General features: G+C 60.2%; 49 protein-coding genes. 18 read left to right on the forward strand and 31 right to left on the reverse strand.

Annotated features, from left to right (window positions below; genetic code table 11):
- Nucleotides 1-22 precede the first annotated feature (22 nt).
- From NTD84_RS07130 to NTD84_RS07145, 4 genes are all read right to left on the reverse strand, one after another.
- Complete coding sequence (locus NTD84_RS07130) at nt 23-1,321, reverse strand: NAD(P)/FAD-dependent oxidoreductase (protein ID WP_262164321.1); 1,299 nt, start codon at nt 1,319-1,321, stop codon at nt 23-25.
- 60 nt (nt 1,322-1,381) lie between these two features.
- The gene (locus NTD84_RS07135; RefSeq protein ID WP_008028730.1) at nt 1,382-1,555 is read right to left on the reverse strand and encodes a DUF3094 domain-containing protein; all 174 of its coding nucleotides are present in this window, start codon (nt 1,553-1,555) and stop codon (nt 1,382-1,384) included.
- A gap of 68 nt (nt 1,556-1,623) precedes the next feature.
- Nucleotides 1,624-2,151, reverse strand: a complete 528-nt coding sequence (locus tag NTD84_RS07140) for an MOSC domain-containing protein (RefSeq protein WP_262164324.1) — start codon at nt 2,149-2,151, stop codon at nt 1,624-1,626.
- Nucleotides 2,148-2,774 (reverse strand): DUF1780 domain-containing protein, encoded by a 627-nt coding sequence (locus NTD84_RS07145; RefSeq protein ID WP_262164326.1) that lies wholly within the window; start codon nt 2,772-2,774, stop codon nt 2,148-2,150. Before NTD84_RS07145 ends, NTD84_RS07140 begins: the two co-directional genes overlap by 4 nt.
- A gap of 310 nt (nt 2,775-3,084) precedes the next feature.
- Between NTD84_RS07145 and NTD84_RS07150 the strand changes: the two genes are divergently transcribed.
- Nucleotides 3,085-3,774, forward strand: coding sequence for an energy-coupling factor ABC transporter permease (locus tag NTD84_RS07150; RefSeq protein WP_262164328.1), 690 nt, complete (start codon nt 3,085-3,087; stop codon nt 3,772-3,774).
- An 85-nt stretch (nt 3,775-3,859) separates the two neighbouring features.
- Here the strand turns inward: NTD84_RS07150 and yacG are convergent, their stop codons facing one another.
- From yacG to pilB, 5 genes are read right to left on the reverse strand one after another with little or no spacing between them, the layout of a single operon-like run.
- Nucleotides 3,860-4,060 (reverse strand): DNA gyrase inhibitor YacG, encoded by a 201-nt coding sequence (gene yacG / locus NTD84_RS07155; RefSeq protein ID WP_262164331.1) that lies wholly within the window; start codon nt 4,058-4,060, stop codon nt 3,860-3,862.
- Nucleotides 4,057-4,680 (reverse strand): dephospho-CoA kinase, encoded by a 624-nt coding sequence (gene coaE / locus NTD84_RS07160; RefSeq protein WP_262164334.1) that lies wholly within the window; start codon nt 4,678-4,680, stop codon nt 4,057-4,059. Before coaE ends, yacG begins: the two co-directional genes overlap by 4 nt.
- Nucleotides 4,677-5,549 (reverse strand): prepilin peptidase, encoded by an 873-nt coding sequence (locus NTD84_RS07165; RefSeq protein ID WP_262164337.1) that lies wholly within the window; start codon nt 5,547-5,549, stop codon nt 4,677-4,679. The genes coaE and NTD84_RS07165 overlap by 4 nt, the downstream gene beginning before the upstream one ends.
- A 1-nt stretch (nt 5,550) precedes the next feature.
- Nucleotides 5,551-6,768, reverse strand: coding sequence for a type II secretion system F family protein (locus NTD84_RS07170; protein ID WP_262164339.1), 1,218 nt, complete (start codon nt 6,766-6,768; stop codon nt 5,551-5,553).
- Nucleotides 6,769-6,770: 2 nt separating this feature from the next.
- Nucleotides 6,771-8,471: a type IV-A pilus assembly ATPase PilB gene (pilB, locus tag NTD84_RS07175; RefSeq protein ID WP_262164341.1), complete on the reverse strand. Its 1,701-nt coding sequence runs from the start codon at nt 8,469-8,471 to the stop codon at nt 6,771-6,773.
- Between the two features lie 225 nt (nt 8,472-8,696).
- Between pilB and NTD84_RS07180 the strand changes: the two genes are divergently transcribed.
- Together NTD84_RS07180 and NTD84_RS07185 are read left to right on the forward strand one after the other, a co-directional pair.
- Entirely contained in the window at nt 8,697-9,098 is a 402-nt protein-coding gene (locus NTD84_RS07180) for a pilin (protein WP_262164343.1), read from the forward strand.
- Between the two features lie 327 nt (nt 9,099-9,425).
- Complete coding sequence (locus NTD84_RS07185) at nt 9,426-9,779, forward strand: BON domain-containing protein (protein WP_262164344.1); 354 nt, start codon at nt 9,426-9,428, stop codon at nt 9,777-9,779.
- 271 nt (nt 9,780-10,050) lie between these two features.
- Here the strand turns inward: NTD84_RS07185 and NTD84_RS07190 are convergent, their stop codons facing one another.
- The 16 genes from NTD84_RS07190 to dksA form a co-directional block, all read right to left on the reverse strand.
- Entirely contained in the window at nt 10,051-10,347 is a 297-nt protein-coding gene (locus tag NTD84_RS07190; protein ID WP_262164399.1) for a DUF2845 domain-containing protein, read from the reverse strand.
- Entirely contained in the window at nt 10,347-13,295 is a 2,949-nt protein-coding gene (locus NTD84_RS07195) for a DUF748 domain-containing protein (RefSeq protein WP_262164345.1), read from the reverse strand. The genes NTD84_RS07190 and NTD84_RS07195 overlap by 1 nt, the downstream gene beginning before the upstream one ends.
- Before the next feature lie 92 nt (nt 13,296-13,387).
- Complete coding sequence (locus tag NTD84_RS07200; protein WP_262164347.1) at nt 13,388-14,404, reverse strand: class I SAM-dependent rRNA methyltransferase; 1,017 nt, start codon at nt 14,402-14,404, stop codon at nt 13,388-13,390.
- A 171-nt stretch (nt 14,405-14,575) separates the two neighbouring features.
- Nucleotides 14,576-15,448 (reverse strand): oxygenase MpaB family protein, encoded by an 873-nt coding sequence (locus NTD84_RS07205; protein WP_262164349.1) that lies wholly within the window; start codon nt 15,446-15,448, stop codon nt 14,576-14,578.
- 60 nt (nt 15,449-15,508) lie between these two features.
- Complete coding sequence (acs, locus tag NTD84_RS07210; RefSeq protein ID WP_262164350.1) at nt 15,509-17,446, reverse strand: acetate--CoA ligase; 1,938 nt, start codon at nt 17,444-17,446, stop codon at nt 15,509-15,511.
- 187 nt (nt 17,447-17,633) lie between these two features.
- Nucleotides 17,634-19,298, reverse strand: coding sequence for a glucose-6-phosphate isomerase (gene pgi, locus NTD84_RS07215; RefSeq protein WP_262164353.1), 1,665 nt, complete (start codon nt 19,296-19,298; stop codon nt 17,634-17,636).
- Between the two features lie 220 nt (nt 19,299-19,518).
- Nucleotides 19,519-19,899, reverse strand: a complete 381-nt coding sequence (gene panD / locus NTD84_RS07220) for an aspartate 1-decarboxylase (protein WP_003228271.1) — start codon at nt 19,897-19,899, stop codon at nt 19,519-19,521.
- Nucleotides 19,900-20,058: 159 nt separating this feature from the next.
- The gene (gene panC / locus NTD84_RS07225; protein ID WP_262164355.1) at nt 20,059-20,919 is read right to left on the reverse strand and encodes a pantoate--beta-alanine ligase; all 861 of its coding nucleotides are present in this window, start codon (nt 20,917-20,919) and stop codon (nt 20,059-20,061) included.
- The gene (gene panB / locus NTD84_RS07230) at nt 20,916-21,716 is read right to left on the reverse strand and encodes a 3-methyl-2-oxobutanoate hydroxymethyltransferase (protein WP_262164357.1); all 801 of its coding nucleotides are present in this window, start codon (nt 21,714-21,716) and stop codon (nt 20,916-20,918) included. The genes panC and panB overlap by 4 nt, the downstream gene beginning before the upstream one ends.
- Before the next feature lie 366 nt (nt 21,717-22,082).
- A complete protein-coding gene (folK, locus tag NTD84_RS07235) occupies nt 22,083-22,568 on the reverse strand; it encodes a 2-amino-4-hydroxy-6-hydroxymethyldihydropteridine diphosphokinase (RefSeq protein WP_262164358.1) in 486 nt (161 codons plus the stop codon).
- 2 nt (nt 22,569-22,570) lie between these two features.
- Nucleotides 22,571-23,974, reverse strand: a complete 1,404-nt coding sequence (locus NTD84_RS07240) for a polynucleotide adenylyltransferase PcnB (protein ID WP_262164359.1) — start codon at nt 23,972-23,974, stop codon at nt 22,571-22,573.
- Between the two features lie 811 nt (nt 23,975-24,785).
- Nucleotides 24,786-26,222 (reverse strand): sigma-54-dependent transcriptional regulator, encoded by a 1,437-nt coding sequence (locus NTD84_RS07245; protein ID WP_262164361.1) that lies wholly within the window; start codon nt 26,220-26,222, stop codon nt 24,786-24,788.
- Between the two features lie 22 nt (nt 26,223-26,244).
- Nucleotides 26,245-29,199, reverse strand: a complete 2,955-nt coding sequence (locus tag NTD84_RS07250) for a sensor histidine kinase (protein ID WP_262164363.1) — start codon at nt 29,197-29,199, stop codon at nt 26,245-26,247.
- Nucleotides 29,183-29,359 (reverse strand): hypothetical protein, encoded by a 177-nt coding sequence (locus NTD84_RS07255; protein ID WP_003176118.1) that lies wholly within the window; start codon nt 29,357-29,359, stop codon nt 29,183-29,185. The genes NTD84_RS07250 and NTD84_RS07255 overlap by 17 nt, the downstream gene beginning before the upstream one ends.
- 76 nt (nt 29,360-29,435) lie before the next feature.
- The gene (gluQRS, locus tag NTD84_RS07260) at nt 29,436-30,323 is read right to left on the reverse strand and encodes a tRNA glutamyl-Q(34) synthetase GluQRS (protein ID WP_262164365.1); all 888 of its coding nucleotides are present in this window, start codon (nt 30,321-30,323) and stop codon (nt 29,436-29,438) included.
- Nucleotides 30,324-30,552: 229 nt separating this feature from the next.
- Nucleotides 30,553-30,993, reverse strand: a complete 441-nt coding sequence (dksA, locus tag NTD84_RS07265; RefSeq protein WP_007902025.1) for an RNA polymerase-binding protein DksA — start codon at nt 30,991-30,993, stop codon at nt 30,553-30,555.
- A 334-nt stretch (nt 30,994-31,327) separates the two neighbouring features.
- On the opposite strand from dksA, the gene NTD84_RS07270 reads away from it, so the two are divergent.
- Nucleotides 31,328-32,500 carry a pyridoxal phosphate-dependent aminotransferase gene (locus NTD84_RS07270; protein WP_262164367.1) on the forward strand — a complete coding sequence of 391 codons (1,173 nt, stop codon included), beginning with the start codon at nt 31,328-31,330 and terminating at the stop codon, nt 32,498-32,500.
- Nucleotides 32,500-33,213: a DNA/RNA nuclease SfsA gene (gene sfsA / locus NTD84_RS07275; RefSeq protein ID WP_262164369.1), complete on the forward strand. Its 714-nt coding sequence runs from the start codon at nt 32,500-32,502 to the stop codon at nt 33,211-33,213. The genes NTD84_RS07270 and sfsA overlap by 1 nt, the downstream gene beginning before the upstream one ends.
- On the opposite strand, the gene NTD84_RS07280 is transcribed toward sfsA, so the two are convergent.
- Nucleotides 33,210-33,527 carry a Rieske (2Fe-2S) protein gene (locus tag NTD84_RS07280; protein ID WP_262164371.1) on the reverse strand — a complete coding sequence of 106 codons (318 nt, stop codon included), beginning with the start codon at nt 33,525-33,527 and terminating at the stop codon, nt 33,210-33,212. The genes sfsA and NTD84_RS07280 overlap by 4 nt on opposite strands.
- Nucleotides 33,528-33,693: 166 nt before the next feature.
- Between NTD84_RS07280 and NTD84_RS07285 the strand changes: the two genes are divergently transcribed.
- Genes NTD84_RS07285 through NTD84_RS07300 form a run of 4 tightly spaced genes read left to right on the forward strand, consistent with a single transcriptional unit; the run spans nt 33,694 to nt 37,238 of the window.
- Complete coding sequence (locus tag NTD84_RS07285) at nt 33,694-34,566, forward strand: hemin ABC transporter substrate-binding protein (RefSeq protein ID WP_262164372.1); 873 nt, start codon at nt 33,694-33,696, stop codon at nt 34,564-34,566.
- A gap of 50 nt (nt 34,567-34,616) precedes the next feature.
- Nucleotides 34,617-35,600: a FecCD family ABC transporter permease gene (locus tag NTD84_RS07290; protein ID WP_262164401.1), complete on the forward strand. Its 984-nt coding sequence runs from the start codon at nt 34,617-34,619 to the stop codon at nt 35,598-35,600.
- A complete protein-coding gene (locus NTD84_RS07295; RefSeq protein ID WP_262164374.1) occupies nt 35,600-36,367 on the forward strand; it encodes a heme ABC transporter ATP-binding protein in 768 nt (255 codons plus the stop codon). Before NTD84_RS07290 ends, NTD84_RS07295 begins: the two co-directional genes overlap by 1 nt.
- A gap of 16 nt (nt 36,368-36,383) precedes the next feature.
- Nucleotides 36,384-37,238, forward strand: a complete 855-nt coding sequence (locus NTD84_RS07300; protein WP_262164376.1) for a ChaN family lipoprotein — start codon at nt 36,384-36,386, stop codon at nt 37,236-37,238.
- Between the two features lie 220 nt (nt 37,239-37,458).
- On the opposite strand, the gene NTD84_RS07305 is transcribed toward NTD84_RS07300, so the two are convergent.
- The 4 genes from NTD84_RS07305 to NTD84_RS07320 all read right to left on the reverse strand — a co-directional run bounded on the left by NTD84_RS07305 (nt 37,459) and on the right by NTD84_RS07320 (nt 40,793).
- Nucleotides 37,459-38,268, reverse strand: coding sequence for a Crp/Fnr family transcriptional regulator (locus NTD84_RS07305; RefSeq protein ID WP_262164378.1), 810 nt, complete (start codon nt 38,266-38,268; stop codon nt 37,459-37,461).
- Between the two features lie 15 nt (nt 38,269-38,283).
- On the reverse strand, nt 38,284-38,556 hold the full coding sequence (locus tag NTD84_RS07310; protein WP_003228231.1) for a TfoX/Sxy family protein: 273 nt from the start codon (nt 38,554-38,556) through the stop codon (nt 38,284-38,286).
- A 244-nt stretch (nt 38,557-38,800) separates the two neighbouring features.
- On the reverse strand, nt 38,801-39,145 hold the full coding sequence (locus NTD84_RS07315) for a pentapeptide repeat-containing protein (protein WP_262164380.1): 345 nt from the start codon (nt 39,143-39,145) through the stop codon (nt 38,801-38,803).
- A 91-nt stretch (nt 39,146-39,236) separates the two neighbouring features.
- Nucleotides 39,237-40,793 carry a bifunctional aminoglycoside phosphotransferase/ATP-binding protein gene (locus tag NTD84_RS07320; protein WP_262164382.1) on the reverse strand — a complete coding sequence of 519 codons (1,557 nt, stop codon included), beginning with the start codon at nt 40,791-40,793 and terminating at the stop codon, nt 39,237-39,239.
- A 117-nt stretch (nt 40,794-40,910) separates the two neighbouring features.
- Here NTD84_RS07320 and mrcB point away from each other — a divergent pair, with 117 nt between their 5' ends.
- The 3 genes from mrcB to NTD84_RS07335 are packed head-to-tail and all read left to right on the forward strand — an operon-like array spanning nt 40,911 to nt 44,321.
- Nucleotides 40,911-43,235 carry a penicillin-binding protein 1B gene (mrcB, locus tag NTD84_RS07325; protein WP_262164384.1) on the forward strand — a complete coding sequence of 775 codons (2,325 nt, stop codon included), beginning with the start codon at nt 40,911-40,913 and terminating at the stop codon, nt 43,233-43,235.
- A 16-nt stretch (nt 43,236-43,251) separates the two neighbouring features.
- Nucleotides 43,252-43,986, forward strand: a complete 735-nt coding sequence (locus tag NTD84_RS07330; protein WP_262164386.1) for a tetratricopeptide repeat protein — start codon at nt 43,252-43,254, stop codon at nt 43,984-43,986.
- The gene (locus NTD84_RS07335; protein ID WP_262164388.1) at nt 43,986-44,321 is read left to right on the forward strand and encodes a YqcC family protein; all 336 of its coding nucleotides are present in this window, start codon (nt 43,986-43,988) and stop codon (nt 44,319-44,321) included. The genes NTD84_RS07330 and NTD84_RS07335 overlap by 1 nt, the downstream gene beginning before the upstream one ends.
- A gap of 4 nt (nt 44,322-44,325) precedes the next feature.
- On the opposite strand, the gene NTD84_RS07340 is transcribed toward NTD84_RS07335, so the two are convergent.
- A complete protein-coding gene (locus NTD84_RS07340) occupies nt 44,326-44,748 on the reverse strand; it encodes a DUF4124 domain-containing protein (RefSeq protein ID WP_262164390.1) in 423 nt (140 codons plus the stop codon).
- Nucleotides 44,749-45,147: 399 nt separating this feature from the next.
- On the opposite strand from NTD84_RS07340, the gene NTD84_RS07345 reads away from it, so the two are divergent.
- The 6 genes from NTD84_RS07345 to msrQ all read left to right on the forward strand — a co-directional run bounded on the left by NTD84_RS07345 (nt 45,148) and on the right by msrQ (nt 51,120).
- A complete protein-coding gene (locus tag NTD84_RS07345) occupies nt 45,148-46,872 on the forward strand; it encodes an acetolactate synthase 3 large subunit (protein WP_262164392.1) in 1,725 nt (574 codons plus the stop codon).
- A 2-nt stretch (nt 46,873-46,874) separates the two neighbouring features.
- The gene (gene ilvN, locus NTD84_RS07350) at nt 46,875-47,366 is read left to right on the forward strand and encodes an acetolactate synthase small subunit (protein WP_003176102.1); all 492 of its coding nucleotides are present in this window, start codon (nt 46,875-46,877) and stop codon (nt 47,364-47,366) included.
- Nucleotides 47,367-47,414: 48 nt separating this feature from the next.
- The gene (gene ilvC / locus NTD84_RS07355) at nt 47,415-48,431 is read left to right on the forward strand and encodes a ketol-acid reductoisomerase (RefSeq protein ID WP_003185459.1); all 1,017 of its coding nucleotides are present in this window, start codon (nt 47,415-47,417) and stop codon (nt 48,429-48,431) included.
- Between the two features lie 145 nt (nt 48,432-48,576).
- Nucleotides 48,577-49,431 (forward strand): CDP-diacylglycerol--serine O-phosphatidyltransferase, encoded by an 855-nt coding sequence (gene pssA / locus NTD84_RS07360; RefSeq protein ID WP_262164394.1) that lies wholly within the window; start codon nt 48,577-48,579, stop codon nt 49,429-49,431.
- A 55-nt stretch (nt 49,432-49,486) separates the two neighbouring features.
- Nucleotides 49,487-50,500, forward strand: a complete 1,014-nt coding sequence (gene msrP / locus NTD84_RS07365) for a protein-methionine-sulfoxide reductase catalytic subunit MsrP (RefSeq protein WP_262164396.1) — start codon at nt 49,487-49,489, stop codon at nt 50,498-50,500.
- Nucleotides 50,500-51,120: a protein-methionine-sulfoxide reductase heme-binding subunit MsrQ gene (gene msrQ / locus NTD84_RS07370; protein WP_262164397.1), complete on the forward strand. Its 621-nt coding sequence runs from the start codon at nt 50,500-50,502 to the stop codon at nt 51,118-51,120. Before msrP ends, msrQ begins: the two co-directional genes overlap by 1 nt.
- Nucleotides 51,121-51,360 lie beyond the last annotated feature (240 nt).

Consider the following 51,360-nt stretch of genomic DNA (forward strand, 5'->3'; position numbering starts at 1 on the left):
GCTCCCACAGGATAGTGTTTGATCAGTGAAGTTTTAGTCGCGGCTCAGTCCCGCGCCCGATCTTGCTGCCCAGCATCAACATCGCAGTACGGAACGCGCCATACAGAGCCATCTGGTGCATGCGGTACAGCGACACATAAAACATCCGCGCCAGCCAGCCCTCCAGCATCACGCTGCCGGTAAGGTTGCCCATCAAGTTACCCACAGCGGAAAAACGCGACAGCGAGATCAGCGAGCCGTAGTCGGTGTACTTATACACAGGCAACGGTTTGCCTTCGATCCGCAGCTTCAGCGATTTGGCCAGCAACGACGCCTGCTGATGCGCAGCCTGGGCGCGCGGCGGGACGTTGCGATCGGTGCCCGGCTGTGGGCAGGCGGCGCAGTCACCGAAGGCGAAGATGTTTTCGTCGCGGGTGGTTTGCAGGGTCGGCAGTACTTGCAGCTGGTTGATGCGGTTGGTTTCCAGGCCGTCGATGTCCTTGAGGAAAACCGGCGCACGAATCCCGGCGGCCCAGACCTTGAGGCTGGCGTTGATCACTTTGCCGTCGGCGGTGATCAGGCTGTCGGCAGTGACTTCACTGACCGCTGCGTTGGTCATCACGTTGACCCCGAGTTTCTCCAGGGTTTTATGCACAGGCCCGCCGATCCGTTCCGGCAAGGCTGGCAACACCCGAGGACCGGCTTCGATCAAGGTGATGTGCATGTTCTCCGGTTTGATCCGGTCCAGACCGTAGGCCGCCAGTTCGTGCGCGGCATTGTGCAGTTCGGCGGCCAGTTCGACGCCCGTGGCGCCAGCACCGACGATCGCCACGCTGATCTGTTGCACGACGTCCGTTTGCCCGGCGTGAGCACGCAAGTAATGGTTGAGCAGTTGCTGGTGGAAGCGCTCGGCCTGTTTGCGGGTGTCGAGGAACAGGCAATGCTGCGCCGCGCCCTGGGTGCCGAAATCGTTGGTGGTGCTGCCGACGGCGATCACCAGCGAGTCGTAAGGCACTTCGCGCGCCGGCACCAGTTCCAGGCCGGCTTCGTCGTACGTGGCGGCCAGCTGGATTTTTTTCTGCGCGCGATCGAGCCCGCTCATGCGCCCCAGCTGGAACTCGAAGTGGTTCCATTTCGCCTGGGCGACATAGTTGAGTTCGTCTTCGGAAGAGTTCAGGGAGCCGGCCGCCACTTCGTGCAACAGCGGTTTCCAGATGTGGGTCAGGTTCGCGTCGACCAGCATCACACTGGCCGTGCCGCGCTTGCCCAGAGTCTTACCCAGACGGGTAGCCAACTCCAGACCGCCGGCGCCGCCGCCAACGATGACAATACGATGAGTCATGGGGATATCTCGCAAGGCTAAAAGAAATCGGTGCAATTACCCGAGCGAGCGCAACGCAGCTCATAGCGTCAGGTAACTGATAAATCGGCTCAACAGGCCCAGGCCAATGGTCACGGCCAGTACCACCACGAGGAGCATCCATGGCCGGAAAGGCCGGCGCTCGACTCGGTGCTGGGACAGGTGCAGGTACTCTTCGACATGCTTCTGGTCGTCGGGGTTCAGGCGGCTGGTCATATCGGGCCTCGTCAGGGGTAGACGTTGCTAAATGTGTAGAAGCTACACGCGGGTGGCCGTGAAACACGTCAGCCCACATTGAATGGAGCATAGCCGCTGGCCGGAATCGGCTCGACGGTGACCGTATCGTCCAGGCGAATGATTCCACTTTGTATCACTCGGGCAGTGATTCCGCCATGGCCGCGAACGGCCTGAAAGGTCCCCGGGCCGAGGTTGTTTTGCAGGCGCGCGCAAGGTTGGCACCAACCCGTGGTTTCGAAAATGGCCTGGCCGATCCGGAAGCGCCGGCCCTTGAGGCTGAACAGGTTGATACCGCTGACGACGATGTTGCGCCGCAATTCCTGTGGCAACACCGGTTGATCGGCCGGGCGCCCCATCAGCGAACTGATGACGGACAGGTGCTCCCATTGAATCAGCGTCACCTGGCGCGCATTGCGTACCCCGGGTCGTGCGCGGTCGCCGGTCAGGCCCGCTTCAAGACGCGCTTCCACGGCGTCCAGCTGGATCATTGGCACGTGGGGCTGCGGCCGCACACCGATCCAGCGCACGCGTCCCTGTTGCGGCACTTCGGCGATCAATTCCTGCAATGGGCTCACAGGCTGATCCCGACATCGAACACGATGCTGCGCCCCAGGTTGCTGCGCAAAAAGTCCGGCGCATCCGGATGGGCGAACAGCACGCGGGCAAACGTCGGGCCGACCAGCGACAACGAACGCCAGCCCTGGCGCAAGTATTCGGTGGGCGGCGGGAAATGGCTGTTGAGGTCGAGCACTTCGCGCTTGAGGCTGGCGAAGGCAATGATGTCCAGCTCGCCCAGGTCCATGCCGCGCTCTTTGTAGTTGTGCGCTTTCTTGCGCAAGGTCGGCGCCAGCCGCAGCAGGAATTCGTTGGCCGGAATGCGCTTGGGCTTGGCCTCGCGGCGCACCAGCGAACTCAGGGAGAACGCACTGCGCCGCCGTTGCAGTTCATCGCGCCACTCATCGTTGAGGCGACGGCCTTCGTCGAGGACGAAAAACACTTCGAAATTCGCCTCGCGAAACAGCACGTCCGGCGGTTCCCCGGCGGGGGCGAATTCGTCGGCACGGTAGGGAATGTTCAGGCCTTGCAGCAGGCGCTGGCACACCCAACGCTCACGCTCCCATTTGCGGGCATTGGACAGGAACGCGTTGGCTTGCTCGGCCGCGATGGTCAGCAGGCGTAAGTAATCAGAGTCATCCATAGGCCCAAGCTTAGCGTTCAAATGCGATCGCAAAGAAGACAGTTTGTCGGAGAAGCGCAAAAGCCTGCCGGCGAGCACGCTCGTGATAGTCGTCAACGATAACGCGGGGAACCAGACACCCCGCAGCGGTCTCAGGTTTTTCGCGAGCATGCTCGCTCCTACAGGAGTCTCACGTCCCGGAGCCCCGATCGCGGCGGGCCTGCGGAGCAGACCGGAGTGAGTGCCGAAGACCTGGCGCAGCATTGGATAGGTCGCGGTGTAGACTGAGAACCCATTACCCATCGGCCGAGACAAAGGAGTGTGCCCCGCCATGATCGGCGCTGAGTTGCTGTCCACCGAATCCCTCACCGTCGGCTGGCTGATCTATGTGCCAGCCTTGATCTGGGCCATCGTGCGTGCGCCGTGGGTCGAGCTGTTCAGTGACCGCCGTCGTCAGCACTTGTTATTCGGTACGGTATTCGCGCTGTTCATGCTGTGGCTGGTACGACGGGATTTCGACACCGGCGTGTCCTATCACTTCATCGGCATGACCGCCGTGACCCTGCTGCTGGACTGGCCTTTGGCGATCGTCGGCGGACTGGTCGCGCAGGCCGGCCTGGTGGTGCTCGGACGCCAGGACCTCGTTGCTGTCGGAGTAAACGGCGCGTTGTTGATTCTGCTGCCGGTGCTGGTCACCGAATGCTGCGCAATCCTGGTGGAGCGCGCCCAGCCGCGTAATCCGTTTGTGTACATCTTCGTTTCCGGCTTCTTCGCGGCGGCGCTGTCGGCGTTGCTGTGTCTGTTGCTGGCGCTGTGGTTGCTATGGTTTGACGGGATCTTCGCCATGCCCTATTGGCTTGAGGATTTTATCGGCTACCTGTGGCTGATCATCTTTCCGGAAGGGTTCATCAACGGCATGGTGGTCAGCGCGCTGGTGGTGTTCTGCCCGGAATGGCTGGAAACCTTCAATCGCACACGCTACCTGTCGGCGCCCTGGAAGGACGACGATCCGAAGTCCTGACCCGTATCAAATCAACAGATCGTTTCTCGCCGGGAACCTTGATGACGGTCAGGACTACCGTGTCAGGCGGCCCTGAAGGTCGGCCTCAGTGACGCGGTTCGAAATCTTCGCTGAACAGTTCGTCCTCGGCATCCGGGCTCACCGGAATCTTGTGTTCTTCCGACGCCCAGGCGCCCAGGTCGATCAATTTGCAGCGGTCTGAACAGAACGGCCGGAATTTGCTCTCGGGGGTCCATTCGACAGGAGCGCCGCAGGTGGGGCATTCGACGGTTGGGGTTTGGCTCATGACTGGCCTCCACGCAATGTTAAGTAAAAGTGATGCAGGCGTTCGACCTCGCTGTGCAGCCAGGCGAGGTCGCGGTCGTTGACCACCACGTCGTCGGCATGGCTCACGCGATCCTGACGGCTGGATTGCGCCTTGAGGATGGCCTGGACCTGTTGCTCGCTGGTCTGGTCACGCTGCAGGGTGCGTTCGATCTGTAGTTGTTCGGGCGCATCGATCACCAGCACTCGCTGGGTCATGGCGTATTGCCCGGACTCGATCAGCAACGGCGAAACCAGAATCGCGTAAGGCGATTGTGCCTTGCCCAGATGTTCGACGATTTCCCTGGCGATCAATGGGTGCAGCAGCGCTTCGAGCCAGCGGCGCTCTTCCGGGACTTCGAAGATCAGTTTGCGCAACGCCGCGCGATCCAGTTGACCATCGGCCTGCAACACGCCGGGGCCAAAGTGTTCGGCGATCTGCGCCAGCGCCGGGCGGCCCGGTTCCACCACCCAGCGCGCTGCATGATCGGCATCGATCACGTGCACACCGAGGTCGATGAAGTGTTGGGCGGCCGCGCTTTTGCCGCTGCCGATGCCGCCAGTCAGGCCGAGAATCCAGGGTTTTTCCACAGGGGTATTCATTTCAAACCGACAAACTGCCAATAGAAGGCGGCTATTTGACCACCCCACAGCAGGGCAATCCAGCCGGCAATCGCCAGATAGGGGCCGAAGGGGATCGGCGTCGAGGTTTTCGCGTTGCGCAGCCGCAGCAAAATCACGCCGATGACGGCGCCGACCACCGATGACAACAGGATAGTCAGCGGCAACATCTGCCAGCCGCCCCAGGCCCCGAGCATCGCCAGGAGCTTGAAGTCGCCATGACCCATGCCTTCCTTGCCGGTGATCAGCTTGAACAGCCAGAACACCGACCACAGCGCCAGGTAGCCGGCGACTGCGCCCCACAGCGCCTCTTGCAATGGCACGAACAGCTCGAAGCTGTTGACGATCAGGCCCAGCCACAGCAGCGGCAACACCAGCACATCCGGCAGCAGTTGATGTTCGGCGTCGATCAGGCTCATGGCCAGCAGGCCCCAGCTCAGGACCAGCACCGCCGCGGCTTGCCAACCAAAGCCGAAGTGCCAGGCCACGAAGGCCGACAGCAGTCCACAGGCCAGTTCAGTCAACGGGTAGCGTTTGCTGATCGGTGCTACACAACTTGAGCATCGCCCACACAGGCACGCATAACTGACCAGCGGAATATTCTCCCAGGCGCGGATCCGGTGCCCGCAGTGTGGGCACTGGGAGTGGGGCAGCATCAGGTTGTAGGTCGGCAGCGGAGTTTCGCCAGGCAAGCCGAGAATCTCATAGGCCTGCAATCGCCACTCGCGGGCGAGCATTTTCGGCAGACGCCAGATCACCACGTTGAGAAAGCTGCCGACCAGCAGGCCGACCACCAGGGCAATGGCGACGAACGCCAGCGGGTATACGGTCAGGGTTTCAGTCAGGGGCATGTCAGATCGCTGAGCCGAGTTGGAAAATGGGCAGGTACATTGCAACCACCAGGCCGCCGACGACAACACCCAGCACCACCATAATGAAGGGCTCCATCAGGCTGGTGAGGTTATCGACCATGTTGTCGACTTCGGCTTCATAGAAGCTGGCGACCTTGTCGAGCATGTCGTCCAGGGCGCCGGACTCTTCGCCAATGGCCGTCATCTGAATCGCCATGCTCGGAAAAATGCCGGAGGTGCGCATGGAAAAATTCAGCTGCATCCCCGTCGAAACGTCCTGCCTTATACGCAGCACCGCGCGCTTGAACACCACGTTGCCGGTGGCGCCCGCCACGGACTCCAGGGCTTCCACCAGCGGTACGCCGGCGGCGAAGGTGGTCGACAGCGTGCGGGCGTAACGGGCCACGGCGGATTTGTACATCAGCGTGCCCACCAACGGCAATTTCAGCAGCCAGGTGTCCGTCCAGTCCCGAAAGGCTTCGGATTTCTTGAAGGCGCGGCGTGTACCGAAGATGGCCGCAATCAGTGCCCCCAGCAACACCCACCACCAGTCCTGCATGAACTTCGAAAGGCCGATCACCATCACGGTGAACGCTGGCAGCTCCGCGCCGAATCCCTTGAACACCGATTCGAACTGCGGCACCACCTTGATCAGCAGAATGCCGGTGACGATGATCGCAACGAACACCACTGCCAGCGGATAAGTCATGGCTTTCTTGATCTTGGCTTTCAGGCTTTCGCTCTTTTCCTTGTAGGTCGCGACCCGCTCCAACAAGGTATCCAGGGCGCCAGCCTGTTCGCCGGCATCCACCAGGTTGCAATAGAGTTCGTCGAAATATTGCGGCTTTTTACGCAAGGCGGCGGCGAAGCTGTTGCCCGCGGCGACTTCCTGTTTCACCTCGTCCACCAGTTTGCGCATGGCCGGGTTATCGAAGCCTTCACCGATGATGTCGAATGACTGCAGCAACGGCACGCCGGCCTTCATCATGGTCGCCATCTGCCGGGTGAACAGGGCGATGTCATGAGCCTTGATGCGCTTGCCCAGACTGAAAATCGAAGCGGTTTTCTTGCGTACCTTGCCGGGGTTGATGCCCTGTTTGCGCAGTTGCGCCTTGATCAGCGCCGGGTTCTGACCGGTGAGCTCGCCGGTCATTTTGGTGCCTTTCTTGTCGGTGCCTTCCCAGGCGTACACACTGAGTTTTGCTGCTTTGACCGCCATGTTCAGTCCTTGGTGACCCGGTTGATTTCTTCAAGGCTGGTGATGCCCTGCATGGCCTTGATCAGCCCCGAAGTACGCAGGTCGTTGAAACCGCCTTTGCGCATCTGAATATCGATTTCCAGTGAGTTGCCCTCGGCCATGATCAGCCGTTGCAGGTCCGGCGTGTTCTTCACCACTTCGTAGATCCCCACGCGTCCCTTGTAGCCGCCGTTGCATTGATCGCAACCCACCGGCTCGTAGATGGTGAAAGAACCGATACGGTCCTCGGGAAAGCCTTCCTTGAGCAACGCCTCGCGGGGAATGTCGATGGGCTTCTTGCACTGGCTGCACAGTTTGCGCGCCAGCCGCTGGGCGATGATCAGGCTGACCGAGGTTGCAATGTTGAAGCCCTGAATACCCATGTTGTGCAGGCGGGTCAGGGTTTCCGCCGCGCTGTTGGTGTGCAGCGTCGAGAGCACCAGGTGACCGGTCTGGGCGGCCTTGATGGCGATCTCGGCGGTTTCCAGGTCGCGGATCTCACCGACCATGATCACGTCCGGGTCCTGCCGCAGGAACGAACGCAGGGCCTGGGGAAAACCCAGTCCTTGCTTGGGATTGACGTTGACCTGGTTGATGCCCTCCATGTTGATCTCCACCGGGTCTTCGGCGGTGGAGATGTTGATGTCGACGGTGTTGAGAATGTTCAGGCCGGTGTAGAGCGACACGGTCTTGCCCGAGCCGGTGGGCCCGGTGACCAGGATCATCCCTTGCGGCTGCTTCAGCGCGGCCATGTACAGGTCTTTCTGGCTCTGCTCGTAGCCGAGGGCATCGATGCCCATTTGTGCGCTGGACGGGTCGAGGATCCGGATCACCACCTTCTCGCCCCACAGGGTCGGCAGGGTATTAACCCGGAAGTCGATGGACTTGCTCTTCGAAAGACGCATCTTGATCCGACCGTCCTGGGGTTTGCGCCGTTCGGAAATGTCGAGGCTGGCCATGACTTTCAGGCGCGCGGCGATGCGGTTGGCCAGCTGGATGGGCGGCTTGGCCACTTCCCGCAGCATGCCATCGGTGCGCATGCGCACGCGGTAGGTTTTTTCGTACGGTTCGAAGTGCAAGTCGGATGAGCCGCTCTTGATCGCGTCGAGCAACATCTTGTGCACGAAGCGCACAACCGGTGCGTCGTCGGCATCCTGCCCGGCGATAGGATCCTGGTTCGGGTCATTGATCGACTCGATGTCCACACCGTCAAGGTCGACGTCAGCCATGTCTTCGAGGCCGGTGTGGTGGCTGTCGAAGAATTTCTCGATGGCATCGCTGAGCTTGTCGTCCTCCACCAGAATGGCTTCGGTGGTCAGCCCGGTGCTGAACTGGATGTCGTTGATGACCTGGTGATTGGTCGGATCGGAAACCCCGACGAACAATTTGTTACCGCGCCGCCACAGGGGCAGGACGTGATGCTGGCGCACCAGTTTTTCGCTGACCAGGCCTTTGGGCTGGGACTCTTTGTCCAGGCAGTGCAGGTCCAGCAGGGCCATGCCGAAATGCTCCGAAGCAATCTCGGCGACCTGCCGGCTTTTCACCAGTTTGTTTTGCACCAGATAAGTGACCAGGGGGAGCTTCTGGCGCTGAGCTTGTTGATACGCCTGTTGCGCATTTTTGTCAGTGAGCAGTTCGGCCAGGACCAATTGCTTGGCCAGGCCGCTAAGGGCGATGTCATTCATGGGGATACCGGACGCAAACAGTTGATGACTTATAGCCTAGTCAACGGGCGGAGCCAAACCAGCGCTGCTCTGGTGACAAAAAGTGTCAGATAGTGCGGGCCTTGGGGACGTGCAAGGCCGGTGCGTTGCTCTCGTGTCGCATTAACCGGGGATTAACAGATTGGCACGCGCTGTGCTGGGGCTAGTTCAGATCATGCGATTTCTACTCATCCAAGGAGCTTGTCTATGAATAATCAAAAAGGTTTTACCCTGATCGAACTGCTGATCGTCGTGGCGATCATCGGGATTCTGGCGACGTTTGCGATTCCGGCTTACTCGAAGTATCAGGCTCGGGCAAAGGTGACGGCGGGTGTTGCAGAGGTTTCGGCGCTTAAAGTGAATTATGAGGACAAGGTCAATTCGGGTACGGCTGCTCCGGCCGTTGCTGACATTACTTCGGCCGCCAACACACAAAATTGCACAATTACCGTCTCGGCAACACCTGCTGCAATTATCTGTACGCTTGTAGGCGCGCCGGCACAGGTGTCCGCTGCGACAATTACTCTGACTCGTGACGCTACTACTGGTTGGTCTTGCAGAACCAGCGCTGCAGCCGATTTTGCCCCATCGGGATGCCCTCATGGCTGATGCCAACTGATTATTGGTAGACGATCAAGACCGCCTCTTCAGAGGCGGTTTTTTTTGCTGATGGTTCGACTATTCGACGCGGCATTGGGAAAAAGTAAAACCTTCACAAATTCATGGCCTTAGGCCAACCCGAAAACCCGCAACTTGCATGTACAGAATTCCCAACTCATGCAATTTGCATGATTCCGAAAATTTGCCATTTCGCTAACCTGTTGTTTTCTATGGATTTACTGCGCGTCTCAAACTTGGCACACCGTTCGCAATATACCCAGTAACCCTGCTGACAAGATACGCAGCAGACTTTATGAAACAACAGGAGTTACTCGTATGAAGAAGTTCGCTATTGCTGCCGCTGCTGCTACCGCGCTGACCCTGACCATGGGCAACGTTGCTTTCGCTCAAACCCAGGCTACCCAGGCCCCAATGGTTCTGGCTGCCGGTGAAGTGACCAAGGCTAAAGAAGCTACCTCCGATACCTGGATCACCACCAAAGTCAAAAGTGACCTGGTCACCGAAAAAGGCATTCCTGGTACCGACATCAAAGTCGAAACCAACAAAGGTGTTGTATCCCTGTCGTCCACTGTCGCAGTGACTGACGCTCAGAAAGCCACCGCTGTGGCCATCACCAAGAAAATCAAAGGCGTCAAGGCGGTCTCCGCTGACGGCCTGAAAGCCGAGTAAGGCAAGACTTCTCGCCTGAACCGGGAGAAGACGCGGGAGACGAGCTGAGCCATACGTCTGCCGCCACTTGAGAGTTCATGCGACGGCCACAAGGATGTGGCCATTACAGGCCTCGGACATTCGTGTTCGGGGCCTGTTCTATTGTGGACTACGCAAAAACAAAATGTGGGAGCGGGCTTGCTCGCGAAAGCGGGCTCACATTCAACACATGGGTTGGCCGGGAAGACGCCTTCGCGAGCAAGCCCGCTCCCACATTCGAATTGCGTTGGGTTCAGTTACCGCGCTTGCTGTTGATCTGCCGCAATCGATTCCCTTCGAACCGCAGGTATTGATACATCCCGCCGTTAGGCCCGTAAGTCCATTCCTCGACCTGAAACTCTTCCCGTCGATTGACGCTGCGCTTGTAGCCCAGCACGTCACGGCTGACGGGCTCGCCGCATTTCTGCAGCACCTCGCTGGAGCGGTCCCCCACGCTGACCAACTGACTGCCACAGCGCAGGGTATCGGCGGCACTGGCCTGACCGGCCACGATGGCCAGGGTCAGGCTGAACAGCATTCGTTTGATCATCATTCGGCGTCCAGGTGCAGGGGGGTTACGACCCGACCGTCACTTTCCGCCTCGCCGAGACTGGCGTCGATAAAGTACACGCGGTCATCAGCCAGTTGCGCCTTGTCGACCAGGTAATCCTTGATGCTGCTGGCGCGGTCCTGGCCCAGTTGGCGCAATAGCACATCGCTGTCGCTCCAGAACTTGATCACGTCGGCGCGCAGTTTCGCGGTGCGTTCTTCCTTGCCCAGGTCTTTCCATTCAGCAGGCGGCTGGGTTTTCAGGCGGGTGCGGTAGATCCCTTCCAGCAGCGGACCTTTTTCGCCCTCCGGCACCTGCAGCAACGACGCCTGCGCTGGCACCTTGTCGCCGCGGCGCTGGAGCATTTTGTAGTAGTTGTACTGGTATTCCCGTTCCAGGCGTTGCTCGGCGATCAGCGGGCCATCACTGCTCTTCGCCGCCGTGCCTTCGATTTCCAGGCGCAGGGCCGGACGTTCCTTCAGGGCCTGGGACAACTTGACCAACGAGCCCTCGGCTTCCTTGCTCAAGTCGCTGGAGCCCGGCGCAAACGACACCGTGCCCAAGTCTTCCGAACCGCCGCCATTGATCAATCCGCCGATCAGTTTGAACGGCGCGGCAGCAGCCTTGACGATCAGGTTGCGCAGGGTCTGCCAGACAATCGGCATGACGCTGAACTGCGGATTGTTCAGGTCGCCGGTCACCGGCAGTTCGATGGAAATCTTGCCGTCGACGTCCTTGAGCAAGGCAATCGCCAGCTTCAACGGCAGGCTGACGGCGTCCGGGCTGTCGACTTTCTCACCGAGCTGCAATTGCTCGACCACCACTTTGTTTTCCGCCTTGAGCTGACCCTTGGTGATCAGGTAATGCAGGTCGAGATTGAGCCGGCCCTTGCGGATCCGGTAACCGGCGAACTTGCCGGAGTAGGGCGTCAGCGTGGTCAGTTCCACCCGTTTGAAACTGGTGGCGATGTCGAGGCTGGCCATCGGATCAAACGGGTTGACCGAGCCCTTGATGGTCACCGGCGCATAGCGATCGACCTTGCCCTTGACGTCCACGGTCGCCGGCTTCGCCTGTCGGCTGTCGATGGTGCCGATCTGGCCGTTGAGTTGCTGCACGGCGGTGGCGAAATTCGGGGTCAGGCTGAAGTCGGCGAAGTTCGCCGAACCGTCATTGATCGCGATGCCGCCAATGTGGATACCCAGCGGTTTGTCCTTGCTGGCGGGTTTGGCCGCCGCGGTTTTCGCGCCGGAGTCGGGCGGTTGCGGGATCAGCAGGTCATCGACGTTGGTGGTGCGGTCGTCGTTGATCATGAAGCGCACATAGGGCTGGAACAGGTTGACCTTGTCGATCGACAGGCTGTCGCCGTGCTGATAGTTCAAGCCTTCGACCACCACCTGTTGCCACTTTAGGAAGTCCCGGGTTTTCAGGGTGTCGAGGGTGTGCAACTGGTCGATCTGCGCGCGCCCGGTGACGGCGAGCGCCAGCGGTTCGGTGCTTTTCAGGTTGACTGCCAGGTCGCTGCCGAGCATGCCGCTGCGCAGTTCGAGACGAATGAACGGGTTGATGTAGGACTGGGCGACACGCAGGTCGATGTCCTTGGTCTGCACCTTCAGCTGGGCGCTGACGGGCGCCAAATTGACCTCGCCCTGCGCCGTGATCTTGCCTTGCTTGCCCACGCCGGTGTCGAGCTTGAGGTTGAAGGGCGAGGCGTTGAGGCTGTCGAAATTCTGCAGATCCAGGTTCAGCGGATTCAAGTCCAGCGCCACGGCAGGTTGCGCCTTGCGGTCAGCCAGGTGCACCTGGTAATCGCGCAACTGCACGTCTTTCAACAGCACCTGCCACGGCTTGCTCGGTGCTGCGGGCTCTTTCGGTGAGTCGGCGGCGGCAGGTGCGCTGGCCGGTTCGGCCTTGGCTTTTGCTGCGGCTTTGGACGGCTGGCTGGCGAACAACTTTTGCCAGTCGAGTTGACCATCGGCTTCGAGTGCCGCCCAGGTTTCCAGTTTATTGCTGCGGATCTTGCCGACCACGACTTGCTGTTTCGCCAGATCGACCGTGGTGTCGGTGACGTCCAGTCGCTCAAGTTTCGCCAACGGTCGACCGTCCGGGGCGCTGATGGCAAACGGCGCGACGCTGACCGCGACGTTACTCAGCAGCAGTTCGGTTTCTTTGGACAGGTTCAGTTTGTAGTCGGTGCTGAGATTCACCACACCGTGTTCCAGCACCAGTGGCAGCGCGTCGCGCACATAGGGCCAAAAGGCTTTCATCTGACCGTCAGTGATTTTGAGCTTACCTTCAGAGGTGATCGGGATCAGGCTGAAATTCCCGGTCCAGTCGATCTGCCCGCCATTCGGCCCGGCGGCCACCAGGGTCATGTCGGCGCTGTCTTCGGGCAGGGTGCTCAGGTTGGTCAGCTCGAAATCGAGTTTGTCGTAGAGGAATTCGATGGCTTCGCTGGGACGGTCATCCTTGAAGTGCACGGCACCACCGGCCAGTTTGATCCGCTCGATGCGCAGCGGGAACGGTTTGGCGTCGGGGTCGGCCGGGGTCGGTTCGCTGGCGGGGATTTTGAACAGGCCGAGCAGGTTGAGTTTGCCAGCCTTGTCGAACAGGATTTCGGTCTTTGATTTATCCAGCTCGATATCGGACAGGTGCAGCGCTTTGGTCCACAGGCTGTCGAGTTGCAGGTTGGCATACAGGCGTTCGAAGCCGACCTGTTCCTTGCCCGGCTCGCCAATGACCAGGCCCCACAGCGTGACTTCAAGGCTGAAGGGGTTGAGTTCGATACGCTGGAGGCTGGCGGGCGTCGTGGCGTAGTTGGCCAATTGTTGGTTGGCCACACGCAAGGCGATGCCCGGCAAAATCAGAAACCCCAGCAGGCTGTAGAGAGCCAGAGCAGTCAACAAGGCGCCAATCGCGCGGATCAATCCTTTGGGCATGTTCGGCTTCATCTTCTGAATCGGAGTGCCTTGGAGTATGGCACGCGTTTCCGGTTCCGAAGTCATCAGCCTGTTGTCGATATTTCAGATTAGTCTGACGTCGATCAGAGCTGCAGGATCAGGGTTTTCAGTGGCGGCTGTTGATCCATCGACGGGAAGTCGCCGCCCGGTTTCATCACCGTCCACTCGCGCACCGGTCGCCCGGCTTTCTCCGCGCAGCGCAGCACTTGCTCGCGCCAGTCGTCCATGCTGACTTTCGCCAGGTTGTTGCAGCAGATCAGCACGCCGTCGTCGGCGGTGGTCAGCAGCGCGGGTTTGAGCAGGCTCTGGTAGTCGCGCAGCAGGTCGACGGTGCCGAAGGCGCTCTTGGCCCAGGCCGGAGGATCCAGCAGCACCAAGTCGTACTGGCGCTGTTCCAGGCGCTGATAGCTCGGCAGCTTTTGCCCGCGACGCTGGCTGATGGGCAGGCCGGCCAGTTGGCGGATCGCCGGGAAATAATCGGACTGGATGAATTGCATGGGCGGCAAGTGTGGATTGAGCACGCCATTTTCACGGCCGACGGCGAGGTTGCCCTCGGCGAAATCCAGGTTACACACCTCGCTGGCTCCGCCGGCCGCTGCGCTCAGGCCGACGCCGCAGGTGTAGGCAAACAGGTTCAGCACGCTCTTGTTTTTGCTGTGGTCCTTGACCCAGCCACGGGTGTTGCGCAGGTCGAGGAACAGCAGCGGGTCCTGCCCGGCGTGGCGCCCGCGGACGCGATAGTTCAGGCCCCACTCGTGACCGACCAGGTCTTGCAGGGCGGCGTCTTCAGCGCGGTAGACCGTGTCTTCACGGTCGATGCGCGAGTTGCCCCGGGAGCGATCGTTGTAGACCAGCAGGGTCTCGAAGCCCAGGTGTTGATTGATCGTCCCGTGCAATTGCAGCAGCGCATCGCGCTCCAGCGCCTGGTGGAAGCTCTGCACCAGAAGCTGCGGGCCATAGCGGTCGATGGTCAGGCCACCGGCGCCTTCCTGGCTGCCATGGAACAGGCGATAGCAATCGGTGCCTTGCTGATGCAGTTCGGCAAGCAGGTCCTGGCGATGATCGAGGGCGGCGCGCAGCGCCTGATTCAAGGAAGACATGCTGGGCGCCTTGCAGGAGGGAATTTGGCGCGGGAGTTTAACAGCTTGAGCGATGCAGAACCTGTAGGAGCGAGCCTGCTCGCGATGGACGTTAACGATGACGTGTCTTTTCTGAAGAAACGCGGCGCACTTGAGTTCATCGCGAGCAGGCTCGCGCCTACAGGTAATGCGTCAGGTCAGCAGACCCATCCTTCGCTTCGCCCGCTGCACTGAGCCGTTGCGCACCGCCCAGCGCAGCATCGGCGCACTGCGGTTGACGCTGGCACGGATCATTTTGCGCTGCAGCGGACCTTGATGGGTGCCGAGCATGTCGCTGGCCCAGTCCGGCAGCAAATCGATACCGGCCTGCATCATCAGGCTACCGAACGGCCTGGCCAGTCGGCTGGGGGAGGGCGCGTTCAATAACAGCCGCAGGACTTCACGACTGCGCGCGTCGCACAGCAATTGCGGGCGGATGCGCTCCAGATAATCGGCAACGGCCTGCCGCGAGCGGGGCACGTCTCGAGCGCCGAGGCGTTCGGCGACCAGGGCGATTTCGTCGTAGTAACGGTCCTGATCAGCCGCCGACAGGTGTGGATTGCGGTAGCGCAGATGCGCCGCGAGGAAGTTGCTGACTTCGGCCACATGCACCCACGTCAGCAGATCGGGATCGCTGGCGGCGTAAGGCCGGCCATCCGGCGCGGTGCCGGTCACTTGCAGGTGAATGGTGCGGACCTTTTCGATCAGCCAGTCAGCGTCCCGGCGTGAGCCGAAGGTGGTGCCGGAAATGAACTGCCCGGTTCGCCGCAGGCGTCCGAGCATGTCCTCGCGAAAATTCGAATGGTCCCAGACCCCGGCGAGCGCCAATGGGTGCAGGGCCTGCAGCATCAACGCGCTGATGCCGCCGATGAGCATGCTGCTGAAATCGCCATGCACTTGCCAGCTCACCGAATCCGGGCCGAACAGCCCGGGATCGCCCTTGGGGTTTTCCAGGTCGAGCTTGCCGAGAGACAGACCGGTGAGGCTCATGACCTGGGTTTCGATGCGGCTGCGGATGAATTCCATAACAACTCATTGGGAAAAAGAATGTGGCCAGGGTCGTAACCCAAAGGAGTGAGCTGTGCGTTATTGATTCAGGCGTTTATCCACCAGATCCTGAACCACGCTTGGATCCGCCAGGGTTGAGGTATCGCCCAGGCTGTCGAGCTCATTGCAGGCAATCTTGCGCAAAATCCGCCGCATGATCTTGCCCGAGCGGGTTTTTGGCAAGGCCGGCGCCCACTGGATCAGGTCCGGTTTGGCGAAGCTGCCAATTTCCTTGCTGACGTAGGCCAGCAGTTCCTTCTTCAACTCATCGTTGGGGTCGGTGCCGTTCATGGGCGTGACGAAGGCGTAGATGCCCTGGCCTTTGACGTCGTGAGGGTAGCCGACCACGGCCGCCTCAGCGATGCTGTCGTGCAGCACCAGGGCGCTTTCCACTTCGGCGGTGCCGATGCGGTGGCCGGAGACGTTGATCACATCGTCGATGCGTCCGGTGATCCAGTAGTCGCCGTCTTCGTCGCGGCGGGCGCCGTCGCCGGTGAAGTAGTATCCGGGGTAGGGCTTGAAGTAGGTGTCGACCATCCGTTGCGGATCGCCGTAGACGCTACGGATTTGCGCCGGCCAGCTGGATTTGATCGCCAGCACGCCGCTGCCGGCGCCTTTGATTTCCTTGCCGGCTTCATCGAGTAGCACCGGTTGCACGCCGAACATCGGTTGCGTGGCGCAGCCGGGTTTGATCCTTTGCGCGCTGACCAGCGGGCTGAGCATGATGCCGCCGGTCTCGGTCTGCCACCAGGTGTCGACGATCGGGCAGCGCTGCTCGCCGACGGCATTGAAGTACCAGTCCCACGCTTCCGGGTTGATCGGCTCGCCGACACTGCCGAGCAATCTGAGGCTCGCCCGGGACGTTTCCTTCAACGGTTCGGGCCCTTCGCGCATCAGCGAACGCAGGGCTGTGGGGGCGGTGTAGAAAATGTTCACCTGATGTTTATCGATGACTTGCCAGAAACGCGCGCTGCTCGGGTAGCTCGGCACGCCTTCGAAGATCAGCGTGGTCGCGCCGTTGGCCAGCGGGCCGTAGACGATGTAACTGTGGCCGGTGACCCAGCCGACATCGGCCGTGCACCAGAAAACTTCGTCGTCGCGGTAGTCGAGCACGTATCTGAAGGTCATGGCCGCTTGCAGCAGATAGCCGCCGGTGGTGTGCAGCACGCCTTTGGGTTTGCCGGTGCTACCGGAGGTGTAGAGGATGAACAGCGGGTCTTCGGCGTCCATCGGCTCGGGCGGGCAATCGTCGCTGACGTCGCGCAAGGCCTGGTGGTACCAGAGGTCGCGGCCCTCGACCCAGTTCACGTCGCCCTGGGTGCGCTCGACCACAATCACGGTGCTGACGTTCGGGCAACTTTCCAGGGCCTTGTCGACCTTGTCTTTGAGCGGCACGAATTTACCGCCGCGCACGCCTTCATCGGCGGTGATCACGGTGCGGCAGTCGGCGTCGAGAATGCGGTCGCGCACTGAATCCGGGGAGAACCCGCCAAACACCACCGAATGCACCGCGCCAATGCGTGTGCAGGCGAGCATCGCGTAAGCCGCTTCGGGAATCATCGGCATGTAGATGCACACGCGGTCGCCTTTCTTCACGCCACGGCTTTTCAGGACGTTGGCGAGGCGGCAGATTTGGTGATGAAGTTTCCTGTAGGTGATCTGGGCGGATTCGGCGGGATCGTCGCCTTCCCAGATGATTGCGATCTGATCGCCGCGTTTTTCCAGGTGGCGGTCAATGCAGTTGTAGCTGACGTTCAGCTTTGCCCCGGCAAACCAGCTGGCTTCACCGGTCTTCAGGTTGTAGCGCTGGACCGTGTCCCACGGGGTGTACCAGTCAAGAAAGCGTGCGGCCTGCTCGGCCCAGAATTCAGTGGGGTGTTCGATGGATTGGCGGTACAGGCGCTTGTAGTCGTCCTGACTCAACTGTGCAGCCCGGCGGACGGCATCGGCTTTGGGGAACGTGCTGATATCGAACATGACGGTTCCTTATTCTTGTTTTGCGACAGGAATAAAGATGCGCCGAGAGGTCCTCAGGTTCAAGTCATACACAAAACAACTGTGGGAGCGAGCCTGCTCGCGATGACGATCTGTCAGTCAACCTGAATGTTGAATGGACAGGCCTCATCGCGAGCAGGCTCGCTCCCACAGGGAAAAACCGGCTGGATCAGCCGCGGTGACGGCCGCGGAAGTAGTTGATCAGCCCTTGGGTAGAAGCATCATCCGCTGGGGTCTCTTCACTGCCCACCAGACGGTTGTAAACGCCCTTGCCCAGCTCTTTGCCCAGCTCCACGCCCCACTGGTCGAAGGCGTTGATGCCCCAGACCACGCTTTGCACGAAGACCTTGTGTTCGTACATCGCCACCAGTGCGCCGAGACGACGCGGGCTGATGCGCTCGACCACCAGCGTGTTGCTCGGACGGTTGCCCGGGATCACTTTGTGCGGCGCAAGTTTCTCTACGTCGGCTTCGGCCATGCCCTTGTCGCGCAGCTCGGCTTCCGCCTCGGCGCGCGTCTTGCCGAGCATCAGCGCCTGGCTTTGCGACAGGCAGTTGGCGTACAGCCACTGGTGGTGGTCGGACACCGGGTTGAAGCTGACGATCGGCACGATGAAGTCGGCCGGGATCAGCTGGGTGCCTTGGTGCAGCAACTGGTGATACGCATGCTGACCGTTGCAGCCCACGCCGCCCCAGATCACCGGACCGGTATCGGTGGACACCGGCGTACCGTCCTGGCGCACGCTCTTGCCGTTGGATTCCATGTCCAGCTGTTGCAAATGCTTGGTGATGTTACGCAGGTAATGGTCGTACGGCAGGATCGCGTGGCTCTGCGCGCCCCAGAAATTGCCGTACCAGACACCGAGCAAGGCCAGCAGCACCGGCATGTTCTGCTCGAACGGCGCGCTCTGGAAATGCTGGTCCATGGTGTAGGCACCGGACAGCAGCTCCTTGAAGTTCGACATGCCGATGGCCAGGGCAATCGGCAAACCAATGGCGGACCACAGCGAGTAACGGCCGCCGACCCAGTCCCACATCGGGAAGATGTTTTCTTCGCGGATACCGAACGCCACGGCGGCCGCGTTGTTGCTCGACACGGCGATGAAGTGACGATACAGCTCCGCTTCCGAACCACCCTGGGCCAGGTACCAGGCGCGAGCGGCCTGGGCGTTCTTCAGGGTTTCGAGGGTGTTGAAGGATTTCGACGAGACGATGAACAGGGTGGTCTCGGCGCGCAGCTTCATGGTCAGCTCGTGGAACTCACTGCCGTCGATGTTCGCCAGGTAGTGGCAGCGCACGCCTTTCTGGGCGTAGGACAGCAGCGCTTCGGACACCAGCTCGGGGCCGAGGAACGAGCCGCCGATGCCGATGTTCACCACGTCGGTGATCGGTTTCTCGGTGTAACCGCGCCACAGACCGTCGTGGATTCGGCCCACGAGGTCGGTGATCTGGTTCAACACCTTGTGTACTTCCGGCATCACGTTGACGCCGTTGACCGACAGCTTGTCGCCCACCGGGCGGCGCAACGCGGTGTGCAGGGCCGGGCGACCTTCGGAAGAGTTGACGATTTCGCCGTCGAACAGCGCCTTGATGGCGCCCTGCAGATCGACCTGATTGGCCAGCCCCACCAGCAGATCGCGGGTCTCGGCGTTGATCAGGTTCTTCGAGTAGTCGAGAAACAGGCCGCAACTGCTGAGGGTAAATTGGCTAAAGCGCTGCGGGTCGGCATTGAAGGCTTCGCGCATGCTGAAATCCTGCATGGCTTGGCGGTGGTCTTTCAACGCTTGCCAGGCGGGCAGAGCGGTCACGTCGTGAGGAGTGCGGTAGTACGCCATCGCTGCGGGTTTCCTTTTTACTTGAACGGCCTTTTGAACACTAAAAATCCCGGATCGCTGCGGGTGGGCGTCCGGTCAACTGCGTCGACACGATTTCATGGCACAGGGCGAATACAGTAAACCTCGCGCTGCGATCTGTCTTGACTTTGTCTGACCCGTTCCCGGTACTTTTTTATACATCAAGCAGGGAACGGTCCGACAAACGGGAGGGAGAGTTCTGTCAGGCGACCTGAACCGGAATGGCATTGCTGGTGTGGCTCAGCTCGTTACCCGGCGCCATGTAGAGCATGCGGGGCTTGAAGTTGAGCAGTTCGGCTTCGCTGTAGTGCGCGTAGGCACAGATGATCACCCGGTCGCCGACCTTGGCTTTGTGCGCCGCGGCGCCATTGACCGAAATCATTCGCGAGCCTTCCTCGCCACGAATCGCGTACGTGGTGAAGCGCTCGCCGTTGTCGACGTTGTAGATCTGGATCTGTTCGTATTCACGGATGCCGGACAGGTCCAGCCATTCGCCGTCGATGGCGCAAGAACCTTCGTAATCGAGTACAGCGTGGGTGACTTCGGCGCGATGCAGCTTGGCCTTGAGCATGATGGCGTGCATGAGTGTTTTTCCCAGGTATTGTCCCTTGTGGGAGCGAGCCTGCTCCGGGCGGCGTTCCGACGATGGAGACAAGTACGCCGCGGTGTGTCAGGCATCCCACGTTATCGTTGACGACCATCGCGAGCAGGCTCGCTCCCATAGGTTTGTTGTTTTTTGTATTCAGGCGACGGCGTCGAGGTTCAGGTGCAGGTTATCGATCAACCGCGTCGTCCCGAGGAACGCTGCCACCAGGATCACCAGGTCGCGATCCAGTGCCGTAGCAGGACGCAACGTGAGCGCATGACGGATTTCCAGGTAGTCAGTGCGCAGGCCGGCGGCTTCGAGTTGCTGCTGTTGCGCGGCGATCAGCGCCGGGTAATCGCGATCACCCTGCTTGATGGCGTCGGCAATCGCGGACAGCGTGCGATACACCACCGGGGCCACGGCTCGCTGTTCTTCACTGAGGAAGCCGTTGCGCGACGACAGCGCCAGGCCGTCGGCGGCACGGACCGTCGGCTCGCCGATGATCTGGATCGGCATGTTCAGGTCATGCACCAGCGCGCGAATCACCGCCAGTTGCTGGAAGTCTTTCTGGCCGAAGATCGCCAGGTCCGGCTGAACGATGTTGAACAGTTTGCTGACCACCGTCGCCACACCTTCGAAATGCCCGGGACGGCTCGCGCCGCACAGGCCTTCGGACAGTTGCGGAACGCTGATGCGGGTCTGGCCGGTCATGCCGTCGGGGTACATCTCTTCAACGGCCGGTGCGAACAGCAGGTGGCAACCGGCCTGGAGCAGTTTCTCCTGGTCCGCGGCCAGGGTGCGCGGGTACTTGTCGAGGTCTTCGCCCGCGCCGAATTGCAGCGGGTTGACGAAGATGCTCGCCACCACGAAATCTGCCCGTTGGCTGGCTTTGGTGATCAGTGCGACATGACCGCTGTGCAGGTTGCCCATGGTCGGTACGAGGGCGATACGCTTGCCTTCGCTGCGGGCACGGGCCACGGCGGCCCGCAATTCGCGTACGGTTTTTACGGTGTTCATGCAGAGAATCCGTGTTCGATGCCTGGGAAAGTGGCCGCTTTGACTTCGGCGACATAAGCGCCCAGTGCCGCTTGGATAGTGGGTTGCCCGGCCATGAAGTTCTTCACGAATTTCGGCACCCGGCCTGTGATCGACAGACCGAGCATGTCGTGCAGCACCAGCACCTGCCCATCGGTGGCGCTACCGGCGCCGATACCGATCACCGGAATACCCACCGCCTGGGTGATTTCCTGAGCCAGTTCACTCGGCACACACTCGAGCAACAGCATGGCGGCACCGGCCTGTTCCAGGGCGATGGCATCGGCGCGCATCTGCCGAGCCTGGTTCTCGCTGCGGCCCTGGACTTTGTATCCGCCCAGAATGTTTACCGATTGTGGCGTCAGGCCCATGTGCGCGCACACCGGGATGCCGCGCTCGGCCAGCAGACGGATCGAGTCCGCCAGCCACAGCGCGCCTTCGACCTTGACCATGTGCGCACCGGCCTGCATCAGCACGGCGCTGTTGGTCATGGTTTGTTCGAGGGTGGCGTAGGCCATGAAGGGCAGGTCGGCGAGGATCAACGCGTCGCGGTTACCGCGTTTAACGGCGGCGACGTGATAAGCCATCTCGGCGGTGGTCACCGGCAAGGTGCTGTCGTGACCTTGCAGAACCATGCCGAGGGAGTCGCCCACCAGCAGCACTTCGACGCCAGCCTCATTGCAGGCGTGGGCGAAGGTCGCGTCATAACAGGTCAGCATGGTGATTTTTTCACCTTTTTGCTTGAGACCTTGCAGAGTGGTCAGGGTGATGGCTGGCATGAAAAGTTCCTCGTTCAGACGCTGTGGAAACTACTGCGAGTAACGCGCGTGATTCTTCGTTAAATACAGGCGCACGGTCTGTTGTCGTGCTTTTAAGGCCTGGATTGCGCCCTTCAACGCCGTGTTGGCGGCAGCGGGACGCCTATAGTCGTGAGGAGAACTCGGGAAGTCAATTGCATGTGTTACCGCGTTGTTACGTCGGCGGTGTTACCGATGGGGACTGATGCGATTCAGCAGCCGAGGTTCCTGCAATCGACCCAAATCGACTGTGGGAGCGGGCTTGCTCGCGAAAGCGGCGTGTCAGTCACACAAATGTCGAATGACACGCCGCTTTCGCGAGCAAGCCCGCTCCCACAGGGATATTTGTCAATTTGGAGCGAGACGTTCCAGGCCGACGAATGGGCAGGCGGCGAGCAGTTCACTCAGGCGGCGACCATCCGCCAGGCGCAAATCCGCAGGCGCCAGTTCGGCCAGGGGATACAGGACGAAGGCTCGTTCCTGCATATGGTAGTGGGGAACCTTGAGGCGGGGTTCGTCGATCAGGCGATCACCGAACAGCAGAATGTCGAGATCGAGCGTGCGCGGCCCCCAGCGCTCCAGTCGCTCACGGCCCTGGCCGTTCTCGATGGCTTGCAGGGCATCCAGCAGTGCCAGCGGCGCGAGTGTGCTGTCGAGGGCGGCGACCGCATTGGTGTAACGCGGTTGGCCGGGCAATAGCGAGTCGCTCTGATAAAACGCGGAAACCCCGACCAGCGCAGTCTGGGGCAATTGCGCCAGCGCTTCGATCGCGCTGCGCAATTGTTCGGCGGGGTCAGCCAGGTTGCTGCCCATGCCGATGTAGATGCGTTCCATGCTTATTCGCCCGTGGCACTCGGTGCGCCGGCCGCGCGTTTGCGCTTGGTACCGCTGCTGCGCCGACGTTTGCGCGGCGCACCGGCAACTCCGTCGTCCTTGCCGCTGAGCTCGCGGATCATGTCACGACGTTCGCTTTCGTTGGCATCCTGATAGTCCGTCCACCATTCGCCCAGGCCGTCGGTCTGCTCACCGGCGCTTTCGCGCAACAGCAGGAAGTCGTAACCGGCGCGGAACCGTGGGTTGTCCAGTAACAGGTCGGCGCGTTTGCCGCTGCGGCGGGGCAGGCGTTCCTGCATGTCCCAGATTTCGCGGATCGGCATCGTGAAGCGTTTCGGGATCGCGATCCGCTGGCACTGTTCGGCAATCAGCTCGTGCGCCGCTTCCTGCATCGCCGGAATCGGCGGCATGCCACGCTCCTGCAAGCGCAGTACGCGAGCCGGCAGGGCAGGCCAGAGCAGAGCGGCAAACAGGAACGCCGGGGTCACCGGTTTGTTCTGCTTGATGCGCAGGTCGGTGTTGATCAACGCTTCGCTGATCAGGGTGTGGGTGTACGTCGGGTTGTATTCCAGCGCTTCGGCACTGGCCGGGAACAGCGGATCGAACAGCTGCAGATCGACCAGCATCTCGAACGTGTCCGCGGCATGCCCGGAGAGGAACAGCTTGAGCACTTCTTCGAACAGGCGGGCCGACGGGATCTCGCGCAGCATCGGGGCCAGGTCGCGGATTGGCAGGGCGCTGTGTTTTTCGATGCCGAAATTCAGCTTGGCGGCGAACCGCACGGCCCGCAGCATCCGCACCGGGTCTTCCTGGTAGCGTTGCTTCGGGTCGCCGATCAGGCGGATCAAGTGATTGCGAATGTCGTGTACGCCGTTGGCGTAGTCGAGGGTGCGCTCGCTGACCGGGTCGTAATACAGGGCGTTGATGGTGAAGTCGCGGCGTTGTGCGTCTTCTTCCAGGGTGCCATAGACGTTGTCGCGCAGGATGCGCCCGCTTTCGTTGCGGGAAGACTGGTTGCTGTCTTCCTCTTCGTCGTTCTGCGGGTGATTGGCGCGGAAGGTTGCGACTTCGATGATTTCGCGGCCGAAGTGGATGTGTACCAGCTTGAAGCGACGGCCGATGATCCGCGCATTGCGGAATTCGGCACGGACTTGTTCAGGGGTGGCACTAGTAGCGACGTCGAAGTCTTTCGGTGTGATACCGAGCATCATGTCACGCACGCAACCGCCGACCAGATAAGCCTGGTAGCCGGCGTTCTGCAGGCGTTCGACGATATTCACCGCGTATCGGCTGAATTGCGCCTTTTGCAACGAATGTTGGCCGCTGTTGAGCACTTCAGGTGTGCTGCGGATGTGTTGCGTATGACGCTTGGGAGAACGGAGTGACTGGAACAGCTTCTTCAGCATGGGATGCACTGTTTGAAGGAATGTTCGGCCAAAACGAAGAATGACCGCATGATGGGCGGGGATTCTAGCATTTAGTCAGGGGATGGTGTAGGACGCAGCAAATATGAGCTGTAGGAGCGAGCTTGCTCCGGGCGGCGTTCCGACGATGGTCGTGAACGATCACGCGTAAAGCCAGATGCCCAGCGCAGCTCTCAGGTTCTTCGCGAGCGAGCTCCTGCATGAGGCAGGGGAGGCTAAACGCCAGAAACTACAAGGGGAGCCGAAGCTCCCCAAGAAGTAGTTGCATGTTCTATTTTTGTTATTGGTTTCGGGCTTTTTGTTTTTGTTGAGTGCCCGCGTCATGAAGATTTTCCTTCATGACCCTCCCAATCGGGAGCCAAGAGCAAACGGATTGCTTTGGTCGCTGTGCTGCAGTGATCTTGCGATCCAACCAGTTCAGGCTCTGTCTCAGGACAGTTTTTGTTGTTCTCGGCCTGGTCGTGGGGCAAGCCCCAAATACAACGCCTCTCCAAAAGAATCAGTTAGCTGCGCCTCTCGCCGTCTTGTTTTTATTGTGCGTGAGTCGATTCGTCTTATTTTTATTGTCTTGTGCATTGCTTGTTATTGTTCTTGTACCAAACATATAGCAGGGTGCGTGCCAACTTTTGCCAGGCCCAGCAAAACAAGGGGTTAGGTAGCGTTGTGGGGTTTTTCGAGGCCGAAAAAAACCGGGGCTTCGTTACCGTAAGCCCCGGCTTCTGTTACGTGAAAAAACTGGGGTAACAGTTTTTTCGCAAAGTCACGTGTTACCCACGCACGGTACAGGTGACGTTCAGCTCTCGCTGGCGACACCGGTCTTGCGTCGCGGAATGCCCAGGCGCTGGCGGCGTTCCCACAGGCATTTGCGGCTGACCCCGAGTTTGCGTGCCAGCTCGGTTTCCGTCATGTGGTCCTGATGCTCGAGCACGAAGTGCTGGAAGTAATCTTCCAGCGACAGGTCCTCGGTCGGCTCGTGGCTGTTGTTACCCGCGCCATTGCCCTGCTGCGGCGCCAGGCCGATGAACTCGTCGTCTTCCAGGTCGCTCAACTCGATGTCGATACCCAGCAGCTCGGCGGAAATCTCCGGGCTCTCGCACAGGATGACCGCGCGCTCCACTGCGTTTTCCAGCTCGCGCACGTTACCCGGCCAGGAATAATGACGAATCGCTTGCTCAGCGTCCGCAGCGAATTTCAGATCCGTGCGATTAACCCGCGCGCTCTGCCGCGCCAGGAACGCATTGGCGATTTCATTGACGTCGGCACCGCGCTCGCGCAAGGCCGGCAGCTTCAGGGCGATCACATGGAGGCGGTAATAAAGGTCTTCGCGGAACTGGCCGATTTTTGCCAGGCTCTTGAGGTCGCGGTGAGTCGCGGCGATCAGGCGCACATCGACTTTCTGCGACTGCACCGAACCTACGCGGCGAATCTCGCCTTCCTGCAACACCCGCAGCAGCCGGGCCTGCGCTTCCAGCGGCAATTCGCCGATTTCGTCGAGGAACAGCGTGCCACCGTCCGCCGCTTCCACCAGACCGGCGCGACCGGCGCTGGCGCCAGTGAACGCGCCTTTCTCGTGACCGAACAGTTCGGACTCGATCAGGCTTTCCGGGATCGCCGCGCAGTTCACCGAAATCATCGGTGCCTTGGCGCGTTTGGACAGGTTGTGCAGGGCCCGCGCCACCAGTTCCTTACCGGTGCCCGACTCGCCCTGAATCAGGACGTTGGAGTCAGTCGGCGCGACTTTGCGAATCTTGCCGTACAGATCCTGCATGGGGGGGCAGGAGCCGATGATGCCGATTTCGCCGTTGCTGTTGTCGATGCCCGGTTTCGCCGCACCATTGGCGGTTTTGCCGGCCAATGGTTCGCCGCTGGTCTGCACCGATTGCCGGTCACGCAGGATGCGCGCGACGGCCTGGAGCATTTCGTCGTGGTCGAAAGGCTTGGCGATGTAATCCACCGCGCCCATCTTCATGGAGTCGACTGCCGAACGCAGGCTGGCGTAGCTGGTCATGATCAGCACCGGAGTGCCTTGACCCAGTTTGATCAACTCGGTGCCCGGTGCGCCCGGTAGACGCAGGTCACTGACGATCAGATCGAACGTGGGAATAGTGAAGCGTTCTTGTGCTTCCTGCACTGAACCGGCTTCGCTGACCTGGTACTGGTTACGTTCCAGCAGGCGGCGCAAGGCGGAGCGGATAATTGTTTCGTCTTCGACGATCAAAATGTGCGGCATTGATTCGATACTCTCGACGGTCTCAGTTCACAGCGGACGTCGCTTCGACATGACGCGGCAAGGTCACCCGGATACGGGTGCCGCGTTGGCTTTGAACATCAGCCGGGCTGTCGATGGTGATTTGTCCATAATGCTCTTCAACGATGGAATAGACCAGTGCAAGGCCCAGACCGGTGCCTTCGCCAGGATCCTTGGTGGTGAAGAAGGGTTCGAACAATCGGTCCATGATGTTCTTCGGAATACCGCTGCCTTCGTCTTCCACGATCAGGTCGACCGTGTGTTCGCCGGCTTCGCTTTTCACCCGCACTGCGCTGCCCGGAGGCGAGGCGTCACGGGCGTTTGAGAGCAGATTGATCAGGACCTGGGCGAGGCGCTGCGGGTCGCCTTCGACCCAGTGATCGGGGTCGCACAGGTTGTAGAACTGCACTTCGAAATTGCGTCGGTTGAGGGCCAGCAAGCCTATCGCGTCCTGGGCCACTTCGGCCAGACAGACGGGTTCGTCGCTGTGCTGATGGCTGCCGGCGTGGGCGAAGCTCATCAGCGACTGAACGATGCGCGACACGCGTTTGGTCTGTTCGAGGATCTGCCCGCTGATTTCCCTCAGCTCGCCATCGTCTTCACGTTCTTCGCGAAGGTTCTGCGCCAGGCAGGCGATGCCGGTGATCGGGTTGCCGATTTCATGGGCCACGCCCGCCGCGAGGCGGCCGATGCTGGCCAGGCGCTCGGAGTGCACCAGTTTGTCTTCAAGCATCTGGGTTTCGGTCAGGTCTTCCACCAGCAGCACGAGACCACTGTTACCCGGCGCAAGCGGTTCGTCGATCGCCGCTTTGTGCAGGTTCAGCCAGCGGGTCTGGCCATCGAGGGCCAAGTGCTGCTTGTGCAAATGTTCGTCCGGCAGGTTGATGAAGCCTTGCAACAACTCTTTCCACGGGTCGGCAATGGTGCTCAGGCGCGAACCGACCACACGCTGCGCGGCAATTCCGGTCAGCTCTTCCATGGCCTTGTTCCACATGAGGATTTCCTGGTCCTTGGCCAGGGAGCAGACGCCCATCGGCAATTCCTGCAGGGTCTGACGGTGGTAGCGGCGCAGGGCGTCGAGTTCGGCGGCCAGGCCGGTCAGGCGCGAGTGGTAATCCTCGAGGCGGCTTTCGATGAAGTGGATGTCTTCGGTGACGTAGTTTTCGCCACCGGCCTTATAAGGCAGGAACGTTTCGACCATGTCTTGCGCCACGCTCGGGCCCATCAGGCCGGAAAGGTTGGCTTCGATCCGGTCACGCAAACGGCGCAAGGCATAAGGCCGGCGCTCGTCGAAGGGCAGGTAAAGATCACGCAGCGCCTGCTCGACTTCCTTCTGCGCGGCTTTGGCGCCCAGGGGTTTGGCCAGTTGCGTGGCGAATTCCTGGGGCGAGGCGGCGTGCAGTTCGCGGCGTTGCGGGCGACGCACGTTGTCCACGGCGCAGGCCTCGGCGGCGCTGGCCTCTTCGGGGCTGGCGTTGGTGAACAGCGAAATCAGGGTGAACATCAGCACGTTGGCGGCCAGCGACGCGATCGCCGCCATGTGCCAACTGGTGTCGTCCAGCACATAGATCATGTTCAGCAGCGGAATGTAGAAGCCTTGCAGATTGCCAACCAGCGGCAACAGCATGGTTACAATCCACACCAGAATCCCCGCCAGCAAGCCGGCGATGAAGCCGCGACGGTTGGCGGTTGGCCAATAAAGGACAGAGAGCACGCCGGGCAGGAACTGCAAGGTCGCCACAAATGCGACGATGCCGAGGTTGGCCAGGTCCTGCTCCGCGCCCAGCAGCAGGTAGAAGCCGTAACCGGCCATGATGATCGCGACGATCAGCGCCCGACGTGTCCATTTCAGCCAGCGATAGATGTTGCCTTCGGCCGGCGGCTGATAAAGCGGCAGCACCAGGTGGTTCAGTGCCATCCCCGACAGTGCCAGGGTGGTGACGATGATCAGTCCGCTGGCCGCTGACAGGCCACCGACGTAGGCCAGCAGCGCCAAGGCCTTGTTGTTGGCAGCGATGCCGATGCCGAGCGTGAAGTATTCCGGGTTGGTGGTGGCACCGAGTTTCAGCCCGGCCCAGAGAATCAGCGGCACCGCCAGGCTCATCAACAGCAGGAACAGCGGCAGGCCCCAGCTCGCGCTGACCAGTGAGCGCGGGTTGAGGTTTTCGGTAAAGGTCATGTGGTACATGTGCGGCATCACGATCGCCGAGGCGAAGAACACCAGTAACAACGTACGCCACGGGCCTTCCTGCAACGGCGTGTGCAGCGCCGCGAGGGCGGTCTGGTTCTGCAGCAGCCACAGCTCCAGTTGTTGCGGGCCGTCAAACACGCCATAAAGGGCATACAGGCCCACGCCGCCGATAGCGATCAGCTTGATCACCGATTCAAAGGCAATCGCAAACACCAGGCCTTCATGTTTCTCGCGGGTGGCGATGTGGCGCGAGCCAAAGAAGATCGTGAACAGGGTGATCAGCGCGCAGAAGCTTAGTGCTACGCGGTGCTGCACCGGTTCGCGGGTGAGAATGCCGATGGAGTCGGCCACCGCCTGAATCTGCAAGGCCAGCAGCGGCAGTACACCGATCAGCATGAAGATCGTGGTCAGCGCACCGGCCCAGGTGCTGCGGAAACGGAACGCGAACAGGTCGGCCAGCGACGACAATTGATAGGTGCGGGTGATCTTCAGGATCGGATACAGCAACACCGGCGCCAGCAGGAACGCGCCGGAAACCCCGAGGTAACTGGAGAGAAAGCCGTAGCCGTACTGATAGGCCAGGCCCACGGTGCCATAAAACGCCCAGGCACTGGCGTAGACACCCAGGGACAAGGTGTACGTCAGCGGGTGGCGAATGATCGCCCGGGGGATCATGCCCCGTTCACTGATCCAGGCTACGCCGAACAGCACCGCCAGGTACGCGGCGCTGATCAGGATCATCTGGGTCAGGCTAAAGCTCATCGGCATCTTTTTGGCTCTGCAGGATGAAAGTCACGACGATCAGGATCAGCCAGAGCAGATAGGGGCGATACCAGGCGCCAGTGGCGTCGATCCACCAATCCATGATGGCCGGGGAGAACAGATAAATCCCCACTACCAAAAGCAGGACCAAGCGATAGATGTACATCCCGGCCTCTCTTTTTATGCGCGTGCCCGAAAACGTGCGGCGATGGTAACGGATGGAGGCGCCACTGCAAGTGTGATCACCGTAGTTGCGCTTCGGGCAGGTGGAGTGTGCGCGGGATCTTCGTCGCATCCCAGTGGGCGATGCCCCAGTTCAGCACTTCTCGTGGTGTCCCGTACGCCAGTTCCGCTCCAGGATCCTGCCCGAGTGCGCGCAATGCGCGAAGTAACAACGGCGTGGCCTGATCGTCGGTCAGCGGCGGCGAACGGTAGGATTTGCCGAGCTTGTTGCCGTCCGGCTGGGTAATCAACGGGATGTGCAAGTAGCGCGGCTGCGACAACCCAAGCAGTTCTTGCAGGTAGAGCTGACGCGGTGTCGAGTCCAGCAAGTCGGCGCCGCGGACGATGTCGGTGATGCCTTGCCAGGCGTCATCGAGTACCACGGCCAGTTGATAGGCGTAGAGGCCATCGCGGCGGCGTATCACGAAATCACCGACTTCACGCCCCAGGTGCTGGCGGTATTCGCCTTGCACCCGGTCGATGAAGTGGTATTCGAGTTCGGGCACACGCAGGCGGATCGCGGCGTCTTCTGTGCCATGGCCGGCATTGCGGCACAGCCCCGGATAAATGCCGTGATACGGCTCAAGCTGTTTGCGCGAGCACGTGCAGGCGTAGGCGAGGCCATGATTGAACAGGCTATTGAGCACCGCGGCGTAGGCGTCGTGCCGCTCGCTCTGTCGGACCAGTGCGCCGTCCCATTCGAAACCGTAGCTTTCCAGTGCCTTGAGGATCGCCGTCTGCGCGCCGGGCTCTTCCCGTGGCGGATCAAGGTCTTCCATGCGCATCAACCAGCGTCCGCCCACCGCCCGTGCGTCGAGGTACGAGGCCAGCGCAGCCACCAGCGAACCGAAATGCAGATGGCCACTGGGCGTGGGGGCGAAACGTCCGATGTAGGGGGAAGCGGTCATAGGGCGATGCTACTTTTCCAGGCGTGCGCCAGAACCCGTGCAGGAGCGAGCTTGCTCGCGAAGGTCGTCAACGATAACGCTGCAAGCCTGATACCCCGCAGCGTTCTCAGGTTCATCGCGAGCAAGCTCGCTCCTACAGTGATGGCGATTTTATAGACGTATCGGGTATCGCAAATATCAGAAACAAAAACGGAGCGTTCGCACGCTCCGTTCTTCATTCAAATCGCAATTACTTGCCGACTTGCTTTTCCTTGATTTCCGCCAGGGTCTTGCAGTCAACGCACATGTCGGCGGTAGGGCGGGCTTCCAGTCGCTTGACGCCAATCTCGACGCCGCAGGACTCGCACCAGCCATATTCTTCGTCTTCGATCAATTGCAGCGTCTTGTCGATTTTCTTGATCAACTTGCGCTCACGGTCGCGGGCACGCAATTCAAGGCTGAATTCTTCTTCCTGGCTGGCACGGTCTGCCGGGTCAGGGAAGTTGGCCGCTTCGTCCTTCATGTGATCAACCGTGCGGTCGACTTCCTGCATCAAGTCCTGTTTCCACTTGTTCAGGATCTTGGTGAAGTGAGCGCGCATGGGCTTACCCATGTACTCCTCGCCCTTGACTTCTTTGTAGGGTTCGAAGCCGCTGATCGACTGGTTTTGCTGCTTTGCTTGGGTGGGCATGAAATGGACCGCCTCTACTCTTGTAATCCATCTGCGCAGGATTGCTCCATCACCGACACCTGCCGGCCCTGCGGCTGCAAGCGGGCGAACTTACCAGATCAAATCGGACCGCGCTACTCCCGGATGTCGAGGTAAGGGTCCGAGGGGCTTGCAAATGATTGCAAAGCCTTATCTGGTGGTGATGGAGACCTGATCAATTAATGATTTTAGTCAAACCTCGCGCACGCGCATGAGTCGTTTGTGGCCAGGGTCTTAAGGCGTCTGACCGCTTTAGGTTCTCGCTCGTTCCTGCGCTTGGGTAGAATCGGTTCTTTTTCCCGTTGAAGGAAGGCTAATGGCTCAGTCCTACAGTGCCCGCAGTCGCGCGATCGAACCATTCCATGTCATGGCGCTGCTGGCGCGGGCCAATGAACTGCAGGCCGCCGGCCACGACGTGATCCACCTGGAAATCGGCGAGCCGGACTTCACCACCGCCGAGCCGATCATCCAGGCTGGCCAGGCTGCACTGACGGCGGGGAAAACCCGTTACACCGCTGCGCGCGGCATCCCCGAGCTGCGCCAGGCGATTTCCAGCTTCTATCAACAGCGTTACGGTCTGAGCATCGATCCCCAACGCATCCTCATCACCCCCGGCGGCTCCGGCGCGTTGCTGCTGGCCAGTGCCTTGCTGGTGGATCCGGGCAAACACTGGCTGTTGGCGGACCCGGGCTACCCGTGCAACCGGCATTTCCTGCGGCTGGTGGAAGGCGCAGCGCAGTTGGTGCCGGTCGGTCCGGACGTGCGTTATCAGCTGACGCCGGATCTGGTCGCGCGGCATTGGGACCACGACAGTGTCGGCGCGCTGGTGGCCTCGCCAGCCAACCCGACCGGCACGATCCTCACCCGCGACGAGCTGGCCGGCCTGTCGACCGCGATCAAGTCACGCCATGGCCATCTGGTGGTGGACGAGATCTATCACGGTCTGACCTACGGCACCGATGCCGCCAGCGTGCTGGAAGTCGACGACAGCGCTTTCGTGCTCAATAGTTTTTCAAAGTATTTCGGCATGACCGGCTGGCGACTTGGCTGGCTGGTGGCGCCGGAAGCGGCGGTCGGTGAGCTGGAAAAGCTCGCCCAGAACCTTTACATCAGTGCGCCGAGCATGGCCCAGCACGCTGCATTGGCCTGTTTCGAGCCGGCGACCATCGCAATCCTGGAAGAGCGCCGCGCCGAGTTCGGTCGCCGCCGGGACTTCCTGCTGCCGGCCTTGCGCGAGCTTGGCTTCACTATCGCCGTTGAACCGGAAGGTGCGTTCTACCTGTACGCCGATATCAGCCAGTTTGGCGGCGATGCCTTCGCGTTCTGCCGACATTTCCTCGAAACCGAGCACGTGGCGATCACCCCGGGCCTGGACTTCGGTCGTTACCAGGCTGGCCATCACGTCCGGTTCGCCTACACCCAAAGCCTTCCGCGCCTGCAGGAAGCGGTCGAGCGTATCGCCCGTGGTTTGCGGAGCTGGCAAGGCTGATGCGTTTTACTCCTCCCCTCGAAGAAGGTCGTCTAATCAGACGTTACAAACGTTTTCTCGCCGATATCGAAACCGTTCGCGGCGAGTTGCTGACCATTCACTGCCCGAACACTGGCTCGATGCTGAACTGCCAGGTCGAAGGTGGGCAGGTGTGGTTCAGTCGCTCCAACGATCCCAAGCGCAAGCTGCCGGGCACATGGGAAATCGGTGAAACCCCACAGGGACGGCTGTTTTGCGTCAATACCGGGCGTGCCAACGGCTTGATCGAAGAGGCGCTGCGGGCAGGTGTCATCACCGAGCTCAACGGCTTTACTGAACTGAAGCGTGAAGTCGCCTACGGGCAAGAAAGCAGCCGCATCGATTTTCGTCTCGACTACCCCAGCGGTCCGGCGTATGTGGAAGTCAAAAGCGTGACCCTTGGCTTCGACGGCTCATCGGTCGCGGCGTTTCCCGATGCGGTGACCCAGCGTGGTGCCAAGCATTTAAGGGAGCTGGCCCACCTGGCCCGGGACGGCATTCGCGCGGTGCAGTTGTATTGCGTGAATCTGAGCGGCATCGAGGCCGTGCGGCCTGCGGACGAAATCGATTCGGCCTATGCCTCAGCCTTGCGAGAAGCCGTGGCGTGCGGAGTCGAGGTGCTGGCCTACGGGGTGCGCCTGAGCCACGAAGAGATGGTGGTGGATCGGCGTCTGGATGTATTGCTCGGCCATTAGAGGCTGATCCAGATCCCTTGAGCGTCTTCGCGACTGTCAACGCGTGTCAGGAATTGCCCTGCGCACGGGCCGGCTACGCACTCGCCGTCTTCGATCAGGAACAGCGCACCGTGGGTGGCACACTGGATCAGGCTGTTGCTGGGGTCGAGAAACTGGTCCGGTGTCCATTCCAGCCCGACGCCGCGGTGCGGGCAGCGGTTGAGGTAAACGTAGACCTGACCACTGCGGCGCACGGCAAACAGCCTTTGGCCGTCGATGTCGAAACCGCGGCTGCTGGAATCGGCCAGCTTGGCGCCTGCGCAAAGAAACTTCATGTCTATCCTCAAGTCCACGGGCTCATGACCGGATATGTCCGAGCTTGACGTTCAAATGCAAACAATTATCAAATGGCCGCCTTGCCCGTCGGATGCAGGTGCCGGACGCCGAGGATACTTGGCCTGACATCTCGATGCCTGGGAAAAACTTAAAAGGAAGCTGTTTATGCGCCTGAGTACCCGCGTTGCCGCGCTGTGTGTCGGACTTCTCGTCAGCCATTACGCCGCGGCGGCCGAGTTGCCACAACGTTGGGTCAGCGCCGGGGGCGCTCTGTCGGAATGGGTCAGCGCGCTGGGTGGTGAGTCGAAATTGGTGGGGGTCGATACCACCAGCCAGCACCCGGCCTCCCTCAAGGCGTTGCCCAGCATCGGCTATCAGCGGCAGTTGTCGGCCGAAGGTATCTTGAGTTTGCGCCCGCAAATATTGGTCGGCACCGAAGAAATGGGGCCGCCGCCGGTGCTGTCGCAGATTCGCGCGGCGGGGGTACAGGTCGAACTGTTCTCGGCGCAGCCGGATCTGCCCGCGTTGCAGGGTAACCTCGAGCATCTGGGCAAGTTGCTCGGGGCTCAGGACAAGGCGGCGCAAGTGTTCAAAACCTATCAGCAGCAACTCGATCAACAAAAAGTTCGCGTCACCAAGGCGCAACTGACTCAATCGTCACCGGGAGTGCTGGTGCTGCTCGGTCACGCGGGTGGCAAGCCGCTCATTGCCGGCAAAGACACAGCCGCTGACTGGCTGATCCAGAAGGCCGGTGGGCACAACCTGGCGACGCACACCGGCTACAAGCCTTTTTCCAATGAGTCCTTGATCAGCATGGATCCTGAAGTGCTGGTGTTCGCCGACCGCGCCCTGAGCGGCGACGCGGCGCGCGCGGCGTTGTTCAAGGAAAATCCGATTCTGTCCTCGACCCGCGCCGCCAAGGACGGGCGCGTCATGGAGCTTGATCCGACACTGCTGGTGGGCGGGCTCGGCCCGCGGTTGCCTGCTGCCTTGAAGACGATCAGCGACGGGTTCTACCCTGGCACTGCGTCGCAATGACCGTCCTGGTAAAACCTCGCACGTTGTTCATCGGGTTGAGCGTCCTGTGTCTGTTGGCGATCTGGTTATCGCTGGCGCTGGGGCCCGTGAGCCTGCCGTTGCTCGACACCCTGCGCGCGGCGTTGCGCCTGATCGGCGTGCCCATTGCGTCTGACGGGCTGGAGCAGGCCGAACTGATCCTCGGGCAGATCCGCCTGCCGCGTACGTTGTTGGGATTGGCCGTGGGTGGCGTGTTGGCGCTGTCCGGCGTAGCGATGCAAGGCTTGTTTCGCAATCCGCTGGCCGATCCGGGGCTGGTGGGCGTTTCCGGCGGGGCTGCGTTGGGGGCTGCGATCGCGATTGTCGGTGGCTCGGTGTGGGGTGGCTTGCCGGATTCCTTCGGGCCGTATCTGTTGTCGTTGTGCGCGTTTCTCGGCGGTCTCGCCTTGACCGCGCTGGTGTATCGACTCGGTCGGCGCAATGGGCAAACCAATGTCGCGACCATGCTGTTGGCAGGGCTCGCCTTGACGGCGCTGGCCGGTTCGATCGTGGGACTGTTTACCTATCTGGCGGACGACACGACCCTGCGTACATTGACGTTCTGGAACCTGGGTAGCCTCAATGGCGCCAGTTATTCGCGACTATGGCCGCTGCTGCTGATCAGTGCCGTCGTAGCGCTGTGGTTGCCGCGTCGGGCCAAAGCCTTGAATGCGTTATTGCTGGGAGAATCGGAGGCCGGTCATCTGGGCATCGACGTTGAGAAGCTCAAGCGCGAATTGGTGTTTTGCACGGCGCTGGGTGTCGGTGCGGCGGTAGCGGCGGCGGGGATGATCGGGTTTGTCGGGCTGGTGGTACCGCATCTGGTGCGTCTGCTGTCGGGCCCCGATCATCGGGTGTTGCTGCCTGCGTCGATGCTGGCGGGCGCGAGCCTCTTGCTGTTCGCCGATCTGGTGGCGCGATTGGCCCTGGCGCCAGCGGAGCTGCCGATTGGTATCGTCACCGCGATGATCGGTGCGCCGGTCTTTCTGTACTTGTTGCTCCGGGGGCGAGCCTGATGTTGCGAACGCAAAATCTGCACATCCGCCGAGGCCGCAAGATTGTCCTGGCGGGCATCACGCTTGAACTCAAGTCCGGGGAAGTGCTCGGCGTGCTGGGGCCTAATGGCGCGGGCAAAAGCACGTTGCTGGGCGCCTTGTGCGGCGAGTTGCAGGCTGACGATGGCAGCGTGTGGCTCGATCAGCGTGAATTGAGCGACTGGACTGGCGCCCAGCGAGCGCAGCGTCTGGCGGTGTTGCCGCAGGTCTCGACCCTCGACTTCGCCTTTCGTGTCGAAGAGGTCGTCGGCATGGGGCGCCTGCCGCATCAGAGCGGGCGGGTCCGGGATGATCAAATCGTCGCCGCCGCATTGCAGGCAGCGGATGCCGGGCATCTGCAGGGTCGCAGCTATCTGGCCTTGTCCGGTGGCGAACGTCAGCGGGTGCATCTGGCCCGGGTGCTCGCGCAGCTCTGGCCGGGTGAAGCGGGGCAGACGTTATTGCTGGATGAGCCGACCTCGATGCTCGACCCGCTGCACCAACACACCACGCTGCAAGCGGTACGCGAATTTGCCGATCGCGGTGCGGCCGTGCTGGTGATCCTGCATGATCTGAACCTGGCGGCGCGCTATTGTGATCGTCTGTTGCTGCTCGAAGGCGGGCGCCCGGTCGCGCTCGATACACCCGAGCAGGTGTTGCGCCCGGAGCCGCTCAAGGCCGTATTCGGGTTGGAAGTTCTGGTGCAGCAGCACCCGGAGCGCGGGCATCCGCTGGTCATCGCCCGCTAATTCAATGGGGTGACGCATGCGTGTATGGATGATTCTGGCAGTGCTGACGCTGAGTGCCTGTCAGCATGTTTCACCGCCGCCGCCTCCGGTGGTTGGCGAGATTCGCGACCTGCGCAGCGGTCAGACGCTGACGCCGCAGGCGTTGTTGGTGGAGCTGGCCAAGCCGTCGCGCGTGATCGTCGGTGAGCAGCATGACAATCGCGATCACCATGTGCTGCAACGCTGGTTGCTACAGGCGCTGGGTGATCGGCGACCGCAAGGCAGCCTGTTACTGGAAATGCTCACGCCGGACCAGCAGCCGCGAGTCGATGAGGTTCGTCGTGCCGCCCGTGTGCCCGCAGATTTGCCTGGCGCATTGGCTTGGCAGCCTGGCTGGGACTGGGATCTTTATGGCCCGATCGTCCGTTTTGCCCTGAGCCAGCCGTATCCGCTACTCGCCGCCAATCTCGATGCCGTGGAGGTGCGCGCTTTCTATGCCCATCCACCGGCCCTGATCGGAGTTCGTTCGAGTGCCGCGCCGGTCAAGGATGAGTTGCTGGCCCAGATCAGCGAATCCCATTGCGGCCTGCTGCCCGCCTCGCAGATGCCGGCGATGCTCGCCGTCCAGCAGCAACGCGACCGACGCATCGCCGAGCGGTTGCTGACGGCTCCTACGCCTGCCTTGCTATTCGCCGGAGCCTACCATGCTCGCAAGGATGTCGGCGTGCCGATCCATGCTCTGGATTTGGCTGCGTCCGAGGCGCCAACGGTATTGATGCTGGCGCAGCAGGGCAGCGAGGTCACGGCGGCCATGGCCGACTACGTTTGGTACACACCGGCCACACCGGCGCCGGATTATTGCGAAGAAATGCGCAAGCAGTTCGGCAAGTAGCCGCCACTTTTTACAGGCAAAAAAAGACCCGGCAAGAGCCGGGTCAAATAACCGTGATTAGCCTGATGAGGAGATATCTGAGAGTCCGAACCAAGGGCTGTTCAAATATCGACCAGTCTCGCGACCAGTTGTGATAATCATAGCGATTCTCATTACCAAGTCAACCGCTGATTCTTCATTTATTTTCAATTGGGCTTCGGAGGTCAGGAAAGCCCCGTGATCAATGGGTTTCAGAGCGTGAAATGCTGGCGCTCAATTGTGTAACCTGTTTGTTCAGCAGGTCGATTCGTCGTGCCATGCCTTCGATCAAGCTGCGGGCGATCTTCGGATTGCTTTGGGTCAGGCTGAGAAACTGATCTTTTGGAATCAGCATGACAGTACTCGGTTCGCTGGCGATCACACTGGCATTGCGCTTCTCGCCGGTGAACACTGCCATCGCACCGAAGATTTCGTCTTTCGGTACATCACCGACCTTATGCCCGTTCACAAACGCTTCGGCGTGTCCTTCGATGATGACGAACACATGATCGGCCTCGTCGCCCTGATGGATCAGCACGTCGCCGCGCGCCACGCGTTGAAAGCCGTTGGTGCTTCGAAATTCGGGTTGCTTGAGGCGCGCGACGGCGTCGGACAATAGCGCGGTCTGGCCGGCCAGGTACTGCAGGAACAGTTCCGAGCGCTCCGGGTCGGCATAAATGTGCTGGAAAACCTCGGACCGCAGGTAGGGCGTGAGTGTCAGCGGGCTGTCCGTGCACAAGCGACAGCGCGGCAAACTGGTGTCCTGCCGTAAGCCAACCAGATCGCCCTCATGCAAATAAAACAGTGGGCGGTCTTCGATGCACCCATGCAGCAGACCGCTGTCCAGCACGAACAATTGGTCGCCGGGTAATACCGCGCCCAAGTCGTCAACCGCTGCAAACTCCAGCACCGGGCCACAAGGTGACAATCGCCCCAGCAACTGAGCGGGAATGGTTTGCAAGCGGTTGATCAGTGCGTCGGCGTAAGCCGGTTGTTCCCCAAGCAAGTACATGGCGGTAGAGCCCGTTCAGTTTTTGTGGCGTGACGAAATAGCTTCCAGCTGTTTATTCAGGGCGTCCTTGCGCTCCGCGGGAATGTCATTCCAGTGCACATCCATCAAGGCACCTTCGATCGCATACAGCAACACCTTGGATGCCCGGAACCCGCGAGTGCGCACGGCCCTGTAAGCATCCACCGCCCCCAGGCGACGCAAGTCCGAAGCGCTGTGGATGCCCACGGCATGCAGCCACTGCGCCGACGTCTTGCCAAGATTTTTCAGGTGCTGCAGTTCATCATTCATCAAGCCTCCTTGCGACGGCCGAACGGTGCATGGGCAAGCCTCTGAGGAGTGTAGCCATCAGTAGGAAAAGCGTGATTGTTTGGTCGGTTTCGGCGCAAATGCTTCTAAGAAGCCAGCTCGATGAGCGGCGCAAGCGTACGCGAACGCGTCAGGATCAGGTGGGGAATATCGGGTTTGGGGCGGAAAATACCCACAGTCCAGCGCAAGTCGGGGGGCGCCGGACTTTTCCTTGGATCAGTCGTTTTTAACGGGTGCGATAGCGCAGGCGAGTGCCGAAATTCATCGACATCAGGATTTCGTCGGCGCTCAGCTCCGGCGGAAAGTAGGCCCCGGAGATCTGCGCGTGGGCCAGGCTTGCCCCTTCCAGATTCGAATGGGTGAAATCGATGCCACGCAAATCGGCAGAACGGAAATACGCATCGGTAAAGTCGACGCCGTCGGCATTCAGCTCACGCAGGTCGAGGCCACGGAAGTCACCACCGACCATGTCGATAGGCCCATCTTTCGGGCGCTCGTTGTTGAAACCTGTGATGTCATCTTTGTGCAGCAAGGCATAAAGCGGCGAGTCGAGCAGTTTGGGCTGGTTCATGTCACATCACCTGATGGTTTTATGACGCCAGTATAGTGCCACTATTCGGCAGTCGTGAAGCCGACGAAGGCTTCACGACTGAAATAGTTTCTTACAGGCCTGGCAGGCGTTGGCGAATTTGCGCAACGACGGTGTCGAGGGTCCCGCTTTCGTTGGTCTGAACGCGTTTGCTGCAAAGGATCTCTGCTGGCGTCAGCGCTTCACGATTGGCTTGTTGAGCGGCGATCACGGCCAGATTGGCATCGGACGGGTCCGTTTTGTCCGCCTGACGCAGGGCCAGCCAGCCTTCGATCACGGCCTGTGGCGCGTTGCAATCGAGGATCAGGAACGGCGCGCCGGTGGCTTCGGCGACTTTTGCCGCGCCGTCACGCTGATCGCGCTTGAGGTAGGTCGCGTCGACCACCACCGGGAAACCGGCACGCAGGATCACGGCGGCGATTTCATGCAGGCGGGCATAGGTCGCGGCGCTGGCGTCGGCGCTGTAGATGCCGGCCTGCGGGTCGTTCGCTACCGTTTGCTCGCCAAACAGGCGCTTGCGCTCTACATCGGAACGCAGGCGAATCGCCCCCAACGCTTCCACCAGGCGCATCGCCACGCGGCTTTTGCCCACTGCGGAAACGCCGTGGGTGATGGCCATGAAGCGCGAAGGAATGGTGCTGTAGCTTTCCGCCAGGTTGGCGTAGTTGCGGTACTGGCGCAGGGTGGTGGCGCGCTGCACCGGATCGGCCTCGGCCGGCATGCTGAACAGGCTGACCTTGGCGCGAACCAAGGCGCGGTAGGCTTTATAGAAGTTCAGCAGTTCCAGCCCCTGGTAGTCGCCGGTCAGCTCCAGGTACTGGCTGATGAAGCGGCGGGCAAGACTTTTCAGGCCGCGGTCTTCAAGGTCCATCGCCAGGAAACCGGTATCGGCATACACGTCGGTGAAGCGGAACGGTTCGTTGAACTCGATGCAGTCGAAGATCACGACCTTGCCGTCGATCAGCGTGGCATTGCCCAAATGGATGTCACCGTGGCATTCGCGGATGAACCCTTCGGCCTTGCGCTGGGCAAAGAGCGGCTTGAGGCGTTCGAAGCTGCTATCCGCCCAGGCTTGCAGCGCGTCGAGTTGCAGCAGGTCGGCCTTGTCACTGAGGAACGGGCGGATCTGTTCAAAGTTCTGCCGCACCGGCGCCATGACGCTGTCTGGGGTGCCGGCATCGTGTTCGGCAGGCACCTTGGGTGCGTTGAGGTGGAATTGAGCGATCTGTGCGGCCATCTCGTCGATGTGCGCGGTGGTCAACTCGCCGTTGGCTTGCAGGGTGCTGAGCAACTGACTCTGAGGGAATTGACGCATTTTCAGGGCGAAGTCGACGACCGTGCCATCGCCGCCCAGTTGCGGGGCTTCGACGCTGCCAGTGATGGGCAGCACTTCGAGATACAAATCATCGGTCAGACGCTGGTTGAGGCGTAGCTCTTCACCGCAGAAGTGCTCGCGGGCATCAAGGCTGGTGAAGTCAAGAAAGCCGAAGTTCACCGGCTTCTTCACTTTATAGGCAAAGGGACCTGTGAGAATGACCCAGGAAATGTGGGTCTCGATGACCTGGAACCCGTCTACCGGATGTGGGTAAAGGGCCGGGTTTTGCAGGGCGGCAATCAGGGACTGGCTCACAGGCGTTCCTTCAGAGTCTGGGAAAATTCACGGCCGCCATTATGGCCGCAAGTCCGCCTGACGCAAACCTCGGCGGGCGCCTGTTGAGTATGAATAAAGTGCGTATAATCCGCCGCCATGACTCGTACTCGATCCCCTCGCAGCAAAAAGAAACCTCCGTCCAGCGGCCTGCGCCCGTGGCTGGGCTGGGCCCTCAAACTCAGCCTGGTCGGCCTCGTGGTGCTCGCTGGATTCGCGGTTTACCTCGACGCTATCGTCCAGGAGAAGTTCTCCGGCAAGCGCTGGACCATTCCCGCCAAGGTGTATGCGCGCCCGCTGGAACTGTTCACCGGCCAGAAGCTGAGCAAGGATGATTTCCTCACTGAGCTCGATGCCTTGGGCTATCGCCGCGAAAGTGTGAGCAACGGCCCCGGCGCTGCGTCGGTAAACGGCAACACCGTCGATTTGAATACCCGTGGCTTCCAGTTCTATGAAGGGCTGGAGAAGCCGCAACCGGTGCGCGTGCGATTCTCCGGCGACTATGTGGCAGAACTCTCGGCGACCAACGGTTCGAAGTTGTCGGTCGTGCGCCTTGAGCCGCTGATGATCGGCGGGATCTACCCGAAGAATCTCGAAGACCGCATCTTGATCAAGATCGATCAGGTGCCGTCGTATCTGCTGGAAACCCTGGTGGCCGTGGAAGATCGCGACTTTTATAGCCATTGGGGGGTGTCGCCGAAGTCGATTGCCCGCGCTGTCTACGTCAACACCTCGGGCGGCAAGATGACCCAGGGCGGCAGTACGCTGACTCAACAATTGGTCAAGAACTTTTACCTGACCAGTGAACGCAGCCTGACGCGCAAACTCACCGAAGCCATGATGGCGATGCTGCTTGAACTGCATTACGACAAAAAGGAAATTCTTGAGGCTTACCTCAATGAAGTCTTCGTCGGTCAGGATGGTCAGCGCGCCGTGCACGGTTTCGGTCTGGCCAGCCAGTTCTTCTTCGGGCAGCCGTTGTCTGAGCTGAAATTGCATCAAGTCGCCCTGCTGGTGGGCATGGTCAAGGGGCCGTCCTATTACAACCCCCGTCGCAACCCGGAGCGCGCGCTTGAACGGCGCAACCTGGTGCTCGATGTGCTTGAGCAGCAAGGTGTCGCCTCAGCCGAACAGGTAGCGGCGGCGAAGAAAATGCCACTCGGCGTGACCACTCGCGGCAAGTTGGCGGACAGCTCGTTCCCTGGCTTTATCGACCTGGTCAAACGTCAGTTGCGCGAAGACTATCGCGACGAAGACCTGACCGAAGAAGGCCTGCGAATCTTCACCAGTTTCGACCCGATCCTGCAGATGAAAGCCGAGGCCTCAGTCAACGACACCTTCAAGCGCCTGGCCGGACGCAAGGGCTCGGATGATGTCGAAGCGGCGATGGTCGTGACCAATCCGGAAACCGGTGAAGTGCAGGCCATGATCGGCAGCCGTCAGGCGAGCTTCGCCGGTTTCAACCGGGCGCTGGATGCGGTGCGACCGATCGGTTCGTTGATCAAACCGGCGGTTTACCTGACAGCCCTCGAGAAGCCGAGCCAGTACACCTTGACCAGTTGGCTGTCGGACGAATCCTTCTCGGTCAAAGGCGCGGACGGGCAGGTCTGGAAACCGCAGAACTACGACCGCCGTTCCCACGGCACGGTCTTCCTTTATCAGGGCTTGGCGCATTCCTACAACCTGTCAACTGCGCGTCTTGGGTTGGCGGTGGGTGTGCCGAATGTCTTGAAAACCTTGGCGCGCCTGGGCGTTAGTCGTGAGTTTCCGGCCTTCCCGTCGATGTTGCTGGGCGCGGGTGGCATGACTCCGATCGAGGTGGCGACCATGTACCAGACCCTCGCCAACGGTGGTTTCAATACACCGATGCGCGGGATTCGCAGCGTTCTGACGGCCGAGGGCGAACCGCTCAAGCGCTACCCGTTCCAGATTCAGCAGCGTTTTGATCCGGCGTCCATCTACCTGATCCAGAGCGCCATGCAGCGGGTCATGCGCGAAGGCACCGGCAGTTCGGTGTACAACGTGTTGCCAAAAACCCTGACCCTGGCCGGCAAGACCGGTACCAGTAACGATTCGCGGGACAGCTGGTTTGCCGGTTTCAGTCAGGATCTGCTGGCCGTCGTCTGGCTGGGGCGCGACGATAATGGCAAGACACCGTTCACCGGTGCTACCGGCGCGCTGCAGGTCTGGACCAGTTTCATGCGCAAGGCCGATCCGTTGCCGCTGGACATGCCGCAGCCGGACAACGTTGTGCAGGCCTGGGTCGATTCACGTACCGGGCAGGGCTCCGATGCCAACTGCCCAGGCGCCGTGCAGATGCCGTATATTCGCGGCAGCGAACCGCCTCCCGGCGCCGCGTGCGGTGGCGACAGCCCTGCCTCTGGCGAAACGGTGATGGATTGGGTCAAGGGCTGGATGAATTAAGCAAAGAGGGTTTCAAGTGAACAAGTGGTTGATTCCAGCGGTTACCGCCGTGGCTTTGCTCAGCGGTTGCTCCACCGTACAGCGCGGTTCCATTCCGGTGGTGGATTCCGGCAGCGCCGTGTCCAACAGCGAGCGGGTGTCGGCGAATGGCGGTTTCCGTCAGACGACGGTGCAGCGCCCGACGCAAGCCCAGACCCAGGCGATTCCGCAAGGTGACACGGGTGTCGTGGTGATGGTGCCGGGTGGTGGTGCAGTGACGTCTGCACCGATCAGCACCGCGCCGATCACGCCGGGCCCGATTACTCCGGGGCCGATCGACACCTCGCCTGTGCAGTCGGCGCCGATCAATCAGGGCAGCTACAGCATGCCGTCGACGCCGAGCGGAGTTCCTTCGGCCAGTTCCGGTGGCTTGTCTGCCGACGAGCAACTGGACGGTCCGGTGCTGGCGCTGCTGACCACCGCTCAACAGCAACAGGCTGGCGGCGATCTTAACGGTGCCTCTTCCAGTCTGGAGCGCGCCCAACGTGTGGCGCCCCGCGAGCCGCAAGTGCTTTATCGTCTGGCCCAGGTGCGTATGGCTCAAGGTGATGCGCCGCAAGCCGAGCAGTTCGCCCGTCGTGGTCTGACGTTCGCCACCGGTCGCCCGGCGCTTCAGGCCAGCCTGTGGGAATTGATCGCTCAGGCACGTGAGAAGCAGGGTGATCCCGCTGGCGCTGCACAGGCCCGTCAGAAGGCCAGGGTTTCGTCGTGATGGATGCACGTTTTCCGAAAATTGCCGAGCAGTTGCTGCTGATCGAGCGGGAGTTGCGAGTTCAGGGGTGGTGGGATGATGTCGCGCCCTCCGCTGAAGCGCTGTCCAGTGTCGAACCGTTCTCGGTGGATACGCTGGATTTCGAGCAGTGGCTGCAATGGATCTTCCTGCCTCGGATGAAAATGATCCTGGAGCAGGATTTACCGCTGCCGAACGCCTCGGGCATTCAGGAAATGGCCGAAATGGTCTTCGCTGCGCGCGATGTTCAGGGGCGGGATCGCCAGTTGCAGGTGCTGCTCAAAGAGTTCGACCTGCTGATCACTGCGTCCCGCTGATTTCCTACTGGCAATTCTCGGCGATCTGTTTCTGTGCTTCGTGAGTCCGCTCCAGACGTTGCTCGTCGGTCAGGCGGCGCATCTCGCCGTCGACATCCTCTCGCAATCGCGGATTGTTCTGCAGCTGGGCCAGGTTCGTCCGGGCCTGGTCGCAGAACACCTTCAGTCGGGCCTGCTGCTCGGCGACCTGCTTTTTAACTGACTTGTCGATGGCCTGTTGATCACCGATGGTATTGCTGCTCGGCGGCGCAACCGGTTTGCCGGCAGGGGAGGAGGGCGTGACCACGGTCGCGGCTTCCCCGCCTTGGGGCGGTTGCGCATCGAAGTGGGTGACGCCTTGCTCATCGACCCATTTGTAAATCTGCGCGGCCATGCACGTGGGGCCGATGCCGATCAGCAGGGTCGCCGTCAGGAAAAACGTTCGCATGCCATTTCCTTGTATTGGGTTGCGCAATTGAAGCTAACACAGTTGCTGTTTCGCGGTTTTTTCTTGCTTTCTCATGTGCTTACTTCAATAAAGCACATTGACGACTTGACTTGCAGGGGACGAAACAGAAGAATCCAAAGTCCGCTGTAGAGGGACTGCCAGAAGCAGACCCACTCGGCAGATCATGAGGCGCACATCCGCGCCGACCTGTTACACCCGCAACGCGTTACCTCGCGCTGGGTGGGAAAGGCCCGCAACACTTGGGACGATCCCAATACTTGCTCAGTCAGTGCTGACGTAGTCGGCGACCACCGTCGCTCATGCTCTGCCGAGAAGTAAACCTATTAAGACCCGTCCCCTTGAAGTGGACGGTATTCTGGCGTTTTAGAGGTGAACAACGTGGAGCTTTTATCTGGCGGTGAGATGCTCGTCCGCTTTTTGCGTGACGAAGGCGTCAAATATATCTACGGGTACCCGGGTGGTGCTCTTCTTCATGTCTACGATGCCCTGTTCAAAGAACCGGAAGTGACGCACATCCTGGTTCGTCACGAACAAGCGGCGACCCATATGGCTGACGGCTACGCCCGAGCCACCGGTAAAGCCGGCGTGGTTCTGGTGACCTCCGGCCCGGGCGCGACCAACGCCATTACCGGTATTGCCACGGCCTACATGGACTCCATTCCGATGGTGGTCATTTCCGGCCAGGTGCCTAGCACCATGGTAGGCACCGATGCGTTCCAGGAAACCGACATGATCGGTATCTCCCGGCCGATCGTGAAGCACAGCTTCATGATCAAGCACGCCTCGGAAATCCCGGAAGTCATGAAGAAAGCGTTCTACCTGGCGCAATCCGGTCGTCCTGGTCCGGTCGTTGTCGATATCCCGAAAGACATGACCAACCCGGCCGAGAAGTACGAGTACGTCTTCCCGAAGAAAGCCAAGTTGCGTTCCTACAGCCCGGCTGTTCGCGGTCACTCCGGGCAAATCCGCAAGGCAGCCGAAATGCTCCTGGCGGCCAAGCGTCCTGTGATGTACGCAGGCGGCGGTGTGATTCTTGGTGGTGGTTCCGCGCCACTGACCGAATTGGCGAAGATGCTCAACCTGCCAGTGACCAATACCCTGATGGGCCTGGGTGCCTACCCTGGCACCGACCGTCAGTTCATCGGCATGCTCGGCATGCACGGCAGCTACACCGCCAACCTGGCGATGCACCATGCCGACGTGATCCTGGCGGTCGGCGCGCGCTTTGACGATCGCGTGATCAATGGCCCGGCCAAGTTCTGCCCGAATGCCAAGATCATTCACATCGACATCGACCCGGCTTCGATTTCCAAGACCATCAAGGCAGACGTGCCGATCGTCGGTCCGGTCGAAAGCGTCCTGACCGAAATGGTCGCGATCCTCAAGGAAATCGGCGAGACCCCGAACAAGGAGTCCGTGGCCAGTTGGTGGAAACAGGTTGATGAATGGCGCGGTGATCGCGGCCTGTTCCCTTACGACAAGGGTGATGGCAGCCTCATCAAGCCGCAGGCCGTGATCGAAACCCTGTGCGAAGTCACCAAGGGCGATGCCTTTGTTGCCTCCGACGTGGGCCAGCACCAGATGTTCGCGGCGCAGTACTACACGTTCAACAAGCCCAATCGCTGGATCAACTCCGGTGGCCTGGGCACCATGGGCTTCGGTTTCCCGGCGGCCATGGGCATCAAGTTGAGCTTCCCGGACGCCGACGTTGTTTGCGTGACCGGCGAGGGCAGTATCCAGATGAACATTCAGGAGCTGTCCACCTGTCTGCAATATGGTTTGCCGGTGAAGATCGTCATCCTGAACAACGGCGTCCTGGGTATGGTTCGCCAGTGGCAGGACATGAGTTACGGCAGCCGTCACTCACACTCCTACATGGAATCGTTGCCTGACTTCGTCAAGCTGGCAGAGGCCTATGGTCACGTCGGCATGCGCATCACCGAATCGAAAGATTTGAAGTCGAAGATGGAAGAAGCGTTTGCCATGAAGGATCGCCTGGTCGTGCTCGATATTTCGGTCGACACCAGCGAGCACGTCTACCCGATGCAGATCAAAGACGGCTCGATGCGCGATATGTGGCTGAGCAAGACGGAGCGTACCTAATCATGCGGCACATTATTTCCTTGCTTCTGGAAAACGAACCCGGCGCTCTGTCTCGCGTAGTTGGCCTGTTCTCGCAGCGCAACTACAACATCGAAAGCCTGACCGTGGCACCAACGGAGGACCCGACCCTGTCGCGTCTGACGCTGACCACCGTTGGTCACGATGAGGTCATCGAGCAGATCACCAAGAACCTGAACAAGCTGATTGAAGTGGTCAAGCTGGTCGACCTGTCGGAAAGTGCTCACATCGAGCGCGAACTGATGCTGGTCAAGGTCAAGGCCACTGGCGCCCAGCGCGCCGAGATCAAGCGCACTACCGATATTTACCGTGGGCAGATCGTCGATGTCAGCGCTAGCGTGTATACCGTTCAACTGACCGGTACCAGCGACAAGCTCGACAGCTTCATTCAGTCCATCGGCACCGCTTCGATTCTGGAGACCGTCCGTAGCGGCGTAACCGGTATCGCCCGCGGCGACAAAGTACTCAGCATCTAAACCAAATTAGCGAATGGCCTGAACGGCCTGGATATATAGGGGAAATTCATGAAAGTTTTCTACGATAAAGACTGCGACCTGTCGATCATCCAGGGCAAGAAAGTTGCCATCATCGGTTACGGTTCCCAAGGCCACGCTCAAGCGTGCAACCTGAAAGACTCCGGCGTTGACGTCACTGTTGGCCTGCGTAAAGGTTCGGCGACTGTGGCCAAGGCCGAAGCCCACGGCCTGAAAGTGACTGATGTTGCTTCCGCCGTTGCTGCTGCCGACCTGGTCATGATCCTGACCCCGGACGAGTTCCAATCTGCGCTGTACAAGAACGAAATCGAGCCGAACATCAAGAAAGGCGCCACCCTGGCCTTCTCCCACGGTTTCGCGATTCACTACAACCAGGTTGTTCCGCGTGCCGACCTCGACGTGATCATGATCGCGCCGAAAGCACCGGGTCACACCGTGCGTTCCGAGTTCGTGAAGGGCGGCGGTATCCCTGACCTGATCGCTATCTACCAGGACGCCTCGGGCAACGCCAAAAACGTTGCGCTGTCCTACGCTGCCGGCGTTGGCGGCGGTCGTACCGGCATCATCGAAACCACCTTCAAGGACGAGACTGAAACCGACCTGTTCGGCGAACAAGCCGTTCTGTGTGGCGGTACTGTCGAGCTGGTCAAAGCCGGTTTCGAAACCCTGGTTGAAGCTGGCTACGCGCCGGAAATGGCTTACTTCGAGTGCCTGCACGAACTGAAGCTGATCGTTGACCTCATGTACGAAGGCGGCATCGCCAACATGAACTACTCGATCTCCAACAACGCTGAATACGGCGAGTACGTGACGGGTCCGGAAGTGATCAACGCCGAGTCCCGTCAGGCCATGCGCAACGCCCTGAAACGTATTCAGGACGGCGAATACGCCAAGATGTTCATCAGCGAAGGCGCAACCGGCTATCCTTCGATGACCGCCAAGCGTCGTAACAACGCCGCTCACGGTATCGAAATCATCGGCGAGCAACTGCGCTCCATGATGCCGTGGATCGGTGCCAACAAGATCGTCGACAAAGCCAAAAACTAAGTCGCGCACTTGTACGGAAAACGCGGCCTCGGCCGCGTTTTTTCGTTTGGGAGGCCGGTTCTGGTATAAAGCTGCATCGTTTGCGGTCGAACCGTCGTCCCAGACACCTGTCGAAATTTTTCCACCCCGTTGCAAGGTAATGTCCATGAGCGAACGTCCCGAAGAGCCAAACCAGGCTTCTGACGCCGAAAGCCTGCTGCCCATCGATGAGCACATCGAAGAAGGGCATGACGCTGAAGGCCGTAAAGTCCGGCATCGTGGTATCTATCTTCTGCCGAATCTTTTCACCACTGCGAACCTGTTCGCAGGCTTCTATTCCATCATTAACTCGATGAGTGCGCAGGCAGCCTTGAGCGCTGGCGACTCGGTCAGCGCGAGCAAGTATTTTGGTTTCGCCGCCATCGCGATTTTCGTCGCCATGGTGCTCGACGGCCTGGACGGTCGGGTGGCGCGCATGACCAATACCCAGAGCGCCTTTGGTGCCGAGTACGACTCGCTGTCGGACATGGTCGCCTTTGGTGTTGCGCCGGCCTTGCTGGCGTTCGGTTGGGCCTTGGGCGACATGGGCAAGGTCGGCTGGATGGTCGCCTTCATTTATGTCGCGGGTGCTGCGCTGCGACTGGCGCGTTTCAATACCCAGGTCGGCACCGCGGATAAAAGATACTTCATCGGTCTGGCCAGTCCTGCTGCGGCGGGCGTAGTGGCGGGTATTGTCTGGGCTTTCAGCGATTACGGTATCCAGGGCTCCAAGATGTCTTTCCTGGTGGCGCTGATGGTCGCGGCGGCAGGGATGCTGATGGTCAGCAACATCAAGTACAACAGCTTCAAGGAACTGGATCTGAAAGGGCGCGTGCCTTTCGTGGCGATCCTCGCTGTCGTCTTGGTGTTTGCCGTTGTATTCAGTGATCCGCCGCGCATCCTGCTGCTGGTGTTCCTTGCCTATGCGGCGTCTGGTCCGGTTCAATACCTGTTACGTCTTCGTCAGCACAAAAACACGTAATTTCCCTCATACTCCGCAGTCTATTGGTGCATCTGTCCAACGCTGCGGAGTTGCCATGCTGATCAAAATCCCCAAGACGTCCGACTGTCATGAGTCGGACGTCACGCCTGAATCCCTCTATCTATCTCGCCGAAATTTTTTGGGTGCTACCGTTGCTGGTTTGGCTGTAGGCAGTTTGCCGCGTTGGGCCAATGCAGATGAGGCTGCGCGTTATCTGGATGTCGAGCCGGGCAAGGCGCCGTCCTGGTTTACCGAAAAACTTCCTTCTACGAAATGGGGAGCGGTCAACGTCAAGGATGAGGCGATCACACCGTTCAAGGACGCGACTCATTACAACAATTTCTATGAGTTTGGCACCGACAAAGGTGATCCGGCAGCCAACGCAGGTGCGCTGAAAACTGAGCCCTGGAGTGTGGTAGTAGACGGGGAGGTGAGTAAGCCGGGGCGATATGCGCTTGAGGACTTCATGAAGCCCTATCAGTTGGAAGAACGCATTTATCGTCTTCGCTGCGTAGAGGCTTGGTCGATGGTTATTCCGTGGATCGGTTTTCCCATCTCGGCATTGCTCAAGGAGGTCGAGCCGACGTCCAAGGCCAAATTCATTCGCTTCGAAACCTTGCAGGACCCGAAGACGATGCCAGGACAGCGTTCTGGTTTTGCCTTGATCGACTGGCCCTATGTAGAAGGGCTGAGGATGGATGAAGCGATGAACCCATTGGCCATTCTGGCGGTAGGCATGTATGGGCGTGAGTTGCCCAATCAGAACGGTGCACCTCTGCGTTTGGTCGTGCCGTGGAAGTACGGCTTCAAGAGTATCAAATCCATCGTGCGGATAAGCCTGGTTAGCGAGCAGCCGAAGACCACCTGGCAGAGTATTGCGGCGGACGAGTACGGTTTCTATGCCAACGTGAATCCTACGGTCGATCATCCGCGCTGGACGCAGGCGCGGGAGCGGCGGTTGCCGAGCGGTCTGTTCAAGCCCAATGTGCGCGATACGCAAATGTTCAACGGCTACTCGGACGAAGTCGCTTCTTTATATGCAGGGCTCGATCTGCGGAAGAATTACTGATGCGCTATCCGTTGTGGCGAGTGGGTGTCTTCATTGCGGCGGCGATATGGCCGTTGTTTTGGCTGTATCAGGCCTGGGCAGATGTGCTGGGGCCGGATCCGGGCAAAGTGCTGGTTGATCGGTTGGGGCTTGGAACGCTTGTCTTGTTGCTCGTGACATTAAGCATGACGCCGCTGCAGAAGCTTACCGGTTGGGCGGGGTGGGTTGCTGTGCGGCGGCAACTGGGTTTGTGGTGTTTTGCTTATGTGGTTCTCCATATGAGCGGTTATACGGCGTTCATTCTCGGTTTCGATTGGTCCCAGTTGGGTGTCGAGTTGCGCAAGCGGCCGTACATTATTGTCGGGGCGCTGGGGTTCCTGTGCTTGCTGGCGTTGGCGGTGACCTCCAATCGCTATAGTCAGCGACGTTTGGGGGCTCGGTGGAAGAAGTTGCATCGCCTGGTCTATGTAGTTCTCGGACTCGGATTGCTGCACATGTTATGGATCGTGCGGGCTGATCTGAAGGAGTGGGCGGTCTACGCCTCTATAGCTGTGCTGCTATTAGTCCTGCGGTTGCCCCCTGTAATCCGTCGAATCCCCCGGTTAATAGCTAAAAAGTCATCTTCTGCAAGAAAGGCGTAATTAGGGGTTGACGGCAGATTCTGGAGGTCTATAATTCGCCCCACTTCCGGCGCAGTCGAAACGGAAAACTCCTTGGTAAACAAAGAGTTACGCAGGTTTCGACGGCGAGTTGCTTCAGATCATCGGGGTCTGGAAGGAGTCGATTGAGCAGTGTTGTTTAGCTCGGTTGACGATTCGATCTTCTCGGTCGACAGCGGTGAAAAAGAGGTGTTGACAGCAGCGAGTAACGCTGTAGAATTC

It is taken from the genome of Pseudomonas sp. 14P_8.1_Bac3, assembly GCF_025466085.1.
Lineage (GTDB): Bacteria > Pseudomonadota > Gammaproteobacteria > Pseudomonadales > Pseudomonadaceae > Aquipseudomonas.

Bases quoted from the DNA above. Each gene is read 5' to 3' on its own strand.
- NTD84_RS07130 (WP_262164321.1), bottom strand. From the start codon at position 1,321: ATGACTCATCGTATTGTCATCGTTGGCGGCGGCGCCGGCGGTCTGGAG.
- NTD84_RS07135 (WP_008028730.1), bottom strand. From the start codon at position 1,555: ATGACCAGCCGCCTGAACCCCGACGACCAGAAGCATGTCGAAGAGTAC.
- NTD84_RS07145 (WP_262164326.1), bottom strand. From the start codon at position 2,774: ATGGATGACTCTGATTACTTACGCCTGCTGACCATCGCGGCCGAGCAA.
- NTD84_RS07150 (WP_262164328.1), top strand. From the start codon at position 3,085: ATGATCGGCGCTGAGTTGCTGTCCACCGAATCCCTCACCGTCGGCTGG.
- yacG (WP_262164331.1), bottom strand. From the start codon at position 4,060: ATGAGCCAAACCCCAACCGTCGAATGCCCCACCTGCGGCGCTCCTGTC.
- coaE (WP_262164334.1), bottom strand. From the start codon at position 4,680: ATGAATACCCCTGTGGAAAAACCCTGGATTCTCGGCCTGACTGGCGGC.
- NTD84_RS07165 (WP_262164337.1), bottom strand. From the start codon at position 5,549: ATGCCCCTGACTGAAACCCTGACCGTATACCCGCTGGCGTTCGTCGCC.
- NTD84_RS07170 (WP_262164339.1), bottom strand. From the start codon at position 6,768: ATGGCGGTCAAAGCAGCAAAACTCAGTGTGTACGCCTGGGAAGGCACC.
- pilB (WP_262164341.1), bottom strand. From the start codon at position 8,471: ATGAATGACATCGCCCTTAGCGGCCTGGCCAAGCAATTGGTCCTGGCC.
- NTD84_RS07180 (WP_262164343.1), top strand. From the start codon at position 8,697: ATGAATAATCAAAAAGGTTTTACCCTGATCGAACTGCTGATCGTCGTG.
- NTD84_RS07185 (WP_262164344.1), top strand. From the start codon at position 9,426: ATGAAGAAGTTCGCTATTGCTGCCGCTGCTGCTACCGCGCTGACCCTG.
- NTD84_RS07190 (WP_262164399.1), bottom strand. From the start codon at position 10,347: ATGATCAAACGAATGCTGTTCAGCCTGACCCTGGCCATCGTGGCCGGT.
- NTD84_RS07195 (WP_262164345.1), bottom strand. From the start codon at position 13,295: ATGAAGCCGAACATGCCCAAAGGATTGATCCGCGCGATTGGCGCCTTG.
- NTD84_RS07200 (WP_262164347.1), bottom strand. From the start codon at position 14,404: ATGTCTTCCTTGAATCAGGCGCTGCGCGCCGCCCTCGATCATCGCCAG.
- NTD84_RS07205 (WP_262164349.1), bottom strand. From the start codon at position 15,448: ATGGAATTCATCCGCAGCCGCATCGAAACCCAGGTCATGAGCCTCACC.
- acs (WP_262164350.1), bottom strand. From the start codon at position 17,446: ATGTTCGATATCAGCACGTTCCCCAAAGCCGATGCCGTCCGCCGGGCT.
- pgi (WP_262164353.1), bottom strand. From the start codon at position 19,298: ATGGCGTACTACCGCACTCCTCACGACGTGACCGCTCTGCCCGCCTGG.
- panD (WP_003228271.1), bottom strand. From the start codon at position 19,899: ATGCACGCCATCATGCTCAAGGCCAAGCTGCATCGCGCCGAAGTCACC.
- panC (WP_262164355.1), bottom strand. From the start codon at position 20,919: ATGAACACCGTAAAAACCGTACGCGAATTGCGGGCCGCCGTGGCCCGT.
- panB (WP_262164357.1), bottom strand. From the start codon at position 21,716: ATGCCAGCCATCACCCTGACCACTCTGCAAGGTCTCAAGCAAAAAGGT.
- folK (WP_262164358.1), bottom strand. From the start codon at position 22,568: ATGGAACGCATCTACATCGGCATGGGCAGCAACCTGGCTGACCCCGCC.
- NTD84_RS07240 (WP_262164359.1), bottom strand. From the start codon at position 23,974: ATGCTGAAGAAGCTGTTCCAGTCACTCCGTTCTCCCAAGCGTCATACG.
- NTD84_RS07245 (WP_262164361.1), bottom strand. From the start codon at position 26,222: ATGCCGCACATTTTGATCGTCGAAGACGAAACAATTATCCGCTCCGCC.
- NTD84_RS07250 (WP_262164363.1), bottom strand. From the start codon at position 29,199: ATGCCGATGAGCTTTAGCCTGACCCAGATGATCCTGATCAGCGCCGCG.
- NTD84_RS07255 (WP_003176118.1), bottom strand. From the start codon at position 29,359: ATGTACATCTATCGCTTGGTCCTGCTTTTGGTAGTGGGGATTTATCTG.
- gluQRS (WP_262164365.1), bottom strand. From the start codon at position 30,323: ATGACCGCTTCCCCCTACATCGGACGTTTCGCCCCCACGCCCAGTGGC.
- dksA (WP_007902025.1), bottom strand. From the start codon at position 30,993: ATGCCCACCCAAGCAAAGCAGCAAAACCAGTCGATCAGCGGCTTCGAA.
- NTD84_RS07270 (WP_262164367.1), top strand. From the start codon at position 31,328: ATGGCTCAGTCCTACAGTGCCCGCAGTCGCGCGATCGAACCATTCCAT.
- sfsA (WP_262164369.1), top strand. From the start codon at position 32,500: ATGCGTTTTACTCCTCCCCTCGAAGAAGGTCGTCTAATCAGACGTTAC.
- NTD84_RS07280 (WP_262164371.1), bottom strand. From the start codon at position 33,527: ATGAAGTTTCTTTGCGCAGGCGCCAAGCTGGCCGATTCCAGCAGCCGC.
- NTD84_RS07285 (WP_262164372.1), top strand. From the start codon at position 33,694: ATGCGCCTGAGTACCCGCGTTGCCGCGCTGTGTGTCGGACTTCTCGTC.
- NTD84_RS07295 (WP_262164374.1), top strand. From the start codon at position 35,600: ATGTTGCGAACGCAAAATCTGCACATCCGCCGAGGCCGCAAGATTGTC.
- NTD84_RS07300 (WP_262164376.1), top strand. From the start codon at position 36,384: ATGCGTGTATGGATGATTCTGGCAGTGCTGACGCTGAGTGCCTGTCAG.
- NTD84_RS07305 (WP_262164378.1), bottom strand. From the start codon at position 38,268: ATGTACTTGCTTGGGGAACAACCGGCTTACGCCGACGCACTGATCAAC.
- NTD84_RS07310 (WP_003228231.1), bottom strand. From the start codon at position 38,556: ATGAATGATGAACTGCAGCACCTGAAAAATCTTGGCAAGACGTCGGCG.
- NTD84_RS07315 (WP_262164380.1), bottom strand. From the start codon at position 39,145: ATGAACCAGCCCAAACTGCTCGACTCGCCGCTTTATGCCTTGCTGCAC.
- mrcB (WP_262164384.1), top strand. From the start codon at position 40,911: ATGACTCGTACTCGATCCCCTCGCAGCAAAAAGAAACCTCCGTCCAGC.
- NTD84_RS07335 (WP_262164388.1), top strand. From the start codon at position 43,986: ATGGATGCACGTTTTCCGAAAATTGCCGAGCAGTTGCTGCTGATCGAG.
- NTD84_RS07340 (WP_262164390.1), bottom strand. From the start codon at position 44,748: ATGCGAACGTTTTTCCTGACGGCGACCCTGCTGATCGGCATCGGCCCC.
- ilvN (WP_003176102.1), top strand. From the start codon at position 46,875: ATGCGGCACATTATTTCCTTGCTTCTGGAAAACGAACCCGGCGCTCTG.
- ilvC (WP_003185459.1), top strand. From the start codon at position 47,415: ATGAAAGTTTTCTACGATAAAGACTGCGACCTGTCGATCATCCAGGGC.
- pssA (WP_262164394.1), top strand. From the start codon at position 48,577: ATGAGCGAACGTCCCGAAGAGCCAAACCAGGCTTCTGACGCCGAAAGC.
- msrP (WP_262164396.1), top strand. From the start codon at position 49,487: ATGCTGATCAAAATCCCCAAGACGTCCGACTGTCATGAGTCGGACGTC.
- msrQ (WP_262164397.1), top strand. From the start codon at position 50,500: ATGCGCTATCCGTTGTGGCGAGTGGGTGTCTTCATTGCGGCGGCGATA.